General features: G+C 74.1%; 44 protein-coding genes and 7 pseudogenes. 23 read left to right on the top strand and 28 right to left on the bottom strand.

Annotated elements, in window-relative coordinates; all coding sequences use genetic code 11:
• Positions 1–73 precede the first annotated feature (73 nt).
• The 5 genes from BJF88_RS06055 to BJF88_RS20270 all read left to right on the top strand — a co-directional run bounded on the left by BJF88_RS06055 (position 74) and on the right by BJF88_RS20270 (position 9,559).
• Entirely contained in the window at positions 74–724 is a 651-nt protein-coding gene (locus BJF88_RS06055; RefSeq protein WP_083648906.1) for a cohesin domain-containing protein, read from the top strand.
• A gap of 80 nt (positions 725–804) precedes the next feature.
• A complete protein-coding gene (locus BJF88_RS06050) occupies positions 805–2,655 on the top strand; it encodes an amidase family protein (RefSeq protein ID WP_075828143.1) in 1,851 nt (616 codons plus the stop codon).
• 357 nt (positions 2,656–3,012) lie between these two features.
• Positions 3,013–5,601 carry a discoidin domain-containing protein gene (locus tag BJF88_RS06045; RefSeq protein WP_075828142.1) on the top strand — a complete coding sequence of 863 codons (2,589 nt, stop codon included), beginning with the start codon at positions 3,013–3,015 and terminating at the stop codon, positions 5,599–5,601.
• Between the two features lie 74 nt (positions 5,602–5,675).
• Positions 5,676–8,321 carry a family 16 glycoside hydrolase gene (locus BJF88_RS06035; RefSeq protein WP_222843934.1) on the top strand — a complete coding sequence of 882 codons (2,646 nt, stop codon included), beginning with the start codon at positions 5,676–5,678 and terminating at the stop codon, positions 8,319–8,321.
• Positions 8,294–9,559 (top strand): hypothetical protein, encoded by a 1,266-nt coding sequence (locus BJF88_RS20270; protein WP_075828139.1) that lies wholly within the window; start codon positions 8,294–8,296, stop codon positions 9,557–9,559. The genes BJF88_RS06035 and BJF88_RS20270 overlap by 28 nt, the downstream gene beginning before the upstream one ends.
• 258 nt (positions 9,560–9,817) lie before the next feature.
• Here BJF88_RS20270 and BJF88_RS21395 read toward each other — a convergent pair whose 3' ends face one another.
• From BJF88_RS21395 to BJF88_RS06015, 3 genes and pseudogenes are all read right to left on the bottom strand, one after another.
• A complete protein-coding gene (locus BJF88_RS21395; RefSeq protein WP_255371805.1) occupies positions 9,818–10,864 on the bottom strand; it encodes a substrate-binding domain-containing protein in 1,047 nt (348 codons plus the stop codon).
• Positions 10,865–11,115: 251 nt separating this feature from the next.
• A pseudogene (locus BJF88_RS21390) lies at positions 11,116–11,241 on the bottom strand (DeoR family transcriptional regulator); the annotation flags it as partial.
• Positions 11,242–11,252: 11 nt separating this feature from the next.
• Positions 11,253–13,259: a heparinase II/III family protein gene (locus BJF88_RS06015; protein WP_075828137.1), complete on the bottom strand. Its 2,007-nt coding sequence runs from the start codon at positions 13,257–13,259 to the stop codon at positions 11,253–11,255.
• 231 nt (positions 13,260–13,490) lie between these two features.
• Here BJF88_RS06015 and BJF88_RS06010 point away from each other — a divergent pair, with 231 nt between their 5' ends.
• From BJF88_RS06010 to kduI, 10 genes are all read left to right on the top strand, one after another.
• Complete coding sequence (locus tag BJF88_RS06010; protein ID WP_255371804.1) at positions 13,491–15,341, top strand: DUF2264 domain-containing protein; 1,851 nt, start codon at positions 13,491–13,493, stop codon at positions 15,339–15,341.
• 218 nt (positions 15,342–15,559) lie between these two features.
• Positions 15,560–16,879 (top strand): ABC transporter substrate-binding protein, encoded by a 1,320-nt coding sequence (locus tag BJF88_RS06005; RefSeq protein ID WP_075828136.1) that lies wholly within the window; start codon positions 15,560–15,562, stop codon positions 16,877–16,879.
• A 581-nt stretch (positions 16,880–17,460) separates the two neighbouring features.
• The gene (locus BJF88_RS21385) at positions 17,461–17,964 is read left to right on the top strand and encodes a carbohydrate ABC transporter permease (RefSeq protein ID WP_255371803.1); all 504 of its coding nucleotides are present in this window, start codon (positions 17,461–17,463) and stop codon (positions 17,962–17,964) included.
• A complete protein-coding gene (locus tag BJF88_RS23135) occupies positions 17,964–18,245 on the top strand; it encodes a hypothetical protein (protein WP_369824496.1) in 282 nt (93 codons plus the stop codon). Before BJF88_RS21385 ends, BJF88_RS23135 begins: the two co-directional genes overlap by 1 nt.
• A complete protein-coding gene (locus BJF88_RS05995) occupies positions 18,185–18,871 on the top strand; it encodes a carbohydrate ABC transporter permease (RefSeq protein ID WP_369824495.1) in 687 nt (228 codons plus the stop codon). The genes BJF88_RS23135 and BJF88_RS05995 overlap by 61 nt, the downstream gene beginning before the upstream one ends.
• 5 nt (positions 18,872–18,876) lie before the next feature.
• Positions 18,877–19,605, top strand: a complete 729-nt coding sequence (locus tag BJF88_RS05990) for a DUF624 domain-containing protein (protein WP_139315929.1) — start codon at positions 18,877–18,879, stop codon at positions 19,603–19,605.
• A 297-nt stretch (positions 19,606–19,902) separates the two neighbouring features.
• Positions 19,903–20,877: a glycoside hydrolase family 88 protein gene (locus BJF88_RS05985; RefSeq protein WP_255371802.1), complete on the top strand. Its 975-nt coding sequence runs from the start codon at positions 19,903–19,905 to the stop codon at positions 20,875–20,877.
• 133 nt (positions 20,878–21,010) lie between these two features.
• On the top strand, positions 21,011–21,847 hold the full coding sequence (locus tag BJF88_RS05980) for a fumarylacetoacetate hydrolase family protein (RefSeq protein WP_075828135.1): 837 nt from the start codon (positions 21,011–21,013) through the stop codon (positions 21,845–21,847).
• Complete coding sequence (gene kduD / locus BJF88_RS05975; protein WP_222843933.1) at positions 21,844–22,608, top strand: 2-dehydro-3-deoxy-D-gluconate 5-dehydrogenase KduD; 765 nt, start codon at positions 21,844–21,846, stop codon at positions 22,606–22,608. The genes BJF88_RS05980 and kduD overlap by 4 nt, the downstream gene beginning before the upstream one ends.
• Before the next feature lie 83 nt (positions 22,609–22,691).
• Entirely contained in the window at positions 22,692–23,528 is an 837-nt protein-coding gene (gene kduI, locus BJF88_RS05970; protein ID WP_075828134.1) for a 5-dehydro-4-deoxy-D-glucuronate isomerase, read from the top strand.
• Between the two features lie 80 nt (positions 23,529–23,608).
• On the opposite strand, the gene BJF88_RS21380 is transcribed toward kduI, so the two are convergent.
• The 15 genes and pseudogenes from BJF88_RS21380 to BJF88_RS05895 form a co-directional block, all read right to left on the bottom strand.
• Complete coding sequence (locus tag BJF88_RS21380) at positions 23,609–24,181, bottom strand: hypothetical protein (RefSeq protein ID WP_255371810.1); 573 nt, start codon at positions 24,179–24,181, stop codon at positions 23,609–23,611.
• Positions 24,121–24,795 (bottom strand): alcohol dehydrogenase catalytic domain-containing protein, encoded by a 675-nt coding sequence (locus BJF88_RS21375; RefSeq protein ID WP_255371801.1) that lies wholly within the window; start codon positions 24,793–24,795, stop codon positions 24,121–24,123. The genes BJF88_RS21380 and BJF88_RS21375 overlap by 61 nt, the downstream gene beginning before the upstream one ends.
• Positions 24,792–26,345 (bottom strand): hypothetical protein, encoded by a 1,554-nt coding sequence (locus tag BJF88_RS18900; protein ID WP_139315928.1) that lies wholly within the window; start codon positions 26,343–26,345, stop codon positions 24,792–24,794. Before BJF88_RS18900 ends, BJF88_RS21375 begins: the two co-directional genes overlap by 4 nt.
• A gap of 59 nt (positions 26,346–26,404) precedes the next feature.
• Positions 26,405–27,814, bottom strand: coding sequence for a ribosome biogenesis GTPase Der (gene der / locus BJF88_RS05950; protein WP_075828132.1), 1,410 nt, complete (start codon positions 27,812–27,814; stop codon positions 26,405–26,407).
• Between the two features lie 159 nt (positions 27,815–27,973).
• Positions 27,974–28,345 carry an iron chaperone gene (locus BJF88_RS05945; protein WP_075828131.1) on the bottom strand — a complete coding sequence of 124 codons (372 nt, stop codon included), beginning with the start codon at positions 28,343–28,345 and terminating at the stop codon, positions 27,974–27,976.
• Between the two features lie 31 nt (positions 28,346–28,376).
• Positions 28,377–28,697, bottom strand: coding sequence for a hypothetical protein (locus BJF88_RS23130; protein ID WP_139315927.1), 321 nt, complete (start codon positions 28,695–28,697; stop codon positions 28,377–28,379).
• Positions 28,698–28,731: 34 nt separating this feature from the next.
• Positions 28,732–28,983: pseudogene (locus BJF88_RS23125) on the bottom strand (lysophospholipid acyltransferase family protein); the annotation flags it as partial.
• A gap of 164 nt (positions 28,984–29,147) precedes the next feature.
• Positions 29,148–29,890: pseudogene (gene cmk, locus BJF88_RS05930) on the bottom strand ((d)CMP kinase).
• Positions 29,887–30,249, bottom strand: coding sequence for a chorismate mutase (gene aroH / locus BJF88_RS05925; RefSeq protein WP_075828129.1), 363 nt, complete (start codon positions 30,247–30,249; stop codon positions 29,887–29,889). Before aroH ends, cmk begins: the two are co-directional and overlap by 4 nt.
• A 64-nt stretch (positions 30,250–30,313) precedes the next feature.
• Positions 30,314–31,048 carry a pseudouridine synthase gene (locus tag BJF88_RS05920; protein WP_075828128.1) on the bottom strand — a complete coding sequence of 245 codons (735 nt, stop codon included), beginning with the start codon at positions 31,046–31,048 and terminating at the stop codon, positions 30,314–30,316.
• A gap of 207 nt (positions 31,049–31,255) precedes the next feature.
• A complete protein-coding gene (gene scpB, locus BJF88_RS05915; protein ID WP_083648903.1) occupies positions 31,256–32,002 on the bottom strand; it encodes an SMC-Scp complex subunit ScpB in 747 nt (248 codons plus the stop codon).
• Positions 31,999–32,922, bottom strand: a complete 924-nt coding sequence (locus BJF88_RS05910) for a ScpA family protein (protein ID WP_075828127.1) — start codon at positions 32,920–32,922, stop codon at positions 31,999–32,001. The genes scpB and BJF88_RS05910 overlap by 4 nt, the downstream gene beginning before the upstream one ends.
• Positions 32,906–33,721 (bottom strand): ParA family protein, encoded by an 816-nt coding sequence (locus BJF88_RS05905; protein ID WP_075828157.1) that lies wholly within the window; start codon positions 33,719–33,721, stop codon positions 32,906–32,908. The genes BJF88_RS05910 and BJF88_RS05905 overlap by 17 nt, the downstream gene beginning before the upstream one ends.
• A gap of 182 nt (positions 33,722–33,903) precedes the next feature.
• Complete coding sequence (gene xerD / locus BJF88_RS05900) at positions 33,904–34,884, bottom strand: site-specific tyrosine recombinase XerD (RefSeq protein ID WP_369824494.1); 981 nt, start codon at positions 34,882–34,884, stop codon at positions 33,904–33,906.
• Positions 34,881–35,732 carry a heme o synthase gene (locus BJF88_RS05895; protein ID WP_075828126.1) on the bottom strand — a complete coding sequence of 284 codons (852 nt, stop codon included), beginning with the start codon at positions 35,730–35,732 and terminating at the stop codon, positions 34,881–34,883. The genes xerD and BJF88_RS05895 overlap by 4 nt, the downstream gene beginning before the upstream one ends.
• 522 nt (positions 35,733–36,254) lie before the next feature.
• Here BJF88_RS05895 and tkt point away from each other — a divergent pair.
• From tkt to BJF88_RS05865, 6 genes and pseudogenes are all read left to right on the top strand, one after another.
• Entirely contained in the window at positions 36,255–38,417 is a 2,163-nt protein-coding gene (tkt, locus tag BJF88_RS05890) for a transketolase (protein ID WP_075828125.1), read from the top strand.
• Between the two features lie 136 nt (positions 38,418–38,553).
• Positions 38,554–39,687 carry a transaldolase gene (gene tal / locus BJF88_RS05885; protein WP_075828124.1) on the top strand — a complete coding sequence of 378 codons (1,134 nt, stop codon included), beginning with the start codon at positions 38,554–38,556 and terminating at the stop codon, positions 39,685–39,687.
• 110 nt (positions 39,688–39,797) lie between these two features.
• Positions 39,798–41,338, top strand: a pseudogene (zwf, locus tag BJF88_RS05880) (glucose-6-phosphate dehydrogenase).
• Between the two features lie 73 nt (positions 41,339–41,411).
• Positions 41,412–42,332, top strand: coding sequence for a glucose-6-phosphate dehydrogenase assembly protein OpcA (gene opcA, locus BJF88_RS05875; RefSeq protein WP_075828123.1), 921 nt, complete (start codon positions 41,412–41,414; stop codon positions 42,330–42,332).
• On the top strand, positions 42,329–43,114 hold the full coding sequence (pgl, locus tag BJF88_RS05870) for a 6-phosphogluconolactonase (protein ID WP_075828122.1): 786 nt from the start codon (positions 42,329–42,331) through the stop codon (positions 43,112–43,114). Before opcA ends, pgl begins: the two co-directional genes overlap by 4 nt.
• Entirely contained in the window at positions 43,111–43,815 is a 705-nt protein-coding gene (locus tag BJF88_RS05865; RefSeq protein WP_075828121.1) for an O-methyltransferase, read from the top strand. The genes pgl and BJF88_RS05865 overlap by 4 nt, the downstream gene beginning before the upstream one ends.
• A 75-nt stretch (positions 43,816–43,890) precedes the next feature.
• Here BJF88_RS05865 and BJF88_RS05860 read toward each other — a convergent pair whose 3' ends face one another.
• From BJF88_RS05860 to uvrC, 9 genes and pseudogenes are all read right to left on the bottom strand, one after another.
• The gene (locus BJF88_RS05860; RefSeq protein WP_075828155.1) at positions 43,891–44,238 is read right to left on the bottom strand and encodes an RNA polymerase-binding protein RbpA; all 348 of its coding nucleotides are present in this window, start codon (positions 44,236–44,238) and stop codon (positions 43,891–43,893) included.
• A gap of 102 nt (positions 44,239–44,340) precedes the next feature.
• Positions 44,341–44,583, bottom strand: a complete 243-nt coding sequence (gene secG / locus BJF88_RS05855; protein ID WP_075828120.1) for a preprotein translocase subunit SecG — start codon at positions 44,581–44,583, stop codon at positions 44,341–44,343.
• A 166-nt stretch (positions 44,584–44,749) separates the two neighbouring features.
• Positions 44,750–45,540 (bottom strand): annotated as a pseudogene (gene tpiA, locus BJF88_RS05850) (triose-phosphate isomerase).
• Positions 45,541–45,619: 79 nt separating this feature from the next.
• The gene (gene pgk, locus BJF88_RS05845; RefSeq protein WP_075828154.1) at positions 45,620–46,819 is read right to left on the bottom strand and encodes a phosphoglycerate kinase; all 1,200 of its coding nucleotides are present in this window, start codon (positions 46,817–46,819) and stop codon (positions 45,620–45,622) included.
• A 159-nt stretch (positions 46,820–46,978) separates the two neighbouring features.
• Positions 46,979–47,983: a type I glyceraldehyde-3-phosphate dehydrogenase gene (gene gap, locus BJF88_RS05840; RefSeq protein WP_075828119.1), complete on the bottom strand. Its 1,005-nt coding sequence runs from the start codon at positions 47,981–47,983 to the stop codon at positions 46,979–46,981.
• A gap of 367 nt (positions 47,984–48,350) precedes the next feature.
• Entirely contained in the window at positions 48,351–49,331 is a 981-nt protein-coding gene (whiA, locus tag BJF88_RS05835; RefSeq protein ID WP_075828118.1) for a DNA-binding protein WhiA, read from the bottom strand.
• A gap of 93 nt (positions 49,332–49,424) precedes the next feature.
• On the bottom strand, positions 49,425–50,402 hold the full coding sequence (yvcK, locus tag BJF88_RS05830) for a uridine diphosphate-N-acetylglucosamine-binding protein YvcK (protein ID WP_255371800.1): 978 nt from the start codon (positions 50,400–50,402) through the stop codon (positions 49,425–49,427).
• Positions 50,399–51,336: pseudogene (gene rapZ, locus BJF88_RS05825) on the bottom strand (RNase adapter RapZ). Before rapZ ends, yvcK begins: the two are co-directional and overlap by 4 nt.
• Before the next feature lie 20 nt (positions 51,337–51,356).
• Entirely contained in the window at positions 51,357–53,504 is a 2,148-nt protein-coding gene (gene uvrC, locus BJF88_RS05820; RefSeq protein WP_075828117.1) for an excinuclease ABC subunit UvrC, read from the bottom strand.
• Between the two features lie 144 nt (positions 53,505–53,648).
• Here uvrC and BJF88_RS05815 point away from each other — a divergent pair, with 144 nt between their 5' ends.
• A complete protein-coding gene (locus BJF88_RS05815; protein ID WP_075828152.1) occupies positions 53,649–54,134 on the top strand; it encodes an OsmC family protein in 486 nt (161 codons plus the stop codon).
• A gap of 66 nt (positions 54,135–54,200) precedes the next feature.
• Here BJF88_RS05815 and uvrA read toward each other — a convergent pair.
• Positions 54,201–57,198: pseudogene (gene uvrA / locus BJF88_RS05810) on the bottom strand (excinuclease ABC subunit UvrA).
• A gap of 117 nt (positions 57,199–57,315) precedes the next feature.
• Between uvrA and BJF88_RS05805 the strand changes: the two are divergent.
• On the top strand, positions 57,316–57,645 hold the full coding sequence (locus tag BJF88_RS05805) for an MBL fold metallo-hydrolase (protein ID WP_075828116.1): 330 nt from the start codon (positions 57,316–57,318) through the stop codon (positions 57,643–57,645).
• Positions 57,646–57,671 lie beyond the last annotated feature (26 nt).

Below are 57,671 nucleotides of genomic sequence, written 5' to 3'. Positions count from 1 at the left end.
GCGGCCTCGCGCTCGCCGCGGGCCTGCTGGCGCCCCGGCCGCCATCGCCGCGCCGGCCGTCGCCGAGCTCGACGTGACCGCGCCCGCGTCCGTCGAGGCCGGCGCCTCGATCGAGGTCACCGTCGCCGTCACCGGCGCCGCCGACCTGTACGCCTACGACCTCGCGGTCGCCTACGACCCCGACCTCGTGACCTATGCGGCCGACAGTGCCGTCACCCCCGACGGCGGGTTCTCCGACGTCGCGGACGACGGCGCCGGCACCGTCGCCGTCGCGCACACGCGCCTCGGCTCGTCCCCGGGCCTCGCGGGCGACCAGACCCTCGCGACGCTGACCTTCACCGCCGTCGCCGCGGGCGACGCCGCCTTCGCAGTCCCCGCCGTGACGCTCGTCGGCGCCGACTCGGCGACCGTGGACCTCACCGACGCGGGCTCCGCGACGACGACGATCGCCGCCGCACCCGTGCCGACGGACGACCCGACCGACGACCCGAGCGGCACGCCGACCGACCCGGGGACGAGCGACCCGGACGACGACGGCTCCCCGGACCCGACGTCGACCTCCGGCACGGGATCCGGAGCCGGTTCGGGCGGGTCGGGCGGTTCGGGGGGACCGCTCGCCTCGACCGGTGCGAGCGTCGCCGCGATCGTCGCGGCCGCGCTGCTCGCCGTCGCCGCGGGCGTCGGCGTCCTCGTCGCGCGCCGTCGGGCGGTGGCGGACCGATGAGCCGGACCACGCACCCCGCACCCGAGCCCGCAGGCCGCCCGTCGCCTGCCGCGGCACCCAGCACCCGGAAGGACGGCGCCGTGACCCGCACGCACCGCCGCGCGGGGATCGCCGCGCTCACCCTCACCGGCGTCGTCGGCGCCCTCGCCGCGGCACCCGCCGCGACCGGCGCGCCCGAGGCGCCCGCACCCGCGGGCTTCCTCGCGCCGTACTACACCGAGCTCGACCTCACGGGCGACGCCCAGGTCACGGCCGACGACCTCGCGGTCGTCGCCGACGGCCTCGGCCTGACGTCCGAGGACGAGGCGTGGATGGACGTCGCGCTCGCCGACACCGACGGCGACGGCACCCTCACGGTCGCCGACCTCGCCGCCGTCTCCCAGCGCATGGTCTACGACGACGGGCCGTTCGAGCTCGTCGAGGCCAGCGTCGTCGACATGCAGGCGGCGATGAACGCCGGCGTGACCACGTCCGCGGAGATCACGCAGGACTACCTCGACCGCATCGCGGCGTACGACCGCACGCTCGTCGACACCGCACCGGGCGGCCGCCCGCTCGCATCCGTCATCTCCACGAGCGACGTCGCGCTCGACGCCGCGCGGCAGGCCGACGCCGTGCGCGCCGAGCAGGGCATGACGAGCATGCTGCTCGGCGTGCCCGTCGCGGTGAAGGACAACTACAACACCGTCGACATGCCGACCACGGGCGGCTGCGGCTGCTGGGACGACAACCAGACCGCGACCGACGCCACGATGGTCGAGGGCCTGCGCGCGGACGGCGCCGTCATCCTCGCCAAGGCGAGCCTCGACGAGTTCGCCTACGGGTTCGCGTCGCAGTTCTCCGCGTACCAGCCGGCGGGCGAGTCGACGCTCGTCGCCAGCCCGTACGCGACCGACCGCACCGCGGGCGGGTCGAGCGGCGGCACCGGCGCGGCCATCGCGGCGAACCTCGCCGGCATCGGGTTCGGCACCGACACGGGCGGCTCGATCCGCGTGCCCTCGTCGTACAACCAGCTCGTCGGCGTGCGCCCGACGGTCGGGCTCGCGTCCCGCGACGGCATCATCCCGCTCGCGCTCAGCCAGGACACCGGCGGCCCGATGACCCGCACCGTCACCGACGCGGCGGTCGCGCTCGACGCCGTCGTCGGCACCGACCCCGCCGACCCGGTGACGTCGCGCCAGGAGGGCGAGGTCCCGGCGTCGTACACGCAGTACCTGGACACCGGCGCGCTCGACGGCGCCCGCATCGGGTACGTCCCGTCGATGCTCGGCAACAACGCCACGACGCTGCGCCTGTGGGCCGAGACGCGCGCGACGCTCGAGTCGCTCGGCGCCACCGTCGTCGAGGTGACCCCGCCGACGTCGTACTCCCCCGTCCTGCCCAACGGGTTCGCGAGCGTGCTGTCCGAGGGCTCGGGCTCCACCAACGAGTTCCGGCACGACCTCGAGGAGTACGTCGCGAACCACCTGTCGCCGGCGGTCACGGCGCGCACGATCCCCGAGATCGTCGCGTCGGGCCGGTTCGTCACGTCCCGTCAGGGCACGTACGAGTCGCGCGCCGCCGTCACGGAGGCGACGTACGAGGCGTGGGCCGGCCCGTCCGGCACGCACACCGCCGTCCTCGCCGAGGGCAAGACGCTCGTCACCGCGATGCTCGACGACGCCGACCTCGACGCGCTCGTGTACCCGAGCGGCAACCCGTACGGGACGATCGGCACGAACCTGCGCCTCAGCCCCAACACGGGCCTGCCGGCGGTCACGGTGCCGATGGGTCAGGCCACGGAGGCCGACGGGACCATCCCGGGCGCCGGCGTGAACCTCGAGCTCCTCGGGCGCGACTTCGCCGAGGGCCCGCTGCTCGGCCTCGCCTACGCGCTCGAGCAGGCGACGCACGCCCGCACCGCCCCGGTGCTGTACGGCCCGCTCGGCTGAGCCGGCCACTGCGCCCGACGACGGCCGGTCCCCTCCCTGGGGGCCGGCCGTCGCCGTGCGGCCGTCGTGCTGCGCCACCTCTGCGCCCCGCCGAGCCCCGGTTTGCGCACCGATCGGCGGCCCGTTCATCGCCGACCCCCGGGCTGCGCACCGATGAGCGGAGCGATCGGTGGACAGCCCGGGGCTCGGCGGCCCCGGGCGCGCGTGTTCGTTTCGCTTCACGTGGCCGGGGTCGGTTGACGCGTCCCGACCCGGCGCATACTTTCGTGCACGAACGAACGGTGGAGCACCCGAACGAACAGAAACGATCACCGGAGATCGACAAGGTGCCGCACCGCATGATCGAAGGAGATCCTCGTGCCCGACGACGTCGCCGGACCCCGACCGCACCCCATCACCCGATCCGCGCGCCCTCGCCGGCGCCTCGTCCCGACCCTCGCCGCCGCGACGGCGCTCGCGCTCGGCGGCTCGCTCGCCGCCGTCGGCCCCGCCACGGCCGCCCCGACGGCCGCCCCGACGGCCGCCGCCGCCGAGCCCGCGGCGTCGGGCACCGTACCGGCACCGGACGGCACGGCCTGGACCGACGTGGACGGCAACCCCATCAAGGCCCACGGCGGCTCGGTCGTCACCGTGCACGAGGCCGAGGTGGGGCTCGACATCACCGGCGACGGCGACACCGACGACGACGTCTGGCTCTGGTACGGCGAGGACAAGACCCACGCCACGCGCCCGGTCGACGGGGTGCGCGGCTACTGGTCGACCGACCTCACGACGTGGCACGACATGGGCCGCGTGCTCCCGAGCCACCAGCACTTCACGCTGCGCGTCAACGGCGCGGGGAACGCCGTCGAGGTGGACCCGGCGAAGCTCGACGCGCTCAAGGACGTCGCGAACAAGACCGCGCCGGACGCGCAGTCCACGCAGCAGGACATCGACGCCGCGAAGGCGTTCGTCGCCCCCTACGTCGAGACGTGGGCCGACGAGGCGGCGGGCGTCGCCGCGACCTACGACGAGGCCGCGCTCGCGAACGCGTCCTACCGCCTCAACGGCAACATCAACATCATGGAGCGTCCCAAGATGCTCTGGAACGCGAAGACGAAGAAGTTCGTCATCATCTACCACGCCGACGGCCCGCTGGCCGACAACGCCGACCTCGTGCGCTGGGTGCGCGACGGCGGCGACCCGGCGGACCAGAACGTCGGCTCGCGGTACTCGCGCGCCGAGATCGGCTTCGCGACGTCCGACACCCCGTGGGGTCCGTTCAAGCTCGTCAACACGACGAAGATGAACTGGGCGCCGGGCGTGCCGAACGCCGGCCGCGAGGGCGACTCGCGCGACATGACGATCTTCCAGGACACCGACGTGCACACCGTCGACCCGGTCGCCGACGACGCCTACGCCGTCTACTCGTCCGAGATGAACAAGTGGATGTACGTCTCCCGGCTCAACGCCGAGTACACCGGGCCGCTCGCCGAGGGCGACGACGCCGTGCTGGGCGAGGACTTCTCGAACCGCGTCCTGCCCGACTACTCGCGCGAGGCGTCGAGCGTGTTCAAGCACGACGGCTGGTACTACATGCTCACGTCCGGCACGGACGGCTGGGCGTCGACGCCCGTCGTCGCGTACCGGTCACGGTCGATGATCACGCCCACGGAGGCCGTCGTCGGCGACAACGACCGGCACCCGGCGAACGGCCAGTGGGAGCGCCTCGGCAACCCGTGCGTCGGCGACCCCGCGCGCACCGGCGTCGGGACCGCCGACCCCGTCGAGTGCTTCGACTCCCAGCCGACGTTCGTCATCGCGCTCGACCAGGAGGCGGGCCGGTTCGCCTACATGGGCGACCGCTGGATCACCGAGTCCAACGGCTCCGCCGGCGAGCGCTCGCGCTACGTGTGGGCCCCCATCCAGGTGGGCGACGACGGCGCCGTCACGGTCGAGAACGTCGGCGCGTGGGATCCCGCGAGCACGACGCTGTTCCGCCCGCTCGAGCCGGTCACCCCGCTGGAGTTCACCAGCCACGTCGACGACCGCGACGCCTTCGCCCCGACGTTCGACGTCACCGTCGACGGCGACCGCTACGACGACCTCACCGCCGACTGGAGCACCGCGAGCCTCGACGCCGCGTTCGCCACCCGCGGCACGCACACGCTCGTCGGGCACGTCGCCGGCGACGGGCCGCTCGCCGGCCGGTACGTCACCGCCACCGTCCACGTCGACGGCCCCGTCGACGTCTGCCGCGAGCCCGGCACGACCGTCAGCGCGTCGTTCCACCAGACGGAGTGGGGCACCATGCCCGCCGCGAACGCGTGCGACGGCGACGCGTCGACCGCGTGGTCCACGTGGGCCGGCGGCACGGGCAAGAAGGACCGCGTGAGCTTCACCGTCGAGGCGGCGCAGCCCTGGCAGCTCGACGCGGTGCGCCTGACCAACACCGAGGGCACGATCACCGGCATCACGGTCGAGCACCGCGACGCCGACGGCGCGTGGGCGCCGACGTCCGCGACCGCCGTCGCGCCCGCGGCGAACGGCACGCTGACGACCGTGCGGTTCGACGCCGTGACCTCGGACGCGCTGCGCCTGACGTTCGACACGCCCGGCTCCTACCTGAAGATCAGCGAGCTCACGGTCGCCGGTACCGCGCCGGTCGCCGAGCCCGGGCTCGCGGTCGTCGCCGAGGCGCAGGTGCGCTGCCTGGCCGGTCGCGCGTACGTCGCCGTCCGGGCCACGAACGACGACGACGTCCCGCTCGACGTCACGCTGACCACGCCGTTCGGCGCCCGCACCGTGGCGGGCGTCGCTCCCGGGGCGAACGCGTACCAGGCGTTCGCGACCCGGACCACGGCCGTCGACGAGGCAGCCGTCACGGTGACGGCGAGCGCCGTCGTCGACGGGCGCACGGTCACCGCCGAGCAGGACCTCACGACCTCCGCCGCCACCTGCGGCTGAGCCTCTCGACCCTCCCGCACGTCCCCGCACCACACCGCACCATGTCGCCGACGGCGGCGACAGGAAGGCAGACGATGAGACTGCACCGACCATCCGCCGGGCGCGCGCCCGCGCGGGCCGCGACGGCGGTGACGACGGCGCTCGCGCTGACCGTCACCGGGCTCGTCGCGGCGACGCCCGCGGCGTCGGCGCCGGCCCCGGCCGCGCCGAGCACGACCGCCGAGATCCCGGCCGACCTGCCGGAGCTGCGCTTCGACGACCCGTCCATCGACTGGAAGGAGATCCTCGTCGACGGTGAGGACGTCGAGCGGCGCGCGGACGGCACGCCGTACAACGTGTTCGGCGGCTTCGGCTCCGTGTCGTGCAACAACACGGGCAACCTCCTGCTCGACTATAAGGAGGAGAACCCCGAGGCGTACTGGCGCATCATGCGCCTGATCTTCGACCCGGAGACGGGTGCGGGGCTGCGGCACATCAAGGTCGAGATGGGCTCGGACACGAACACGTCGTCCGGCACCGAGCCGGCGACGAAGCGCAGCGCCGACGAGCCCGCGAACGTGCTGCGCGGCGCGGGCTTCCACTTCATCGCGGACGCGCTGTCCATCAACCCGGACATCGAGACCGAGGCGCTGCGGTGGGGCGAGCCGTCGTGGACGAAGACGGACCCCGACCTGCGCTACCAGTGGTACAAGGAGACGATCGACGCCGCGTACGACACGTACGGCGTGGAGTTCACGTACATGTCGCCGTCGCAGAACGAGGTGGGCGGCAGCTTCCACCAGCCGTCGATCGCGCCCGAGCTGGCGTGGACGGTCGAGTTCGCGGAGCGCCTCGAGGAGGACGCCGAGGCACCCGACGCGCGGTACGACTACGGCGACATCAAGATCGTCGCGCTCGACACGTACCGCAACGTCGAGCCGGTGGCGGCCGCGATCCTCGCGAGCCCGGCCGCGCTCGAGCAGGTCGACGCGATCGGCTACCACTACGACATCGCGGGCGGGCCGAACCTCACGCGCCTGAACAAGGAGTTCGGCAAGGAGGTGCTGTACTCCGAGGGCGTCGCCCCGATGATCGACCCGCAGTACCGCGTCAACGCCGAGCCGGCGCGCGGCGGCATCGGCGGCACCGTGGGCGCCGTCGACATCGCCGACCGGTTCATCAACGCCTACCGCTGGAGCGGCGCGGGCGAGAACCCGGCGCACATGACGTCGTTCCTGTTCCAGCCCGCGGTGAGCGCGATGTACGAGGGCACGCAGTACTCGCCCAAGCACCTGATCCGCGCCTCGGACCCGTGGTCGGGCTACTACGAGGGCGGCATCGGCGTCGCGACCGTGCGGCACTTCCACCAGTTCGCGGAGGCGGGCTGGGAGTACGTGGAGGGTGCGACGTACGGCGACGGGAACAAGGGCGACGGCGGCACCGTCGTCGACACCTCGACGCGCACGTACATGACGCTGCGCACCCCCGAGTCGGCCGAGGGCGAGGCCGAGCTCACGCAGGTGCACGCGAACAACACAGGCACCGCGCGCCACTTCGAGGTCAAGGTCGCCAACCTCGGCGACCCGCGCCCGCTCACCGTGTGGGAGACGCGCGGCCCGGACGCCGGCGAGGAGTACGACGCGAACTGGCTGCGTCCGACCGGCTACGTCGAGCCCGTGCGCACCGAGACCGTCGACGGCACCGAGTACGCCGTCTACCAGGTGGAGATCGCGCCGTACTCGATCCAGACGCTGTCCACCCTGCCGCAGGGCGTGCACGGCACGACGGAGGCCTACGACCGCGCCGACTACGCCTCGCCCGCGCAGGACACCGTGCTCGAGCTGCCCTACACGGACGACTTCGAGTACGAGGACTACCCGGCGACCGAGATCAACGGCGTCGAGATGGGCTACGTCGAGCGCCGCGGCGGCGCGCCGCGGTACACCGCCGACCAGCACGGCGCGTTCGAGGTCGTCGAGGGCGACGGCGAGCGCGGCAACGTCATGGTGCAGAAGATCCACGCCGACAACCGCGGCTACACGTGGGACGTGTGGGGCAGCCACGAGCAGGACCGCGTGTCCACCGCTCCCCCGGCCACCGTGCTGGGCGACCAGTCGTGGGCCAACTACACGGCGTCGGTCGACTTCCGGCTCGACACCCAGGTGCGCGACGCGAGCCTGCCCAACTTCGCCGGGATCGGCGTGCGTCAGCACGTGCCCGCCGGCGAGGACCTCGCGACGTACACCGCGCGCGTCCACGCGGACGGGACCTGGCAGCTGCGCAAGCTCGGCACGGTCGTGCAGTCCGGCACCGTGGCGGGCTTCGACGCCGACGCGTGGCACACGCTCTCCGTCGAGGCGCGCGACACCGTCATCACCGTCACGCTCGACGACGCCCCGCTCGCCCGGTACGTCGACGCGAGCCCGAACCCGATGCTCACGGGGCGCGTCTCCCTCGTCAGCGGCTACTACAACACGCAGTACGACGACCTGGCGATCACCCCGATCGAGGGCCAGGCGTGGGAGTCGGTGAAGATCGACGATGCCGACGCGCGCATCTCCTACCCCGCGGCTCGTCCTTCCAGCAGTCGGGCTACGCGCACCTCAACCGCACGCTGCACGCGCTGTCCACCGGCCGCTCGGCGACCTTCCAGGTCGACGGGACCGGGTTCAACCTGTTCGGCGCGACCGGCGCCGCGACGATCGACGTCGCGGTGGACGACCAGCCCGTCCGGACCGTGAACGTCGGCTCGACCGGCGACCGCCAGACGTCGTACTGGCAGCGCGGGCTCGACGGCGACGTGCCGCACACCGTCACCGTGACGGTCCGCAGCGGCACGTTCACGCTCGACGGCGTCGACGTGCTCGTCGGCGGCGCGCCGCCCGTGGTCACCGACCCGGAGACCACGCCGGTGACGGTGGCCGAGCCCGTGGCGCGCCTGGCGACGTCGGTGGGCGAGACGCCCGCGCTGCCGGCGACCGTCCGCGCGACGTCGCAGGCCGGCACCACGATCGACGCCCCCGTCGACTGGTTCGTGCCCGCGGGCGCGTTCGACACGCCGTGGGCGATGGTCACCGTGACCGGGACCTTCGAGGACAACGAGTCGCTCGCCGTCACGGCGCAGGTCGAGGTCGTGCCGGACGGCGTGCAGTACTTCGTCGACGCGAACGCGCCGGCGACGGCCGCAGCCGTCGCGCACCCGGCGGTCCAGGCGTTCGTCGTCGACCAGGGCGGGACGCTCCGCAACGCCGAGGCCGACGCGCTGTGGTCGGCCGACCGCGGCTGGGGCCGCGTGGCGGCGTACACCGGCAAGGGGCTGCTCAACCAGACCCCGTACGACAAGATGCGCGAGACGGGCTGGTACACCGCCGGAGCCTCCACGCCGCTGTCGTACCGGTTCAGCCTGCCCGCCGGCACGTACACCGTCACCTCGGGCCACACCGAGTGGTGGAACGTCGGCAACGGCCGCGCCCGCAACATGCAGACCTCGGTCTCGTGGACCGGTGCGGACGGCCAGGCCCAGAGCGTCCCCGTCGGGAAGATCGCCTTCCCGAACGGCAGCTCGGGCCGCTCGCAGGTGCTCTCGGGTGAGTTCACGCTCACCGAGCCGACCGTCGTCACCTACACGGTGGCGAACGACGGCGGCACCGAGGCGCCGGTCATCAGCTGGCTCGCCGTCGCGGGCGAGGAGGCCCAGCAGGGCGTCGCGACGAGCGCCGTCGTGCAGACGCGCTGCCTCGCCGGCAAGCCGTACCTCGCGGTGCGCGTCACCAACGACGACGAGGCCGCCCTCGACGTCGAGCTCGCCACGCCGTACGGGTCGAAGACCGTCGAGGCGGTCGAGCCCGGGCGCGCGGCGTACCACGCGTTCGCGGTCCGCACGGCCCCGGCCGACGGCAGCGTCACCGTCACCGCCCGCACGGCCGGTGGCGAGCGCGAGAGCGTCGAGGAGGTCGCCTTCCCGGCGCCCACCTGCTGACGCGTGCGGGGCCGGGCGACCGCCCGGCCCCGCACCCCCAGTCCGATGCGGCTCAGCCCCCGTACCGTCCGGTACGGGGGCTGAGCCGTCGGTGGTCCTGGACATCTGTGCTCCGCGCAAGGAGCATGCACGCATGCGATCGACGACGTGGGCAGTGCTGTCGGCGCTGGTGCTCAGCACCGCGGCCGTCAGTGGGTGCAGCGCGGACGGTGAGGCCGACGCCCGGCAGCTCGACCCGCCGCCGGCGAGCACGGCGGCTCAGCAGCCCTCCGCCACTCCCGCGGAAGCCGAGACCCCGGACGACGCCGCCCTCTGCACCGCCTTCGGCGACGTGCTGACGATCCTGGAGAACGCCGACGTCGGCCTCGCCGACGGCCGCATGGAGGCGCAGGAGCGCGACGGCTGGTACCGGCTGGCGACCCGCGTGCTCGATCGTCTGCCCTCCAGCGGCGACAGCGCCGTGCAGACGGCGATCGGTGACCTGCAGGCGTCGACGGCGGTGGACTCCCCCGCGTGGGGAGAGGCCGAGCGTGCCCTCGGCGCCGCGTGCGACGACGTCGGTGCGCCGCTGGCGATCACGATGTTCACCGGCGGATGACACGAGACCCTAGCTGCGCGGGCTGCCCGTCGACTCGCGCACGACCAGGCGGGGGCTGATCGCGATCCGGTGCACGGGCCGCGACGGGTCCTCGATCCGCTTGGCGAGCAAGTCGACGGCGGCGTGCCCGACGCCGAGCGCGGCGGGCGCACGGCCGTCAGCGCCGGGCTGAACAGGCCCGCGACCTCGTCGTCGTACGCGACGACGGACAGGTCGCCCGGTACCGACAGCCCGCGGTCCTGCGCGTTCTGCACGATGGCGAACGCCTCGGGGTCGGAGTGCGCCAGCAGCGCCGTCGTGCCCGACTCGAGCGCCGTGTCCACCACCTCGGCGATCGCCTTCGCGAACTCGGGGCGGTGGCGGTCGGGCGCGAGACGCTCGAAGTGCTCCTCCGACGACAGACCCAGGTCGTTGCACGCCGCGCGCCAGCCCGCGGCGATCTTGCGCGACGTCGGCGACTGCCGCGACAGGACGAGGCCCACGCGACGGTGCCCGAGGTCGGCGAGGTGGTGCACCGCCATGAGCGCGCCGAGCGCGTGGTCCGAGACCACCGACTCCAGGGCCTCGCGGTGCGGGGACAGCGCCGCCTCGCGCTCGACGAGCACGTGGGGGACGTCCGTGCGCGCCAGCCACTGCACGAGCTCCTGCGCATGCGGGGTGTCCGTGCGCGGCGCGAGGACGAGGCCGCGCAGGTCCTCGGCCTCCACGAGCCGCTCGAGCGCGGGACGCTCGTCGGAGGCTCGTACGACGACCCGCGCAGCACGACGCGCAGCCCGTGCTTGCGCGCCTCGATCTCCATGCCGCGCACGACGCCCGGCCAGTAGTAGTCGAGCGACGGCACGAGCACGCCGATCGCCGCGGTCGGCGTGCGCTCGGCGGGCCCGTCCTTGGCACCCACCGCGACGGCGCCGCCGTGCACGCGCGCCAGCAGGCCCTCGCGCTCGAGCTGGGCGATGTCGCGGCGGACCGTCACCGCCGTCACGCCGAGCTCCTCGGTCAGGTCGGCCACCCGGACGACGCCGTCGCGCTCGAGCGTCGCGAGCAGGTGCGCGCGCCGTTCCGCGGCGAGCGGTGCCCGCTGCATGTCCTCCGTGGTCACGGTGCCCCCTCCAGGCTGGTCCCGGCGGCGTCCGTGCCGCCGGATCGTGCGTTGGTGCCGTCCGCGGCCCGCGCGACGGTGACGGTCAGCTCGGTGCGGTCGCTCACGTCGAGCGTCAGCCGGGTCAGTCGCTCGCCCCACACGTCCGAGAGCATAGGGTCGCTGAGGACCTGCACGTCGACCTCGACCGCGACGTCGTCGTCCCAGGTCAGCGCCACGGGCGGTGCCCCGTCGAGCGGCACGACGCGCGCCCCGCCGCGCTCGACGGCGACCTCCCCCGCGAGGACGAGGCGCACGACGGCGGCGCAGGGCGCCGCCGCGCCGAGGTCCCAGGTGTCGTGCACGACGACGCGCGCGGCGTCGCCGGTGCGCTCGAGCCGCGCGTCGCGCCGCCACGTGCGCACGCCGTCGACGGGGTACACGCCCGCGAGGTCGAGTCGAAGGCGTGCGTCGCCCGGCTCGACGTCGCGCGCCGCGAACACCGCACCGACCTCCTGCGGCGTGCCGGCGATCTCGGGCACGTTGTGCCACGAGCTCTGCATCGTCCAGATGGCGTAGCGGTCCGGGCCGAACGTCTGCGCGGTGTACGTGGGGCGCCCGGCGTCCACGACGACCGGCACGCCGTCGGACGCGACGACGAACGACCCGACGTCGTTGTGGTTGTGGTGCTCGGCGTTGTGGCCGCCCTTGACCGCGAGCGCCAGCCCGCGCGGCGTACCGTCGTCCTCGCGCGCGAGGAGCACCTGCGTCGAGGCGAGCCACCCGTCGCGCGGCAGCGGCGGCGCGGCGGGTGCGGCGCCCACCCAGGCGTCGTCCGTGACGGCGCGCAGCAGCCGGCCGAGGCCCTGGCTCTCGTCGGCGGCGGGTTCGCCCGGTGCGCGGTACGACGCCGCGTGGCGCCGCGCGTCGTCGTCGCCCACCCGGCGCGCGGCACGGTGCAGCGCGTGCCACGGCTGCGCCGCCGGAGGCCGCGCACGGCCGTCGGCGAGGTCGAGGTACCAGTCGCCGCCGAGGTGCATGCGGTGCGGGAAGGCGACCGTGGCGCGCAGCGCCGGGACGGGGTCGGCCGGGTCGAGGGCGTCGAGAGCGCCGCCCGTGGCGTGTGCGAGGAGGTCGAGCGCCTCGATCGCCCGGCACGCGCCGTTCCACCAGTACTCGTAGCCCTCGTCGATCGCGCCGTCGGCGGGCAGGACGGCGACGTACCGGTCGAGGCCCTCCACGACGAGGTCCACGACGTGCGCACGCAGCCCGGCGTCGGCCGGGTCGTCCAGCAGGCGCAGCGCCGCGACGAGCACGTTGCCGTGGATCCACGGGTTCCAGTTGTGCACGTCGCCGTCGAGGCCCAGCCAGTGCCAGTCGCGCCGCTCGACGAACGGCTCGATCACGCGGGCCCGCGCCTCGGTGCGCACGCGCTCGCGCAGGCCGGGGTAGCGCGCGTCGAGCGCGTCGCCGAGCAGGTGGTCCGTCCAGGCGAGCTGGCCGACCACCTCGCCGGCGCCGAGGTCGAGGAAGGGCCGGCCGACGTCGGGCAGCACCCAGCCGCGTGCCGCGCGCGCGTCGTCGTGCGCGGGCCAGCACCACGTGCTCTGCTCGCACAGCGCCCAGACGCCGTCGGCGACCTCGTCGAGCCACGCGTCGTCGAGCGTCGCGGCCGCCGCGACGACCGCGCGGGTCAGCCGGGCCTGACGGGCGAGGACGAGGGACTCGTGGCCCGTCCGGTCCCCGTCGCGGTGCAGGCGTGCGGCGGTGCTGGCGAGCGGCAGCGGCCACGCCGCGCCGCGCTCGCCGTCGGCCCGTGCCAGGGTCGTCGCGAGGGTCGGCCGGTCGGCGGAGCCCGTCGTCGCGGACCAGACCGCGCGGTCGGTGGCCGGGGCGACGGGGAGCGCGCGCTGCGCGTCGAGGAGCACGGACGCGAGGGCGGTGCGGCGGTCGGGCGCGCCGTCGAGCCGCGCGCCGAAGGCTGCGGCGAGCGGGCCGGCGAAGCCGGTGAGGGTCGTGGGCATCTCTCTCCGTCGAGGTCTGACGTCCGGCGTCGTCACCGGCGTGTCGTTGATCTGCGTGTCGACCAGGCAATCGATCAGAAGTGATCATAACAGAAGAGTGACGCACTTGACAGGGTCTGTTTCTGAACGGTTGACTGCGGAACTGTTCGGACCGGCACGACGTCTGGTGACGCCGATCACGGACGCAGCACCAGCAGCAACGCAGCAGCACCCGCGGCGCGCAGAGGCGCCGTGCAGTCGACGGAGGACGCGATGACGCTCGAGGGCACCAGGCCGCAGCCGGCCGCCGCGCCCGCCACGAGCCCCCTGACCGGGTGGGACCGTGCGCGGTGGGTCGCCTTCGGCGACTCGCTGCTCGCCGCGGTGCGACCCTACGCGTCCGCGGGCCACGCCCGGATCACGCTCCCCGGCCCCGAGGGCGGCTACGGCCGCGCCGTCGACGGACTCGAGGGCTTCGCCCGCACGTTCCTCCTCGCCGGCTTCCGCCTGGCGGGCGAGCGCGGCGCGGACCCGCACGGGTACGCGCAGTGGTACGCCGACGGGCTCGCGGCGGGTTCCGACCCGCACGCGCCCGACCGCTGGCTGCGGATGTCCGAGCACGCGCAGGCGAAGGTCGAGGCGGCCTCGCTCGCGCTCGTGCTCGACCTCACGCGCGAGTGGATCTGGGACGGGCTGTCGCCGCTCGTGCAGGAGCAGCTCGTCGACTACCTCGCCGAGGCCGTCGGCGACGACACGTACCCCCGCATCAACTGGGTCTGGTTCCGCCTCGTCGTGCAGACGTTCCTGCGCTCGGTCGGCGGCCCGCACTCCCTCGACGAGATGGCCGAGGACCTCGCGACGCACGACGGCTTCGAGCGCGAGGACGGCTGGCTGGCCGACGGCGACGAGCGGTCGTTCGACCACTACGCCGGCTGGGCCCTGCACCTGTACCCCACGCTGTGGGCGCGCATGCGCGGCGCGGAGGACCTCGCCGCGCCGCGCCGCGAGCGCGACGTCCAGCTCCTCGACCGCTACCTCGACGACGCGCTCGCGCTCGTGGGCGGTGACGGGTCCCCGCTGCTCCAGGGCCGCTCCCTCACCTACCGCTTCGCGGCCGCCGCTCCCTTCTGGGTCGGCGCCATCGCCGAGGTGCCGTCGCACTCCCCCGGTGCGCTGCGCCGCGCCGCGTCGGGGATCGTCGCGCACTTCGCCGACCGCGGCGCGCCCGACGCGCGCGGGCTGCTGACCCAGGGGTGGCACCACGAGTGGCTGCCGATCGCCCAGACGTACACCGGCCCCGGCTCGCCGTACTGGGCGAGCAAGGGCCTCCTCGGTCTCGCGCTGCCGGCCGACCACCCCGCCTGGACCGCGACCGAGGAGCCGCTGCCGGTCGAGCGCGGCGACGTGCTGCGCGCCGTGCGCGCCCCGGGCTGGGTCGTCAGCGGGACACGGGCCGACGGCGTCGTGCGCGTCGTCAACCACGGCACCGACCACGCCCGCGAGGGCGACCGGGTCGCCGACTCCCCGCTGTACGCCCGCCTGGGCTACTCGACCGCCACCGCCCCCTGGTCCGACGTCGCGAGCCGCGTCTCACCCGTCGAGCAGACCGTCGCGCTCGTCGACGCCGACGGCCGTGCCACGCACCGCGCCGGCTGGCACGCGCTCGGTGCCCGGGTCGCGCAGTCCCCCGGCGAGGCCCCCGTCGCGTCGCCGCCTCGACCGCGCGGGTCCGCTGGCTCGAGCCCGAGCTCGGCGGCCGCGACCACGGCTCCGGCCTGCCCGGCACGCTCACCGACGCCTGGCACCCTCACGTCGTCTCGCTCGTGCGCGGGCCGTGGGAGGTCCGCCTCGCGCGCGTCGACGCGCTCGCCGACGGCCTCGGGCCCGACGACGTGCGCCTGCGCGTGGGCGGCTGGCCCGTCGTGGACGGCGACGGTCTCGACGCCGCCGTCGTCCCGCTCGGCGGCGACGCCGTCGGCGCCGTCGGCGCCGTCCGGACCGAGCGCCGTGCGGACGCCTCTGCGCTCGGCGCGCAGTCGCACGTCGACGTCGTCGACCTGCCCGCCGAGCCCGGCGTCTGGCACGCCGCGCTCGTCACCCTGACCCGCACGGCGCACGATGCCGGCACCGACCACCCGGCTGCCCAGCCCGCGCAGCCGGAGATCGATCTCGCGGCGGCAGGACGTACTGCCGCCGTGCAGTGGCCGGACGGGGAGCGCACGCTCACCGACCTGCCCTGACCCCGACCCACGAGCCCGGACCCGCCCCGGGCGAGCGGACAGGCCCGACGTCGGGCCGCCTCACTCGAAGGAGAGCAAGGAATGAAGCGCACGACCCCGATCGCGATCGGCACCGCCGCCGTCGTCGCCCTCACCCTCACGGCCTGCGGCGGCGGGGGCGAGTCCGGTGGCGAGACCGCCACCGCCGACGGCCCCGTCACCCTGACGCTCGCGGGCTGGAGCCTGTCCCAGACCCCCGAGTTCCAGACGCTCGCCGACGCGTTCCACGAGGAGAACCCCGACGTCACGGTCGAGGTCACGGAGTACGCGGCCGGCAACGACTACGACACGCAGATGACCGCGGACCTCGCGGCCGGCACCGCGCCGGACATCTACATCCTGAAGAACCTCAAGAACTTCTACACGTACCAGTCGGGCCAGCAGCTGCTCGACGTGTCCGACGTCGCCTCCGAGCTCGACCCCGACACGGGCGGCCTCGACGCGTACGAGGCCGAGGGCGCGCACTACGCGGTGCCCTACCGCCAGGACTCGTGGGTCCTGTACTACAACAAGGACCTCTTCGACCAGGCCGGCGTCGCCCAGCCCGACGGTTCGTGGACGTGGGACGACTACGCCCAGACCGCCAAGGACCTCACGACGGCGTTCGAGGGCGCGGGCTCCCAGGCCACCGGCACCTACCAGCACTCGTGGCAGTCCACCGTGCAGGGCTTCGCGCTCGCCCAGAGCGAGGACGCGTCGCTCGACAGCGCGGACTACTCCTTCCTCGCTCCGTACTACGAGCGCGTGCTCGACCTCCAGGCCGCCGGCGCGCAGCCGAGCTATGGCACGGTGACGACGAACTCGCTGAGCTACCAGACGCAGTTCGGCACGCAGCAGGCCGCGATGATGCCGATGGGCACGTGGTACGCCGCGACGCTCATCGCGCAGCAGGACAGCGGCGAGGCGGACGAGTTCGCGTGGGGCATGGCGCCGGCGCCCCAGCAGGACGAGTCCACGACCGGCACCGACAACGTCCCGGTGACGTTCGGCGACCCGACCGGCATGGGCATCAACCCGGCCATCGACGAGGAGAAGGTCCAGGCCGCCAAGGACTTCCTCGCGTTCGCCGCGGGCGAGGGCGGCGCGCAGGCGCTCGCCGAGATCGGCATCACGCCCGCGCTGTTCACCGACTCGGTCGTCGAGACGTTCTTCTCGCTCGAGGGCGTGCCCACCGACGACCTGTCGCGCTTCGCGTTCGGCACGCACGAGACGAAGCCGGAGAACCCGGTCGCCGCGAGCACCGCGGCGGTGCAGAACATCCTCAACGACCTGCACACGGCCGTGATGTCCGAGTCGACGCCGATCGACGCCGCGATCACCGAGGCGGAGAGCCGCGCCGCCTCCGAGGCCGGCATCGGCTGACCCACCGGCACACCGCCGGCGGGTCCCCCCGCCGCACCACCCCGGGCGCCGCGACCGCGAGCAGCGGCGCCCCGGGGCGCACGGCACCGCACCGAGCTTCCAGACACAGGAGTCCCCACGATGTCCACGATCGCCGCCGACGAGCAGTCGCGGCCCCGGACGGACGGTCCGGACGCGCCGACGCGTCCTCCGACGGACCGCCGCCGCGCCGGGAGCCGCCTCCGGCTGCGCAACACCCTGGTCGGGTACAGCTTCATCCTGCCGAACTTCCTCGGCTTCGGGCTGCTGACCCTGATCCCGGTCGTCACGCTGTTCTACATCTCGTTCACCAACTGGAACGTCTTCGGCGTCGCGCAGTGGATCGGGCTCGACAACTTCACGCGCCTCGTCGCGGACACCAGCTTCCACAGGGCGCTGCTCAACACCCTGTACTACGCGGTGATCCACATCCCGCTGACGCTCGCCGCCTCCCTCGGCCTCGCGCTCCTGCTCAACCGGAAGCTGCGCGGCGTCGCCTTCTTCCGCACGGTGGCGTTCTTCCCCTACATCACGTCGGTGGTCGCGATCGCGTGGTGTGGAACATGCTGTTCAGCCCCGAGTTCGGCCCGCTCAACCAGATGCTGCGCGCGCTCGGCGTCGACAACCCGCCCGGGTGGACCACCTCGAGCGCCTGGGCGATGCCCGCCGTCATCCTCGTCAGCGTGTGGCGCGAGATGGGCTACTACATGCTCCTGCTCCTCGCCGGCCTGCAGACCGTGCCCGCCCAGCTCTACGAGGCCGCGCGCATGGACGGCGCGAACGCCTGGCAGCGGTTCTGGAACGTCACGCTCCCGGGCCTGCGCCCGACGATGTTCTTCGTCACCGTCATGCTGACGATCCAGAGCTTCAAGATCTTCGACCTCATCCTCGTCATGACCAACGGCGGCCCCGGGCAGTCGACGCTCGTGCTCAGCCAGTACATCTGGCAGAAGGGCTTCGTCGAGAACCAGTTCGGCTACGCGTCGGCGGTCTCGGTCGCGCTGTTCCTGATCTGCATCCTCGTGACGGTCTTCCAGTTCGTCGTGAACAAGAGGAGGGAGAGCTGATGGCCACGCTCGACACCCCCACTCCCGGCCCCGCTCCGGTACCGGCGACCGTCGCCGACGACCCGCGCCCGCGCCGCCCGCGCCGCGCGACCCCCGTGGTCGGCAAGGCGCTCGGCTACACCCTCATGATCGTCGCGGCGGCCGCGATCCTCCTGCCCTTCTTCTGGATGGTCGTCTCCTCGCTGAAGACGAACAACCAGGTCTTCACCGTCCCGATCCAGTGTTCCCGGACCCCGTCGTCTGGCAGAACTACGTGGACATCTGGGAACGCGCGGACATGACGACGTGGCTGAAGAACACGCTCATCCTGTCGGTCACGGTCACGGTGCTCCAGGTCGTCACCGGCAGCTTCGCGGCGTACGGGTTCTCCAAGATGCGCTTCCGCGGCCGCGACGCGCTGTTCCTGCTCTACATCGGCACCATCGCCGTGCCGTGGCAGTCGTACATGATCCCCCAGTTCATCATGCTGTCCGAGGCCGGGCTGTCGAACACCCTGTGGGCGATCATCGCGCTGCAGACGTTCAGCGCCTTCGGCGTCTTCCTCATGAAGCAGTTCTTCGAGACCATCCCCGAGGAGCTGAGCGAGGCCGCGCGTCTCGACGGCCTCAGCGAGTACGGGATCTGGCGGCGCATCATGATGCCGCTGTCCGTGCCCGCCATCGCGAGCCTGACCCTGCTCATGTTCGTCAACACCTGGAACGACTACCTCGGGCCGCTCATCTACCTGCGCAGCCCCGACCTGTGGACGATCCAGCTGGGTCTGAAGTCGTTCATCGGCCAGTACAACGCCGAGCACGCGCTCATCATGACGGGCTCCGTCCTGTCCGTGCTGCCGATCGCGATCATCTTCCTGCTCGGCCAGCGGTACTTCGTCGAGGGCGTCGCGTCGACCGGGCTCAAGGGGTGAGCGCCGTGGCGACCACCGTGCACGCCCCCACCGGCCGGCCCGGCGCGCGCAAGCGGCTCGTGTCGCACGAGACGTACGCGCTCGTGTTCGCCACGGTCTACGCCGGCATGGCCACGAACATGCTGCTCGTGCTCGGCTGCCTGCCCCTGGTGGCGCTCGCCGCGACCACGGACCCGGCGGCGTCCTGGCCCGCGCTCGCGCTCCTCGCGCCGCTGTGCGCGCCCGCCGTCGTCGCCGCCTTCGGTGTCTTCGGCGCGGTCAGCGCGGACTCCTCGGCGCCGGTCGTCCGCACCTGGTGGCGCACGTACCGCGCCCAGTGGCGGCGCGCCGTCGCGCTCGGTGCTCTCGCCACGGGGCTCGTCGTCGTCCTCGCGGTCGACGTCCGCGTCGTGTGGGGCCACCCGGCCGGCGCGGTCGCGATCCCGGTCCTGGTGACCCTCGTCGCGCTGACCGCGCTGACGACGCTGGTCGCCGCCGTCGCCCTGCCCGACCACCCCGCCGCGCGCCTGCGCGACCTGCTCCGCGCCTCGCTGTTCGCCGCGGTGCGCCGCTGGTACCTGACCGTGCCCGCCCTGGTCGTGCTGGCGATGCTCCTCTCGCTGGTCGCCGCTCGCCCCGCCGTCGGCCTCGGGCTGGCCCTGGCCCCCCTGCTGTTCGCCGCGTGGGGCGGGGCGCGCTTCGCGCTGCACTCCGCCCTCGGCACGGTCCCCGCGCCGACCGGCCCGTCCCGCTGACCGACCCCGCAGTCCCCGTCCTCGTCACGGTCCGCCACCGCGGTCCGTCCACCGACCGTCCGGCGCCGCGAGCGCCGGAGCAGAAGGAAGTTCCCCGATGACGCTCGCCACCGGGCTCGCCACCGAGCTCGCACCCGCCGTCGACGCCGCGCTCGCGACCGTCCGACGCAACATCGCCGCGTTCGGCGACCGCTACCCCGACGACACCACGCGCGGCGGCCTCTACCCGCCGCGACCCGCGACGCCGACTTCGCCGAGGGCGCGAACCGGGGCTGGACGACGAGCTTCTGGCCGGGCGTGCAGTGGCTCGCGTTCGAGCTCACCGGTGACGTGGCGTTCCGCGCGGCGGGCGAGCGGCACGTCGCGGACTTCGCGCGGCGCGTCGACCAGGGCGAGGACCTGCAGACGCACGACCTCGGGTTCCTCTACACGCTGTCCTGCGTCGCGCCGTGGCGCCTGCTCGGCGACCAGACGGCGCGGCGCGCCGCCCTGTCGGCCGCCGACCACCTCATGGTCCGGTTCCTCGAGCCGGCGGGCATCCTCCAGGCGTGGGGCGACCTGTCCGACCCGGCGCAGCGGGGCCGGACCATCGTCGACAGCCTCATGAACATGCCGCTGCTCACCTGGGCCGGCGAGCAGACGGGCGAGGAGCGCTTCCCCGACGCCGTCCGCCGCCACACCACGCAGCTCGCCACGCACATCGTGCGCGACGACGACACGACGTTCCACACGTTCTACTGGGACCCGGTCACGGGCGAGCCGCTGCGCGGCGGGACCGAGCAGGGCGCCGGCGACGACTCGTGCTGGGCCCGCGGCCAGGCGTGGGGCATCTACGGGTTCGCGATGAACCACCAGGTCACGGGGAACCCCGCGCTGCTCGACGCGTCGCGGCGGTGCGCCGACTACTTCCTCGCCCACCTGCCGTCCGACGGCGTGCCCTACTGGGACCTCGTCTACACCGACGGCAGCGGCGCCCCGCGCGACAGCTCCTCCGGTGCCATCGCCGCGGCGGGGCTGCACGAGCTCGCCTCCGTCGAGACCGACCCGGAGCGCCGCGAGCGCTACGCCGCCGCGTCCCTGGACATGCTGCGCGCGCTCGTCGCGGGGTACACGCCCGCGGCCGAGGGCGTCGAGTCCGACGCGCTCCTCCTGCACTCCGTCTACGACGCGCCGAAGAGCATCGGCGTCGACGAGGGCAGCCTGTGGGGCGACTACTTCTACCTCGAGGCGCTCGTGCGCCACACGCTCCCGGGGTGGGTGAAGTACTGGTGAGGCTCGTGACCCACGTCCCTCGGCCGCGGAGGGGCCGCGACCGAGCGCCCGGGCGCGCTCGTGTCCGACGGCGGCGTCGACCGCCTGCTCGACCTCGCCCCGGTCGCTCGGCGCCGGGGTCACGGTCACCCACGTGCTCGCCGACCCGGAGCTGACCGCCTGGGTGCGCGACGCCGTCGGGAGGGTCGCCGCGGACGCCGACGCGCTCGCCACGCTCCCCCGGGCCGCCGACGTGCACCTGGCTCCCCCGGTGCGGCCCCGCACGGTCCTGTGCCTCGGGTACAACTACCGCGGCCACGTCCCGGACGGGCAGGACCCGACCGCGGACGACCCGGAGTTCCCCGACGTGTTCGTCAAGACGCCGAACACGCTGAGCGGCCCGTCCGACGCGGTCGTCGTGCCCGCGGTGGCGGACGACGTCGACTACGAGGGCGAGGTCGCCGTCGTCATCGGCCGCCGTGCCCACGCGGTCGCCGTCGAGGACGCGATGGACCACGTCGCCGGGTTCACGCTGTTCGACGACGTCTCCGACCGCGCGTGGCAGCGCCGGCAGAGCCAGTGGGCCATGGGCAAGTGCTTCGACGGCTTCGGCCAGCTCGGCCCGGCCGTCGTGACCGCGGACGAGGTGGCGGACTTCCACGACCTGACCGTCGAGGTCGTGCGCGACGGCGCCGTCACCGTCTCGCAGAGCACGTCGACGATGGTGTTCCGCCTGCCGTGGCTCGTGTCCTACCTCAGCCACGTCGTCACCCTCGAGCCGGGCGACGTGATCTCGACCGGCACCCCGCAGAAGCTCCCCGAGGCGCTCGACGCGCACCGGCCGCTCGCCGCGGGCGACGCCGTGACGATCCGCGTGGCCGGGCTCGGGGAGCTCACGACACGGTTCGTCGCGCCGGGCGCCGCCTCGCCGGACGGCGACGACGCGCCGCACGCCCACGCCACCACCACCACCGAAGGAGTGCACGCATGATCCTCGACCAGTTCCGTCTCGACGGGAAGGTCGCGCTCGTCACGGGCACGAGCCGCGGGCTCGGGCAGGGGGCGGCCGTCGCGCTCGCCGAGGCGGGCGCCGACGTCGCGCTGCTCGACCGCAGCGTGCCCACCGAGACGATCGCGAAGGTCGAGGCGCTGGGGCGTCGCGTGCACAGCGTCCAGCGCGACCTGACCACGGCGACGCCCGCGGAGCTGCACGGTGCCGTCGCCGAGGTCGAGGAGGCGCTCGGCGCCGTCGACGTGCTGGTGAACAACGCCGGCACGATCCGTCGCGCCCCGGCTGCCGAGCACCCCGTCGAGGACTGGGACGCCGTGCTCGCCGTCAATCTCGACGCCGTCTTCCACCTCTCGCAGGCCGTGGGCCGCGGCATGCTCGAGCGCGGCGCCGGGAAGATCGTCAACGTCGCGTCGATGCTGTCGTTCCAGGGCGGGATCCTCGTGCCCGGGTACGCGGCCTCCAAGCACGCCGTCGCCGGGCTGACCAAGGCCCTCGCGAACGAGTGGGCCGCGCGCGGCGTCAACGTCAACGCGATCGCCCCCGGCTACATGGCGACAGACAACACCGCGCCCATCCGCGCCGACGAGGCCCGCGAGCGCTCGATCGCCGAGCGCATCCCCGCCGCGCGGTGGGGCACGCCGGACGACCTCGCCGGGGCGCTCGTCTTCCTCGCGTCCGACGCCGCCGCGTACGTCCACGGGGTGGTCCTGCCCGTGGACGGCGGCTGGCTCGTGCGCTGAGCCCGCGCCGACCGCACCCGCGGCGGCGGCCCCGACCGCACGCCTGACCGAGCACCACCCGCACCACCCAGGAGAGCAGACCCGTGGAACAGCGCTACGCCACCAGCCCCGAGCAGATCCCCGGAGCGACGACGCAGGAGCTGCGCGACCGCTTCCTCGTCCAGGACCTCTTCGTCCCGGGCGAGGTGAACGTCACCTACACCCACCACGACCGCATCGTCCTCGGCGGCGCCGTCCCCGGCGACGCCCCGCTGCCGCTGCCGACCTACGACGAGATCCGCAGCGAGTACTTCCTCGAGCACCGCGAGGTCGGCATCGTCAACGTCGGCGGCACGGGCACCGTGACCACCGACGGCGAGGTGCACGAGCTGCCCAAGGGCGCGTGCCTGTACGTGGGCCGCGGCGTGCGCGAGGTCGTGTTCGCCAACGCCGGCTCCGGCGAGGAGGGCGCCGCCGCGTTCTACCTCTTCTCCGCGCCCGCGCACACCGCCTACCCGACGGTGCTCACGCTGCCCGGCCAGGGCACGGTCCGCGAGCTCGGCGACCAGGTGACGTCGAACCGCCGATCGCTCAACCAGTACATCCACGAGAACGGCGTGAAGTCCTGCCAGATCGTCATGGGCGTCACCTCGCTGCACGAGGGCAGCATGTGGAACACCATGCCGGCGCACACGCACGACCGCCGCACCGAGTGCTACCTGTACTTCGACGTGCCCGCCGAGGCGCGCGTGGTGCACCTGTGCGGCCGCCCGGACGAGACCCGCCACCTCGTCGTCGCCGACCGGGAGGCGATCATCTCCCCGAGCTGGTCGGTCCACTCCGGCGTCGGCACGGCCGCGTACTCGTTCGTGTGGGCGATGGCCGGCGAGAACCAGTCGTTCGACGACATGGACGGCTTCCCCGTCACGTCGATGCGCTGACCCGCCCTGCCCGGTGCCGAACCCGGGGTCGTGCGTCGTTCCCGCTCCGGGGTGCCGCACGACCCCGGGTTCGGCCGTCGTCAGGACGGCTCAGCCGTGGGGCAGGAACACCGACCGCACGCAGCCGTCCTCCTTGGACTTGAACAGGTCGTAGCCGCGGGGCCGTCGTCGAGCGGCATCACGTGGGTCGCGAGGTGCTCGGTGACGAGCTCTCCGCGCGCCATCCGCTCGAGCAGCATGGGGATGTACCGCTGACCGTGCATCTGCGCCCCGCGCAGCGTGAGGCCCTTGTTCATCACCGCGCCGAGCGGGAACTTGTCCGCGAGCGCCGCGAAGACCCCGAGCACGAACACGGTGCCGCCCTTGCGGCAGTGGTAGATCGCGTGCCGCAGCGCGGTGGGTCGGTCGGTCTGCAGCCGCAGGTACTGCTTGGCGCGGTCGTACGCCTCCTCGACCGCCGACCCGCCGCCGGACTCCATGCCGACCGCCTCGATGCAGACGTCGGGCCCGCGGCCGGCCGTCGCCTCGAGCAGGGCGGCTCCGACGTCGTCCGTGCCCTCCTGGAGGGTGTCGCAGCCGACGAACCGGCGTGTCATGCGCAGCCGCTCCTCCAGCGGGTCGACGACGAAGACCCGTTCGGCCCCGAGGAGCATCGCGGCGCGTGCCGCCATCTGGCCGACGCCGCCCGCGCCCCACACGGCGACGACGTCGCCGGGCTGCACACCACCGAGGTCGGCGCCCATCCAGCCGGTCGACGCGGCGTCGGAGGCGAACACGGCCCGCTCGTCGGCGACGTCGTCGGGCACGGTGAAGGCGCGACGTCGGCGAAGGGCACGCGCACGTACTCGGCGTGCGAGCCCTCGTACCCGCCCATCGCGTGGGAGTAGCCGAAGCATCCGCCCGGCGCGGAGCCCCACAGGTGCTCGGTGATGGCGGGGTTGCGGTTGCCGTTGTCGCACAGCGAGTACAGCTCCTGGCGGCAGTACCAGCACTGGCCGCACGCGACGAAGGACGACACGACGACGCGGTCGCCGACACGGTGCTCCGTGACCGCCGAGCCGGTCTCGACCACCTCGCCGAGGAACTCGTGACCGAGGACGTCGCCGGAGCGCATGAACGGGATGTACCCGCCGAGCAGGTGGAGGTCGGACCCGCACGAGACGGTCCGGCGGACCTGGACGATCACGTCGCGGTCGTCCTCCAGGGTCGGGTCGGGGACGTCGTTCACGGCGAGGTCGTTCACGCCCGTCCACTGCAGCGCCTTCACAGCCGTCCCTCCGTCCCCGCGCGACGGATCGCCGCCTCGAGCGGCAGCGACGTGAGCGTGCGACGGCGCACGAGCGGCTCGTCGGGCGGCATGACGGTGCCGGTCTCGAGGAGCTGCTTGGCGAGCCGCAGCGCCTGCCGGGCGTCGTGGACGTCGACCTCCGTCCCGGGATCGACCCGCAGGCGCAGCTCGGTGCCGAAGTCCTTGGGCGCCGCGGTGGTCTCGAGCCGGACGCGTCGCCGAGCGCGGCGAGCGGCGCCGGGTGCCGGCGCGCGAGCTCCGCGGAGAGCTCGTCGTGGGGGCGGTGCACCGTGACGGCGAGCACGGGATCGCCGCTGCCGGGCCGGTGACCTGAATCGCGGCGCGACCACCACGTCGCGGCACCAGCGACCGCGGCGGACAGGGTGAGGACCTTCGTGGCAGCTCTCATGGCGGCTCCCGAGGGGCGGACCGACCCGTGGCCGGTGCGGCGGGCACGCGCGGGCTGCTGCACGCGGGAGGCGAGAAGCCTCGTCCGCCAGACTAATCCCGCCCCGCGCGGCGCGCCGGGCGCACGGGGCGCGCCTGCCGACGCTCGTCGTCACGGCCGAGCGCGGACCCGAGCGCCGCGAGGACGAGGAGGTCCACGGCGAGGCCGGCGACGCCGACCCACTGCACCGCGCGGAACACGAGGAGCTGCGTGAGCAGCAGCGACACGAGCACGCCGCGCCGCACCCACACGGCCCCGGTCCGGCGGTCGCCGCGGCCCGCGACGAGTCCGACGGCGACGCACGCGACGGACGCGGCGACACCGGCGAGCATCCCGAGGCGACCCAGGTGGGCACGTCGACGTCGCGGGTCAGGACCCGCAGCGCGACGGCCACCGACCCGGCGGCGACACCGAGGACCGCGACGACGACCACGACCGCGGTCCACCGGCGCTCGAGCGCGGCGTTGAACCACGTCGACGCCCGACGCACGAGGGCGCGCACCGGGTCGGGCACGTCGACCTCGTCGCGCGGCACCGACTCCACGAGCGCCGCCACCTCCGCGGCCGCGGGCTCCCCCTGTCCCAGCGCGACCAGCTCCCGGGCCTCCGCGCGCGCCGCGTCGGTGAAGCCGCCCGCGACGCCGGCGACCGCACGGTCCGTCGCGACGGCGAGGTACTCCGCCGCGTGGTGTCGCCGCCACCCGTGCAGCGCCTCGACGACGAGCACGAGGACGACGACCGTCGCGTAGATGAGCGCCGCCGTCGGCTCGTAGAAGTAGTCGTTGTCCGCCGTGACGAACTTGCCGATCTCGTCGACGAACAGCCCGAAACCGACGCCGCTGAGCACGGCGCCGAGCGAGCGCAGCGTCGGTCCCACGAACGAGAGCAGCACGACGGTCCCGAGCGCCATGCCGAGCCCGCCCCACAGCACGTGCGCGACGTGCAGGTCTCCCCCGCCGACCTGCGGGTAGCCGGAGGCGGCGAGGAAGAACCGGGTGAGCAGGACGGTGGCCACCGTCACGACGAGGAACGTCACGAGGTGCCGCGTCGCGGCCGTGTCGCGCACCACGCCGAGGCGCACGGCCCGTCCCCGCGCGGCGACCCCGCGGCGGGGCTCGCGCGACGCCGTCCGGCCGCCCGTCACCGCTTGCGCTTCTCCCGCACGCGCACGCTGATCTCGATGGGCGTGCCCTCGAAGCCGAACGTCTCGCGCAGGCGGCGCTCGACGAACCGGCGGTAGCCCGCCTCGAGGAAGCCCGTCGCGAAGATCACGAACCGGGGCGGGCGCGTGGACGCCTGCGTGGCGAAGAGGATGCGCGGCTGCTTGCCGCCCCGCAGCGGGTGCGGGTGGGCCGCGACCAGCTCGCCGAGGAACGCGTTGAGGCGCCCCGTCGGGATGCGCGTGTCCCACGCGTCGAGCGCGCGCTCCATCGCCGGCACCAGCCGGTCGGTGTGCCAGCCGGTGCGCGCCGAGACGTTGACGCGCGGCGCCCACTGCACCTGGACGAGGTCCTTCTCGATCTCGCGCTCGAGGAACGGACGACGGTCCTCGTCCATGAGGTCCCACTTGTTGTAGGCGATGACGAGCGCGCGCCCCGCGTCGACGACCTGGGAGATGACGCGCGTGTCCTGCTCCGTGAGCGGGACGGACGCGTCGACGAGCACGACGGCCAGCTCGGCCTTCTCGATCGCCGCCTGCGTGCGCAGCGACGCGTAGAAGTCCGCGCCCTTCGTCTGGTGCACGCGGCGGCGGATGCCCGCCGTGTCGACGAGCACGTAGGGCACGCCCTTGATCTCGACGAGCTCGTCGACGGGGTCGCGCGTCGTCCCGGCGAGCTCGTCGACGACCACGCGCTCGGCGCCCGCGATCTTGTTCAGCAGCGAGGACTTGCCCACGTTGGGGCGCCCGACGAGCGCGACGCGGCGCGGGCCGGTCGGCCGCGCCTCGCCGTGCGCGGACTCGGTGGGCAGCGCGTCCATCGCGGCGTCGAGCAGGTCGCCCGTGCCGCGCCCGTGCAGCGCGGAGACGGGCATCGGCTCACCGAGCCCGAGGCTCCACAGGGCCGCGGCGTCCGCCTCGCCCGACGGGCCGTCGACCTTGTTCGCGCACAGCACCACGGGCTTGCCCGACGAGCGCAGGAGCCGCACGACGCGCTCGTCCGTCGCGGTCGGGCCGACCGTCGCGTCGACGACGAACAGCACCGCGTCGGCCAGCGAGATCGCGACCTCGGCCTGCTCGGCGACCTTCGACTCGATGCCCGCGACGTCGACCTCCCAGCCGCCCGTGTCGACGAGCGTGAACCGGCGGCCGGACCACTCGGCGGGATAGCTCACGCGGTCGCGCGTGACGCCCGGCTTGTCCTCGACGACGGCCTCACGCCGCCCGAGGATGCGGTTGACGAGGGTCGACTTGCCGACGTTCGGCCGGCCGACGACCGCGAGCACCGGGAGGATCTCGGCCGGCTCGGCGTCCTCGAGGTCCTCGTCGTCCGTGTCGAGCAGGACGAGGTCGGTCTCCTCGAGCTCGTAGTCCGCCAGGCCGGCGCGCAGGGCGCGCTCGCGGGCCTCGTCCGCGTCGAGCCCGCGGGGTGGGGCTCCGGGTCGTGCGCGTGCCCGACGGCGTCGGTCTCGTCGGGCGTGCCGGGCTGGGCCTGGTCGGGTGTGGTCATGGGGACGATTCTCCCAGGTCGCGCGACCCGCGCCGAACGCTCAGCCCACGGCGTCGCGCCGCTCGGCCGCGAGGGCCAGCACCACGTCGCGCACGACGTCGTCCGGCACCGGCTCCGCGAGGGAGAAGCGCAGGGTGCCCTTGCCGTCGCGGTAGCGCGCGACGCGACGCGCCAGCTCGTCGTCGCCGTCGTCCGTGTCGGGCACCGGGTAGAGCGAGACGTGGTGGGCCCACCCGGCGAGGTAGACGAGGTAGTGGTCGTCGAGCGTGAACGTCGGGATGCCGTAGCTGATGCGCTCGCCGAGGCCGGGGACGGTGGCGTGGACGACCTCGCGCAGGTGCGCGACGACCTCGCGCGCGTCGGGCGCGAGCGCGGCCACGTACTCGTCCACCGTCCTCGGCTTGTCCGCCATGGCTGGAAACTACTCCTGCCCGGACGCGGCGTCACGCGGGAGGTCGGCCTCCCGCGCCGGCGTCGGTCCCGCCCTCGCGCCGCGGCGCGTCGATCGGCAGGGCCACGCCCGTGCTCGCGACGGTCTCGGCGACCAGCCCGGCGAGCGCCGTGCGGACCTGCTCGTTGGCCGCCTCGAGCGCCTGCTTGCCGCTCGCACCCGGCGCCCGCTCGAGCGCGACCGGTTCGCCGAACCGTACGACGATGCGCCGCCGCAGCCCCGGGACGCGGTTCACGCCCTCGCCGGTGCGGCGCGTGCCGAGCACCGCGACCGGCACGACGCGCGCGCCGGCGTGCAGCGCGAGCCACGCCACGCCGGCGCGCGCCGACGTCGCGTCGCCGCGCCCGCGGTTGCTCCGGGAAGACGCCCACGGCACCCCCGCGGCGCAGCACGCCGAGCGCCGTCGCGAGCGCGCGGCGGCCGCCGGCGCGGTCGACGGGGATCTGGCCCGCCGCGCGCAGCACCCACCCGACGGGACCGGTGAACATCTCCTCCTTGACGAGGACGTGCAGCGGGCGCGGCGCGACCCCGAGCACGACGGGGCCGTCGACGACGCCCGTGTGGTTCGCGGCGAGGACGACCGGCCCGTCGGCCGGCACGTTCTCGGCCCCCTCGACGCGGGTCGCCCACACCACGCGCGCGAGGAACCGTCCGACCCACCGGGACCACGCCGGCCCGGCGGGCGACGGGACGCGCGCGGACGCGGTGCGCCGTGCCGTGGCCCGCGGTGCGTCGCGACCCGGCGCCGCCGGGCGCCCGTCGCTCACGGCGCGGGGCGCGGTCCCACCGCCCGCCCGGTCACGTGCTCGACGACGGCGAGGACGGCGTCGACCGTCTGCGGGAGGTCGAGGTCGGAGGAGTCGACGGTCACGACGCCGTCGGCGGCCTGCTGGAACTGCGAGACCGTCGAGTCGTCGCGGTCGCGCCGCAGCACCTGGTCCCGCGTGGCCTCCACGGCGGCGGCGTCCGCCGTGCCGTGCACGTCGAGCGAGCGCCGGGCCAGCCGCGCCTCCTCGCTCGCGGTGAGCAGCACGCGCACGTCGCGTCCGGCGCCACGACGGTCGTGATGTCGCGGCCCTCGGCGACCACGCCGCGCCCGCCGGAGAAGCCGCCGGCGGCGCGTTCCGCCTCGACGGCCTCGCGCTGCAGACGGCGCAGCTCCGCGCGGACGTCGAGGTTCGTCGCGACCGCGCTCACCGCGGTGGAGATCGCGGTCGAGCGGATCTCCTCCCCCACGTGCTGCCCGTCGACGTGCACGGTGGGCGCGGCGGGGTCGAGCCCCATGACGAGCGGCATGACGCGCACCGCGTGGGCGACCGCCGCCTGGTCCGCGAGGTCCTCGCCCCGGCGCAGGCACCACCAGGTCGCCGCCCGGTACATCGCGCCGGTGTCGAGGTACGCGAGCCCCAGCCGGCGGGCGACGCCCTTGGAGACGCTGGACTTGCCGGAGCCCGACGGTCCGTCGATCGCGATCGTCAGCGGTCCGGCCGCCGTCGCCCCGCTCACTGGGCGAGGTCCTTGCGCAGCGACGCCGCACCGTGCAGGTACACGTGCTGGACGTCCGCGCGGGCGACGTCGAGCTCCGCGTGCGCCATGAGCCGCACGACGCGCGGCAGGGCGGCCGGCACCGCGATCTCGGTCGCGCACATCAGCGGCACGTCCCCGAGCCCCAGCTCGCGCGCCGCCGCGGCCGGGAAGTCGGCGACGAGGTCGGGCGTGCACGTGAAGAAGATCGAGATGAGCGCGGCGGTGTCGACGTCGTTCGCGTCGAGCACCGCCTGCACGAGTTCGCGCGTGCGCGCGAAGAGGTGGTCGCGCTCGTCGACGTCGAGCTGCGTGGCGCCCCGGATGGCCCGGACCGGCATGGGTGGTGCTCCTTCGAACGGGACGGACCGGGCCTGGCGGCCGGCCGGCGCGGTGGGTGGGCCGTCAGAGCCCGACGGCGGACATGAGCGTGCCGAGCTCGGTACGACCGAGCACGCGCGTGGTGCCGGGACGCAGGTCGCCGAGGGCGATGGGCCCGATCCGTGTGCGCACGAGGCGCGTCACGGGGTGCCCGACCTCCTCGAACATGCGCCGCACCACGCGGTTGCGGCCCGAGTGGAGCACGACCTCGACCATCGTCTGGTCGGGGACCTGGTCGACCACGCGGTAGGAGTCGGCGCGCACGAGGCCGTCCTCGAGCTCGATCCCGTGCAGGAACCGGTTGGCCACGCCGCCGGGGACCCGCCCGCGGACGGTCACGAGGTAGGTCTTCGCCACCTCGTGCGAGGGGTGCGCCAGGTGGTTCGCGAGCTCGCCGTCGTTGGTCAGCAGCAGCAGGCCCTCGCTGTCGGCGTCGAGCCGGCCGACGTGGAACAGCCGCTCGGAGCGGTTCGCGACCAGCTCGGCGAGCGACGGGCGACCCTCGGGGTCGTGCATCGTCGACACGACGCCGCGCGGCTTGTTCAGCGCGAGGGTGACGCGCGACGTGTCGAGCTGCAGGCGCATGCCGTCCACGTGCACGACGGCCCGCGCCGGGTCGACCCGCACGCCCAGCTCGCGCACGCGCACGCCGTCGACCTCGACGCGGCCCGTCGCGATGAGCTCCTCGCACGCGCGCCGTGAGCCGAGACCGGCCGAGGCGAGCACCTTCTGCAGGCGCACGCCGTCCTCGACGTGCACGTCGCGCGCGGGCTCCTCCTCGCGCCGGGGACGTCGCCGCGCAGGCTGCCCACCCTGCGGCCGGCCGCGCTGCGGGGCACCTCCCGCGCGCTGCTCGCCCGCCGCCGCGCTGCCTGCCCGCCGCGCCCTGCGGCTGGCCGCCGCGTCCCCGCGGTGCGCCGCCGCCCCGGCGCGGCCCGTCGCCGCCCCGGCGCCCGTCTGCTGTGCTCATCCGTGTCCTTCGTCCGTGTCGTCGGTCGTCGCTGCGGTGCCCGACGACGTGTCCCGGTCCGCGTCGGCGGACCGGCGCGGCGGCCGACCGCCGCGCAGGTCGGCGAGCCCGTCGACGCCCTCGAGGTCGTCCATGCCGGGCAGGTGCGGCGCGAGCGGTGGCAGCTCGTCGAGCGACGTGAAGCCCATCCGCTCGAGGAAGTACCCCGTCGTGCCGAACAGGCCCGCGCCGGAGTGCGGGTCCTGCCCGACCTCGGCGACCAGCCCGCGCGCGACGAGCGTGCGCACCACGCCGTCGACGTTCACGCCCCGCACCGCGGAGACCTGCCCGCGGCTGACCGGTTGACGGTACGCGATCACGGCCAGAGTCTCCAACGCCGCCTGCGTGAGCCGGGCCGTCTGCCCGCCCTGGACGAACCGGGACACGACGTCCGCGTGCGCCGGCGCGGAGTACACACGCCACCCGCCGCCGACCTCGCGCAGCTCGAAGCCGCGGGGCCGGGCGCCGGACGCGCCGCGGTACTCGGCCGCGAGCGCGACGAGCGCGGCCGTCACCTCCTCGGTCGGGACCTCGAGCGCCGCCGCGAGCTCGACCGCCGGGACGGGCTCGTCCGCGACGACGAGCACCGCCTCGAGCGCGGCGGGCAGGCCGCCGGGCAGGTCGCGCACGTCGGGGACGGGCGCGGCGTCGGGCCGGCCGGCGTCCGGGGTGGCGGTCGCCGACCCCGTGCTGGTCTCGCTCACGCGGGCACCTCCTCGGCGCCGGCCCGCAGGGCCGCCGCGCTCTCGTCGGTCTCGTCGGTCTCGTCGAACTCGTCGAATTCGCTGCCCGCGCCGCGGACCCCGTCGTCGTCGCCACCGGCCCAGCGGACCGTGAGCTCGCCGAGCGGCGTGACCTGGTCGAACCCGACCAGGCCCTCGCGGAACAGCTCGAGCAGCGCGAGGAAGCGCGCGACGACCACGTCCGTCTCGCCCGCGTCCGCGACGAGCGCGCGGAACGTCGTCGTCCCCTGCCGTCGCACGTGCCCCGCGATCAGGCCGGCCTGCTCGCGCACGCTCACCGCCGGCGCGTGCAGGTGGGCCAGGTCGACGCCCGGCGGGGGCGGCTTGGGCGCGAGGGCGCCGGCGGCGAGCGCGGCGAGCCGGTCCGGGCCCATGGTCCACACGAGCTCGGGCAGGAGCGCCGCGAGGTGCGGCTCGAGCTGCACGACGCGCGGGAAGCGGCGGCCCTGGCTCTCGAACCGCTCCGCGAGGACGCCCGCGACCTCCTTGTACGCGCGGTACTGCAGGAGCCGCACGAAGAGCAGGTCGCGCGCCTCGAGCAGCGCGAGGTCCTCCTCGTCGTCCACGGTGCCCGACGGGAGCAGCCGCGCGGCCTTGAGGTCGAGCAGCGTGGCCGCGACCACGAGGAACTCGCTCGCCGTGCCGAGGTCCCACCCCGGGTGCGGCTCCCCCGCCGCGCGCGCGGCCTCGGCGGCGCGCTCGGCGTCGCGGATGTAGGCGATGAAGTCGTCCGTCACCCGCCCGAGCGCGACCTCGGTGATGTCGAGCTTGTGCTTGGTGATGAGGGACAGCAGGAGGTCGAACGGCCCGTTGAAGTTGTCGAGCCGGACCTCGAAGCCGCGGTGCTCGGGTGCCCCGACGGTGTCAGGCGGCGTCGCCACGGGCGACCAGCTCGCGCGCGAGCTGCCGGTAGGCCAGCGCGCCCGGGTGGTTGGGCGCGTACGCGGTGATGGGCTCGGCGGCCACGGAGGCGTCCGGGAACTTCACGGTGCGCCCGATGACGGTCTGGAGCAGCTTGTCCCCGAACGCCTCGTGGACCCGCGCGACGACCTCTCGCGAGTGCAGCGTGCGGGCGTCGAACATCGTCGCGAGGATGCCGTCGACGTCGAGGCGCGGGTTGAGCCGGTCGCGCACCTTGTCGATCGTCTCCACGAGCAGGGCGACGCCGCGCAGCGCGAAGAACTCGCACTCGAGCGGGATGAGCACCCCGTGCGCGGCGGTCAGCGCGTTGACCGTGAGGAGGCCGAGCGACGGCTGGCAGTCGACGAGGATGACGTCGTAGTCGTCGACGACGGGGCGCAGCACGCGGGCGAGCACGGACTCGCGTGCGACCTCGCCCACGAGCTGCACCTCCGCCGCGGACAGGTCGATGTTCGCCGGCAGCACGTCGAGGTTGTCGAGCTCGGTCGGCTGGAGCACGTCCTGGATGTCGACCTCGCGCTCCATGAGGAGGTTGTAGACCGTCAGGTCGAGCTCGTGCGGGTTGATGCCGAGGCCGACCGAGGCGGCGCCCTGCGGGTCGAAGTCCACGAGCAGCACCCGCCGGCCGTACTCCGCGAGCGCCGCGCCGAGGTTGATGGTGGTCGTCGTCTTGCCGACGCCGCCCTTCTGGTTGCACATCGCGATGATGCGCCCGGGGCCGTGCGTCGCGAGCGGAGCGGGTTCGGGGAACTCGGGCAGGGGCCGGCCGACGACGTCGGTCCGCGGTGCCTCCGCGGCGCCGGCGAGGTCTCCGGGACGGCGACGGGCGCAGGGCTCGTCTCGTGGTGTGTCTCGGCCTGGCTGCTCACGTCCGCCACGGTATCGCAGGACCCTGCGGCGGGCCGGTGTCCGCGCCCCGCGTGGCGCGCTCGGCCGTCGCGTCAGCCGAGGGCGCGCGGGTGCGCGGCGGTGTACACCTCGCGCAGCGTGTCCGGCGTCACGAGCGTGTAGATCTGCGTCGTCGTCACCGAGGCGTGGCCCAGCAGCTCCTGCACGACGCGGACGTCGGCGCCGCCCGCGAGCAGGTGCGTCGCGAAGGAGTGGCGCAGCGTGTGCGGCGAGATCCGCTCCGGCCGGTCGATCCCCGCGCGCTCGGCGGCCGTGCGCAGCACCGCCCACGCGCTCTGGCGCGACAGGCGCGCCCCCCGGGTGTTGAGGAACACGGCCGGCGTGCCGCGCCCGCCGGCCGCGAGCGCCGGACGACCGCGCACGAGGTACGCGTCGAGCGCGCGCCGGGCGAACGAGCCGACGGGGACGACGCGCTCCTTGCCGCCCTTGCCGAGCAGGCGGACGGCGCCGCTCGCGAGGTCCAGGTCGTCGACGTCGAGGCTCACCGCCTCCGAGATGCGCGCGCCGGTCGAGTACACGAGCTCGAGCAGGGCGCGGTCGCGCAACGGCCCGGGCCCGTCGCCGGAGCTCGCCGCCTCGAGGATGCGCTCGACCTCGTCCGTCGAGATGGCCTTCGGCAGCCGCTTGCCCTGCGCGGGCGGGCGCACGTCGGCGGACGGGTCCACCTCGGCGAGGCCCTCCGCGGTGCAGAAGCGGTGCCATCCCCGCACGGCCGCCACGGAGCGCGCGGTCGACGACGCCGAGAGGCTCGCGCCGCCGTCGGCCCCGGTGCGCAGCGCCGTGACGTAGGCGGCGACGTCGTCCGCGTCGACGTCGCGCACCGCGTGGTTGCCGCGCTGCGCGAGGAACGCGACGTAGCGCGCGAGGTCGCGCCGGTAGGCGGCGACCGTGTTCGCGGACAGCCCGCGCTCGACGGCGAGGTGGGCGAGGTACTCGCGGGCGGCGCGGTCGAGCGCGCCGGGCACGCCGGTCGCCGGTCCCGGGGACCCGCTCACCGGCGCCTGCCCGCTCACCAGGGCAGGAAGACGTCGACCGCGACCGCGACGAACAGCAGGGTCAGGTACGTGATGGACGCGTGGAACACCTTCATCGCGCCGATCTTGCCGCGCGAGGGGTCCTTGGCGCGCCGCAGCATCGTCACGCACGACCACATGAACCACGCACCGAGCGCGGTGGCGACGACGCCGTAGAACCACGTCATGCCGGCGAGCGGCCACAGCGCGAGCGACGACGCCACCATGGCCAGGCCGTAGACGATCATCTCCACCGCGACCCGGCGGTCGTCCGCGACGACCGGGAGCATCGGCACGCCGGCCGTCGCGTAGTCGCGCCGGAACTTCATGGACAGCGGCCAGTAGTGCGGCGGCGTCCAGAAGAAGATGACGAGGAACAGGGCGAGCGCCGCCCAGCTCAGCGAGCCCGTGACGGCGGACCAGCCGATGAAGACGGGCATGCACCCGGCGATGCCGCCCCACACGATGTTCTGCGGCGTGCGGCGCTTGAGGATCATCGTGTAGCCGACGACGTAGATCGCGATCGCGGCGAACGTCAGCCAGGCCGACACCGCGTTGACGAGCACGGCGAACCACACGAGCGCCACGACGCCGAGGACGGTGGCGAACACGAGCGCGGCGCGCGGCGTCACCTCGCCCGTGACGAGCGGACGCCGCTTCGTGCGGTTCATGACCTCGTCGATGTCGCGGTCGAGGTAGCAGTTGTAGGCGTTCGCCGAGCCCGCCGCGAGCGCGCCGCCCACGAGCGTCGCGAGGACGAGCCACACGCCGGGCATGCCGCCCTGCGCGAGGATCATCGTCGGCAGGGTCGTCACGAGCAGGAGCTCGATGATGCGCGGCTTCGTCAGCGCGACGTACGCGCCGACGCGCCCCTTCCACCCGCGGCGCCGACGGGCGTGCGGTCACCCGGCGCGGCCGCCGCCTCCGACGAGCGCCCGGCCCAGGGGTCGGCGCGGTGCGCGACGGGACTCCGGTGCCGTCGATCGGTGCCTGGCTCGTGGTGTGCACGCGCTTCGGTGTTCCGTTCTGAGGTGGGGGGCGAGCGGGGACGGTCCGCCGGCCGTCCGCTGCTCATCGTACGTCGCGCCCCGCCGGGACACCGACCCACCGGGCCCGCGGGGCGTGTGAGATCCGCCCCGGCCGTGTCGCGGACGCCAGCGGACCGGAGCCGCGATCCACCCTGTGGTCACCCACCGGGCGCGCGCGCACGACGCGTATAGGCTGGAGGCGCAGGCTCGCCGCGGCGCGCGACCGCTCCTCCGGGGCGCACGCCGCGCTCGGACCACCGGCCCGGCCGGGAGCGCCCGACGGCCTGCTTCGAGATGTCGCGACGATCCGGGGCCGCGCGCTCCGGACGGGAATGAGGTTCGGTGAACGCGTTGTCCCCTGCTCACACGCCCCTGGACTGGACGGACCTGGACGACCGGGCCGTCAAGGCGATCAAGGCGCTCGCCGCCGACGCCGTGGAGAAGGTCGGCAACGGCCACCCCGGCACCGCGATCTCCCTGGCCCCCGCGGCCTACCTGCTGTTCCAGAAGGTCATGCGCCACGACCCCGCGGACTCGCACTGGGTCGGTCGCGACCGGTTCGTGCTCTCGGCGGGCCACTCGTCGCTCACGATCTACCTGCAGCTCTTCCTCGCGGGCTACGGGCTCGAGCTCGACGACATCGCCGCGCTGCGCACGTGGGGCTCCCAGACCCCCGGGCACCCCGAGTACAAGCACACGAACGGCGTCGAGATCACGACCGGCCCGCTCGGCCAGGGCCTGGCCTCCGCCGTCGGCATGGCGTTCGCGGCCCGTCGCGAGCGCGGACTGCTCGACCCGAACGCCGCCCCGGGCGACTCGCCGTTCGACCACCACGTCTACGTCATCGCCTCCGACGGCGACCTCCAGGAGGGCGTGACCTCCGAGGCGTCCTCCCTCGCGGGCCACCAGCAGCTCGGCAACCTCGTGGTGATCTGGGACGACAACAAGATCTCCATCGAGGACGACACGGACATCGCCTTCACCGAGGACGTCCTCGCGCGTTACGAGGCGTACGGCTGGCACACCCAGCGGGTCGACTGGACCAACGACGGCACCGGCTACGGCGAGGACGTCGACCAGCTCGCCGCGGCGCTCGAGGCCGCGCGCACGGAGACGGGCAAGCCGTCGATCATCGCGCTGCGCACCATCATCGGCTGGCCCTCCCCCACCAAGCAGAACACGGGCGGCATCCACGGCTCCGCGATGGGCGCGGACGAGGTGCGCGGGCTCAAGATCGAGCTCGGCCTCGACCCCGAGGCGACGTTCGCGGTCGACGACGACGTGCTCGCGCACACGCGCTCGGTCGCCGAGCGGCAGTCGGACCGCCGCAGCGCGTGGGACACGGCGTTCGAGGCGTGGCGCACGGCCAACCCCGCCGGCGTCGAGCTCCTCGACCGCCTCGCGCGACGCGAGCTGCCCGGGGGCTGGCAGGACGAGCTGCCGACGTTCGAGCCCGGCAAGGCGGTGGCGACCCGCGCGGCGTCGGGCAAGGTCCTGACCGCGCTGAAGGACGTGCTGCCCGAGCTGTGGGGCGGCTCGGCCGACCTCGCGGGCTCGAACAACACCACGATGGACGGCGAGCCGTCGTTCGTGCCCGTCGAGCACTCCACGAAGAAGTTCCCGGGCAACGAGTACGGGCGCACGCTGCACTTCGGCATCCGTGAGCACGCGATGGGCTCGATCCTCAACGGGATCGTCCTGCACGGCGGGACGCGGGTCTACGGCGGCACGTTCCTCACGTTCTCCGACTACATGCGCCCCGCGGTGCGCCTCGCGGCCCTCATGCAGATCCCGACGACGTTCGTGTGGACGCACGACTCGATCGGCCTCGGCGAGGACGGCCCGACGCACCAGCCGGTCGAGCACCTCGCCGCGCTGCGCGCCATCCCGGGCCTGGACGTCGTGCGCCCCGCGGACGCGAACGAGGTCGCCTGGGCGTGGCGCACGATCCTCGAGACGACCGAGCGTCCGGCCGGCCTGATCCTCACGCGCCAGGGCGTGCCGACGTTCCCGCGCGGCACCGAGGGCTACGCCGACGCGTCGGGCACCGCGCGCGGCGGCTACGTGCTGCTCGACACCGAGGGCACGCCGGACGTCATCCTCATCGGCACCGGGTCCGAGGTGCAGCTCGCCGTCGAGGCGCGCGAGCTGCTCGCCGCCGAGGGGGTCGCCGCCCGCGTCGTGTCGCTCCCGAGCCGCGAGTGGTACGACCTCCAGGACGACGCCTACCGCGAGTCCGTCCTGCCGGCGGCCGTGCGGGCCCGCGTGTCCGTGGAGGCGGGCGTCGCGCAGGGGTGGCACGAGCTCGTCGGTGACGCCGGCCGCACCGTCAGCCTCGAGCACTACGGGGCCTCGGCGGACTACAAGGTCCTGTACCGCGAGTTCGGCATCACGGCCGAGGCCGTGGCGTCCGCGGCGCGCGACTCGATCGCCGCGGCCCGCGGCGGCGACGCGCCCGGCGGCCCGGCCAAGCCCACCGAGGGCGGCACTGGCGACGTCGACTGACCGGTCGTAGATTCCGGGGTGGGGCCCGGTCCGGCGCCCCACCCCGGCCCGCCGCGCGACGGACCGCGAGCCCTGCGCGGCACGCCGGGACGGAGGCGTCCCGGCAGCACCTCGAGGCACCACGAGAGGACTCCTGATGACGCAGACCACCGTCCCCGGCCCCATCGACCAGCTCCGCCAGGCGGGCGTGTCCATCTGGCTCGACGACCTGTCGCGCGAACGGCTGCGCACCGGCAACCTCGCCGACCTCGTCGCCGAGCGCGGCGTCGTGGGCGTGACGACGAACCCGACGATCTTCGCCTCGGCCCTCGCCAAGGGCGACGCGTACGACGCGCAGCTCGCCGAGCTCGCCCGCGACGGGGCCGACGTCGAGGCGGCGGTCGAGCGCATCACCACGGACGACGTGCGCGCCGCCGCCGACCTCCTGCGGCCCGTCCACGACGCGACCGACGGCGTCGACGGTCGCGTGTCCATCGAGGTGGACCCACGGCTCGCGGACGAGGACGCGTCGGCGACCGTCGAGGTCGCCGAGCGCCTGTGGCGCACGATCGACCGGCCCAACGTCTACATCAAGATCCCCGCCACGCTCACGGGGCTCGACGCGATCACGCAGACGCTCGCGAAGGGCATCAGCGTGAACGTGACCCTCATCTTCTCGCTCGAGCGGTACCGCGCGGTCATGGACGCGTTCGCGACGGGGCTGGAGCAGGCCCGCGCGGCCGGGATCGACCTCGCGCCGATCGGCTCGGTCGCCTCGTTCTTCGTCTCGCGCGTGGACAGCGCGGTGGACGCCGCGCTGGAGAAGGTCGGCACGCCCGAGGCGCTCGACCTGCGGGGCCGCGCCGCGATCGCCAACGCGCGGCTCGCCTTCGAGGCGTACCAGGAGTTCGTGGGCACCGACCGCTGGCGCTCGCTCGCCGCGGCCGGCGCGCGCCCGCAGCGGCCGCTGTGGGCGTCGACCGGGGTGAAGAACCCCGAGTACCCCGACACGATGTACGTCTCCGAGCTCGTGACGGACGGCGTCGTCAACACGATGCCCGAGGCCACGCTGCAGGCGTTCGCCGACCACGGCGCCGTCACCGGGGACACGGTCGTGGGCGGCGCCGACGCGGCACGACGCACGATCGAGGCCGTGGAGTCCGAGGGCATCTCGATGACCGAGGTGACGCACGACCTCGAGCGCGAGGGCGTGCGCAAGTTCGAGGACAGCTGGACGGAGCTGCTCGACACGACCCGCGACGGCCTGCGCGACGCCGCGCCCCGCGGCTGACGCGTCCCGCCACGCGGGCATCGCCGCACCGGCGTGCCGCGGTCCTCCTAGGATCGCGGCACGCCTTCCCAGACCTCCCCCACCACCCTCGAACGGAACGGTGCCAACAGGTGAGACCGGCCACAATCTCGGCAGAGCACAACCCGCTGCGCGACCCCTCCGACCTGCGGCTGCCCCGGATCGCCGGGCCCTGCGGGCTCGTCATTTTCGGCGTGACGGGCGACCTCGCGCGCAAGAAGCTCATGCCCGCGGTGTACGACCTCGCGAACCGCGGCCTGCTGCCGCCCGGGTTCGCCCTCACGGGCTTCGCCCGCCGCGACTGGGAGGACCAGGACTTCGCGCAGGTCGTCCACGACGCCGTCAAGGAGCACGCCCGCACCCCCTTCCGGGAGGCGACGTGGCGCCAGCTCGCCGAGGGCATCCGGTTCGTGCAGGGCACCTTCGACGACGACGAGGCGTTCGAGCGCCTGCGCCGGACGGTCGAGACGCTCGACGCCGAGCGCGGCACCGGGGGGAACCACGCGTTCTACCTGTCCGTGCCCCCGAGCGGCTTCCCCGTCGTGTGCCGCCAGCTCGCCGAGTCGGGCCTGTCCCGCTCGGAGGGCGACGCGTGGCGCCGCGTCGTCATCGAGAAGCCGTTCGGTCACGACCTCGAGAGCGCACGCGAGCTCGACGCCGTCGTGTCCGAGGTCTTCCCGCCCGACTCCGTGTTCCGGATCGACCACTACCTCGGCAAGGAGACGGTCCAGAACCTCCTCGCCCTGCGCTTCGCGAACCAGATGTTCGAGCCGATCTGGAACGCGAACTACGTCGACCACGTCCAGATCACGATGGCGGAGGACATCGGCATCGGGGGCGCGCGGGGTACTACGACGGCATCGGCGCCGCGCGCGACGTCATCCAGAACCACCTCCTGCAGCTCCTCGCCCTCGTCGCCATGGAGGAGCCGGTCTCGTTCGACGCCCCGTCGCTGCGCGCCGAGAAGATCAAGGCGCTGTCCTCGGTCCGCGTGCCGCACGACCTGTCGCGCCACACCGCCCGCGGCCAGTACACCGCCGGGTGGCAGGGCGGCGAGGAGGTCATCGGGTTCCTCGACGAGGACGGCATCCCGGCCGACTCGGCGACCGAGACCTACGCGGCGGTCCGCGTGGACGTCGACAACCGCCGCTGGGCGGGCGTGCCCTTCTACCTGCGGACGGGCAAGCGCCTGGGCCGGCGCGTCACCGAGGTCGCGGTCGTGTTCAAGAAGGCACCGCACCTGCCGTTCGAGAGCTCCCAGGCGTCCGAGCTCGGCAACAACGCCCTCGTGATCCGCGTCCAGCCGGACGAGGGCGTCACGATGCGGTTCGGCGCCAAGGTCCCCGGCACCGCCATGGAGGTGCGGGACGTGACGATGGACTTCGGGTACGGGCACTCGTTCACCGAGTCCTCCCCCGAGGCCTACGAGCGGCTCATCCTCGACGTCCTCCTCGGGGACCCGCCGCTGTTCCCGACGCGCGAGGAGGTCGAGCTGTCGTGGAAGATCCTCGACCCGATCACGGCGCACTGGGCGGCGAAGGGCACGCCCGAGCCGTACCGGTCGGGCACCTGGGGCCCCGCGTCCGCCGACGAGATGCTCGCGCGCGACGGCCGCACCTGGCGGCGGCCGTGACGGCTCCGGCGCCCGCGCCGCGCCCCCGCACCGACCAGCGCACCGCCACCACCCGACCGGGGAGGAACCCGCGATGATCATCGACCTGCCCGGCACCACGACGAACGCCGTGAACAAGCGGCTCGTGCGGCTGCGCGACGAGGGCGGCGCGATCGCGCTCGGCCGCGTCCTCACGCTCGTCGTCATCTCGGAGGAGGCCGACATCGAGCGGTCGATCGAGGCGGCGAACGACGCGAGCCGCGAGCACCCGTGCCGGATCGTCGTGGTCGCACCGCCCGCGTCCCGCGAGACGTCCACCGGCCTCGACGCGCAGATCCGGGTCGGCGGCGACGCCGGCGCCTCCGAGGTCGTCGTGCTCCGCGCGTCGGGCCCGATGTCCGAGCACACCGACACGCTCGTGATGCCCCTGCTGCTGCCGGACGCCCCGATCGTCGTGTGGTGGCCGGGGCAGCCCCCCGCGTCCCCCGACCAGGACCCGGTCGGCGCGATGGCGCAGCGCCGCGTCACCGACTCCATCGCGGCCGACGACCCCCAGGCGACGCTCGCGTCCCTCGCGCGGACGTACGGACCGGGCGACTCCGACCTCGCGTGGGCGCGCGTCACCCTCTGGCGCGGCCTCATCGCGGCGGCGCTCGACCAGCCGCCGTTCGACCCCGTCACGCACGTGCGCGTCGAGGGGCAGGCGGGCCACACGTCGCTCGACCTCCTCGCCGCGTGGCTGGGCGAGCGGCTCCGGTGCCCGGCCGAGCTGGTGCGCGTCGAGGGTGCGGAAGCGATCACGAAGGTCACGCTCGAGCGGCACAGCGGCCCGATCGTCCTCGACCGGCCCGACGGACGCGTCGTCACGATCAGCCAGCCGGGCAAGCCCGACCGCCGCGTCGCGCTCCCGCTGCGCACGCTGAGCGAGGCGCTCATCGAGGAGCTGCGCCGCCTCGACCCCGACGAGGTCTACGGCCAGGTGCTGACGCGCGGGCTCGCGAAGGTCGGGGCGTGACCGCCGGCACGCGGCGGCGCGTCGTCGTGCACCCGGACGGCGGGGTGCTCGCCGAGGCGGTGGCCTCGCGGCTCGTGACCGAGCTGCTCGACGCGCAGTCGGTGCGGCGCCCCGTCCACGTCGTGCTGACGGGAGGCACGGTCGGCATCGCGAGCCTCGCCGCGCTCGCGCGCCACCCCGCCCGCGACGCGGTCGACTGGACCGGCGTGCACCTGTGGTGGGGCGACGAGCGGTTCCTGCCCGCGGGCGACGGCGACCGCAACGAGACGCAGGCGCGCGACGCGCTGCTCGACCACCTCCCGCAGCTCCCGCCGGCCAACGTCCACGCGATGCCCTCGGCCGACGCGGCGCCGACACCGGAGGACTCCGCCACCGCCTACGCCGCCGAGCTGGCCCGCCACGCCGGCGACGGCGCCGCCGTCCCCGCGTTCGACGTCCTGCTCCTCGGGATGGGGCCGGACGGGCACGTCGCCTCGCTGTTCCCCGGGCACCCCGGTCTGGACGTGACCGGCGTCCCGACCGCCGGGGTGCACGGGTCGCCGAAGCCCCCGCCCGAGCGCGTCACGCTTACGTTCGAGGCCCTCGCCGCCGCGCGGCAGGTGTGGGTGGTCGCCGCCGGGGAGGAGAAGGCCCCGGCCGTCGCCTCCGCGCTGGGTGGCGCCGACGTCCACGAGACGCCTGCCGCCGGCGTCGCCGGCACCGAGCGCACCCTGTGGCTCGTCGACGCGGCCGCCGCGGGCGACTCGGTGCCCGGGAGCGGCAGTGGGGACGGCCCTCGATGACCTCCTCCGCCGCTGCGCACGGCGCGGCGCCGGACGACCCGCGGTCGACGTGGGCCGCCGTCGACGCGTACTTCGCGCCGCTGGTCGGCGAGGACGCGGTGCTCGCCGCCGCGCGCCGCCGCGCGCGCGAGGCCGGGCTGCCCGCCATCCAGGTCTCGGCCGCGCAGGGCCGGTTCCTCCAGCTCCTCGCGCTCGCGTGCGGCGCCCGCCGCATCCTCGAGGTCGGGACCCTCGGTGGGTACTCCACGATCTGGCTGGCGCGCGCCCTCGCGCCCGATGACTCGCTCGTCACCTGCGAGATCGACCCGCGGCACGCGGCCGTCGCCCGCGAGAACCTCGCCTCCGCCGGTCTCGAGGACCGGGTCGAGGTGCTGGTGGCACCCGCTGCCGACAGCCTGCGCCGCCTCGTCGAGGACGGCGCCGAGGCGTTCGACCTCGTCTTCGTCGACGCGGACAAGCCGTCCAACCCGGTGTACCTGGACCTGGCGCTGCACCTGTCCCACCCGGGCACGCTCGTCGTCGTCGACAACACGGTCCGGGGCGGGGCGGTGGCCGGCCCGAGCGGGGATGACCCGGACGTCCGCGGCGTGCACGGCCTCGTCGACGCGATCACGGCCGACCCGCGGCTCGAGGCGACGGCCCTGCAGACCGTCGGCGAGAAGGGCTACGACGGGTTCGTGCTGGCACGCGTCGTCGGCTGACCTCCCGGCGGGGAGCCGGCGTCCACGCACGCTCGCCCCGCCGTCCGACGGTTCTCGGACGGCAGGCTCGGACGGTCAGCGTCCGCGTCGGGCACGCAGCGCGGCGAGCGCCTCGTCGAGGATCGCCACCCCGTCGGCGTCGGAACGCCGCTCCTTCACGTACGCGAGGTGCGTCTTGTAGGGCTCGTTGCGCGCGGGCGACGGCGGGTGCTCCCGGTCCTGCCCGGCGGGGAACCCGCAGCGCGGGCAGTCCCACGTCTCGGGCGCCTCGATGTCCGCCTCGGAGGAGAAGCTCGGGCGCGTCTCGTGCCCGTTCGCGCACCAGTACGACACGCGGAACCGCGGGGCCACCTCGCCCCGTTCCGTCTCCCCGGGAGGACCTGCACCCACGCGCGACCCACGGATCGCGTTTCCACCTGCCACGTGCACTCCCCCGTCCTGCGTGCCACCCACGGGCACCCGGTCCGTTGCGGGCGCCGCGTCCCCTCGCGCCGCCCGGGGCTCCGCCCCGCAGGGGCGGGAGCCTCAGCTCACCTTCTGGATCAGCCCCAGCAGGACGATGACGACCGTCCACACGACGGCGAACGTCACCGTGATGCGGTTGAGGTTGCGCTCGGCGACACCGGAGCTGCCCACCGAGGTCGAGATCCCGCCGCCGAACATGTCCGAGAGGCCGCCGCCCTTCCCCTTGTGCATGAGCACGAGCAGGGTGAGGAAGCCGCTGGTCAGGACCAGCAGGACCTGGAGGATGATGCGCAACGCGTCCACGAGTACGTCCTTGAAGCTCAGGGCCGGCTCGACGGTGCATCGAGGCCGACCGCACGGTTGTCGCGACGGGCCGTGACCTGCCGCACAGGGGTCAAGAGTAGGCGACGCGGGGGCGTCGCGGCCAACCCCTGCGGCCCGGTCCGCACGACCGGCGCAGGGGCGCGGGTCAGGCGCCTGCGTGGGCCTGGTAGCGCACGATCTTGGCGAACTCCTCGGGGTCGAGGCTCGCGCCGCCGACGAGCGCGCCGTCGACGTCGGGCTGCGCCATGATCGCGGCCACGTTGGACGACTTCACCGAGCCGCCGTACAGCACGCGCGTCGAGGCGGCGAAGTCCGCGCCGTACAGGTCGCCGAGGGCGCCGCGGATCGCTCCGCACACCTCCTGCGCGTCCTCGGGGTCGCGACCTCGCCGGTGCCGATGGCCCACACCGGCTCGTACGCGACGACGAGGTCGGCGACCTGCGCGGCCGGGATGCCCGCGAGGGCGCCCTCGAGCTGCGCGAGCGTGTACCGGATCTGGTCGCCGGCCTTGCGCACGTCCAGGCCCTCACCGACGCACAGGATCGGCGCGAGGCCCTGGCCCACGGCCGCGACGATCTTCTCGTTCACGAGCGCGTCCGACTCGCCGTGGTACTGGCGACGCTCGGAGTGCCCGACGGCGACGTAGGTGACGCCGAGCTTCGCGAGCATCGCCGCGGAGATCTCGCCGGTGTAGGCGCCCTCGGCGTGCGCCGAGACGTCCTGCGCGCCGTAGCGCAGCTCGAGCTTGTCGGCGTCCACCAGGGTCTGCACCGAGCGCAGGTCGGTGAACGGCGGCAGCACGGCGACCTCGACGGCCGCGTAGTCGTGCTTCGCGTCCTTGAGGGTCCACGCCAGCTTCTGCACGGTGTGCGTCGCCTGGTGGTGGTCCAGGTTCATCTTCCAGTTGCCCGCCATGAGCGGGGTGCGGTTCGCCACGGTGTGTCGTCTTCTCTCTTCGGTGAGCGCGCCGCCCCGTTCTCACGGGGCGGCGCGCCCGGTCGGTCAGGGTGCGGTCTCAGGCCTCGAGGACCGAGATGCCCGGCAGGTCCTTGCCCTCGAGGAACTCGAGGCTCGCGCCGCCGCCGGTGGAGATGTGGCTGAAGCCCGCCTCGTCGAACCCGAGGGTGCGCACGGCGGCCGCGGAGTCGCCGCCGCCGACGATCGTGAACGCACCGGCCGCGGTCGCGTCGACCAGCGCCTGCGCGACGGCGCGGGTGCCGCCCGCGAACGCGTCGAACTCGAACACGCCCATGGGGCCGTTCCACACGACGGTGCGCGCGTCGGCGATCTTGCTCGCGAACAGCTCGCCCGAGGCGGGGCCGATGTCGAGGCCGATCTTGTCCTCGGGGATCGCGTCGGCGGCGACGACCTCGTGCGGCGAGTCGGCCGCGAAGGCCTCCGCGACGACGACGTCCGTCGGCAGGACGATCTCGACGCCGTTCTTCTCCGCGTCCGCGAGATAGCCCTTGACGGTGTCGATCTGGTCGGCCTCGAGCAGCGACTTGCCCACCTGGTGGCCCTTGGCCGCGAGGAACGTGAAGACCATGCCCCCGCCGATGAGCAGGCGGTCCGCCTTGGTGAGCAGGTTCGCGATCACGCCGAGCTTGTCGGAGACCTTCGAGCCGCCGAGCACGACGGCGTACGGGCGCTCCGGGTCCTCGGTCGCGCGCTTGAGGGAGTCGACCTCCTTGAGGACGAGCTCGCCCACGGCCGCGGGCAGCACCTGCGCGACGTCGTACACCGACGCCTGCTTGCGGTGCACCACGCCGAACCCGTCGGAGACGAAGGCGTCGGCCAGGCCCGCGAGGTCGCGCGCGAGCGCCTGGCGCTCGGCGTCGTCCTTCGAGGTCTCCCGGGCGTCGAACCGGATGTTCTCGAGCAGGGCGACCTCGCCCTCCCCGAGGCCCTCGACCGTGGCGCGCGCGGACGGACCGACGACGTCCTCGGCGAGGTGCACCGGGACGCCGAGCAGCTCGCCGAGGCGCGCGGCGACCGGCGCGAGCGAGTACTTGGGGTCCGGCTCGCCCTTGGGGCGGCCGAGGTGCGCCATGACGACGACCTTCGCGCCGGCGTCGGTGAGCTTCGTGAGCGTGGGCAGCGCGGCGCGGATGCGGCCGTCGTCCGTGATGGTCGTCCCGTCGAGCGGGACGTTGAAGTCGGACCGGACCAGCACGCGCGTGCCGCGCAGGTCACCGAGGTCGTCGATCGTCTTCATGAGCACTCCTGTCTTCCGGTGCCGCCGAGGTGGTCGGGGCGGGGGCGGGCGCGACGCGCGGACGCGGCGCTCCCCGGGCACGACGACGTCCGCGCACCCGCCGGCCCGGGGGCGGCGGCGCGTGCGCGGACGTGTCGGATCACGCGAGGCGCGCGGTCGTCAGAGACGCTCGCCCACGTACTGCGTGAGCGCGACGAGGCTGTTCGAGTAGCCCCACTCGTTGTCGTACCAGGAGACGACCTTGACCTGGTCGCCGATCACCTTGGTGAGCTTCGCGTCGAAGATGCTCTGGTGCGGGTTCGTCACGATGTCGCTCGAGACGATCTCGTCCTCGACGTACTCGAGGACGCCCTTGAGCGGGCCCTCGGCCGCGGCCTTGACGGCGGCGTTGACCTCGTCCACCGTCACCTCCTTGGCAGCCGTGAAGGTGAGGTCGGTCGCCGAGCCCGTGATGACCGGGACGCGCAGCGCGTAGCCGTCGAGCTTGCCCTTGAGCTCCGGGAGCACGAGCGAGACGGCCTTGGCCGCACCCGTCGAGGTCGGCACGATGTTCTGCGCCGCGGCGCGCGCACGGCGCAGGTCCTTGTGCGGGCCGTCCTGGAGGTTCTGGTCACCCGTGTAGGCGTGGATCGTGGTCATGAGGCCACGCTCGATGCCGATCGAGTCGTTGAGCGCCTTGGCCAGCGGCGCGAGGCAGTTCGTGGTGCACGACGCGTTGGAGATGACGTGCTGCGTCGCCGGGTCGTACTGCTCGTGGTTCACGCCGACGACGAACGTGCCGTCCTCGTTCTTCGCCGGGGCCGAGATGATGACCTTCTTCGCGCCGGCGTCGATGTGGGCCTTGGCCTTGGTCGCGTCGGTGAAGAAGCCGGTCGACTCGATGACGATGTCGGCGCCGAGCTCGCCCCAGGGCAGGTTCGCGGGGTCGCGCTCCGCAAGGGCGCGGATCTTCTTGCCGTCGACGATGATGTTGTCGTCGTCGAAGTCCACGCTCAGCGGAAGACGGCCGAGGACGGTGTCGTACTTCAGCAGGTGCGCGAGCGTCTTGTTGTCGGTGAGGTCGTTGACCCCCACGATCTCGACGTCAGCGCCCGACTCCACGATGGCGCGGTAGAAGTTCCGTCCGATCCGACCGAAGCCGTTGATACCGACGCGGATGGTCACAATGCCCTCCTCAGGGCGCGCCGGTTGCCCGACGCACACGGTTGATGCCGAACGATCACGTACGACGGCGTACGCAGGTGGTGATCACGCCCGTGCTCGCTGCCGGACGAACCGGCCCCGCACCTCTCCTGCCCACGGACCGCCACGGCGACAGCCGCGACCGCCCACGCGCACGAGGGGTGTCAGCGAAGGAGCACGTCGTCGTCACCTGACCCTCCCGAGCCTATACCAACACCTCGCCATCGTGTGACCTGGGTCCCACGCCTCGGGACCGCCGCCCCGGACGCGCGCGACCACCACCGTCGCGCTCCCGGGCCACGCACGCCTCCCGCGCGGCGGCCCGCGGCGCCCGGTCGGCGACCGGCGCTCAGAGGTCGAGCAGCTCCGGGCTCAGGCCCGCCTCGGTGTCCGGGATGCCGAGCTCCGCCGCGCGCTTGTCGGCGGTCGACAGCAGGCGCCGGATGCGCCCGGCGACGGCGTCCTTGGTCAGCGGCGGGTCGGCGAGCTGGCCGAGCTCCTCGAGCGACGCCTGCTTGTGCGCGAGGCGCAGCTCGCCGGCCTCGCGCAGGTGGTCGGGCAGGTCGGCCCCGAGGATCTCGAAGGCGCGCTCCACGCGCGCGCCCGCGGCGACCGCGGCGCGCGCCGACCGGCGCAGGTTCGCGTCGTCGAAGTTCGCGAGCCGGTTCGCCGTGCCCCGGACCTCGCGGCGGGTGCGACGCTCCTCCCACACCAGGACCGCCTCGTGCGCGCCGATGCGCGCCAGCAGCGCGCTGATGGCGTCGCCGTCCCGGATCACGACCCGGTCGATGCCGCGGACCTCGCGGGACTTCGCCGGGATCCCGAGCCTGCGCGCCGCGCCGACGAGCGCGAGGGCGGCCTCCGGGCCGGGGCACGTCACCTCGAGCGCGGACGAACGACCCGGCTCCGTGAGCGACCCGTGCGCGAGGAACGCGCCGCGCCAGGCCGCCTCCGCCTCCTCCAGGCCGCCGGAGACCACCTGGGGCGGCAGGCCGCGCACGGGGCGCCCGCGCTGGTCGAGCAGCCCGGTCTGGCGCGCGAGGGACTCGCCGTCGCGCACCACGCGGACCACGTAGCGGCTGCCCTTGCGCAGGCCGCCCGCCGAGACGACGATCAGCTCGCTGCTGTGCCCGTACACGTCGGCGATGGTCTCGCGCAGACGCCGCGCGGCGATCGCGGTGTCGAGCTCGGCCTCGATGACGACGCGGCCGGAGATGAGGTGCAGCCCGCCGGAGAAGCGGAGCATCGCCGAGACCTCGGCCTTGCGGCAGGACGTCTTGTCCACCCGCAGCCGAGCCAGCTCGTCCTTCACCTGTCCCGTGAGCGCCATGGGCGACATCCTGCCATCGATCCAAGAGCAGGACGGCCGTCGGGCGGGCGCCGGGCGGGTGCGCGCGTGTGGCCTCGCGCACGTCACCACCGCTCAGCGGGCGAGCGTCCCGACGTCGCCGAGGAAGTCGTCGAACACGTCGCGGTACGCCGCGGCCAGGCGCAGGGCGTCGTGCCGCGCGGTCCCGTCGCCGAGCCGCACCTGGCGCAGCAGGAGCCGCGCGCCCATCGTCGCCGCGGTCCGCGCGAGCTGGTCGGTGTCCTCCACGGCCGACGGGTCCGCCACCACGGCGTCGATGCGCAGCCCCGGCGCGTGCTTGTGCAGCGCCTCGAGGTGGTCCGTCGCGGACAGGCCGTACGTCTCCCCCGTGTCGCTCGACAGGTTCAGCGTCACGCAGCGCCGCGCCGGCGTCTCGTGGAGCGCACGCGCCAGCTCCGGGACGAGCAGGTGCGGCATGACGGACGAGAACCACGACCCGGGACCCAGCACGACCCAGTCCGCGGCCTCGACCGCGGCGACCGCCTCCGGGCACGCCGGCGGGTCCGACGGCACCAGCCGCAGCTGCTCGATGCGCCCGTGCGTGACGGCCACCCGGCTCTGGCCCACGACCGTCTCCAGGGCGTCGCCGGTGCGGACGTCCGCCTCGATGCCTAGCGGCACGGCCGCCATCGGCAGCACCCGCCCGCGCGCCCCGAGGAGCCGGCCCACCCAGTCCAGCCCGGCGACCGGGTCGTCCAGCAGCTCCCACAGCGCGACGATGAGCAGGTTGCCGACGGCGTGGTTGTCGAGGTCTCCCTCCGAGGTGAAGCGGTGCTGCAGCAGCGAGCTCCACGTGCGGCCCCACTCGGAGTCGTCGCACAGCGCCGCGAGCGCCATCCGCAGGTCGCCGGGCGGCAGCACGCCGAGCTCGGTGCGCAGCCGGCCGGAGGACCCGCCGTCGTCCGCCACCGTGACGACCGCGGTCAAGCGGTCGGACATCAGGCGCAGCGCCGACAGGGTGGCGGACAACCCGTGCCCGCCGCCCAGGGCGACCACCGCCGGCGACCTCCCCGCGGCCACGGCGTACGTCACTCCTTGCCCAGGTCGCGGGCGGTGACGGTCACCCGCTGCCCGCGCTGGCGCAGGCGCGCCGCGATCGCCTCGCTGATCGCGACCGACCGGTGCTTGCCGCCCGTGCAGCCGACGGCGATCGTCACGTACCGCTTCTCCTCGCCGAGGTAGCCCGCGAGGACCGGCTCGAGCGCGTGGACGTAGCGGTCGACGAACTCGACGGCGCCCGGCCGGGCGAGCACGTAGTCGCGCACCGGGGCGTCCCGCCCCGTCAGGTGGCGCAGCTCGGTGATCCAGTACGGGTTCGCGAGGAAGCGCACGTCGACGACGTGGTCGGCGTCGAGCGGCAGCCCGTACTTGAAGCCGAACGACACCACGTTGATCCGCAGCGTGTCGGGCGTGCCCTCGGCCACGGCGGAGCGCACCTCGCGGGCGAGGTCGTGCACGTTGAGCTCGGAGGTGTCGATGACCACGTCGGCACGTTCCTCGAGGCTCGCGAGCAGCCGCCGCTCCTCGGCCAGGCCCTCGAGGATGCGCCCCTCGCCCTGGAGCGGGTGCGGCCGGCGCACCTGCTCGTAGCGGCGCACGAGCACCTCGTCCGACGCGTCGAGGAAGAGGATGCGGTAGAACACCCCGCTCTGGCGCAGGTGGTCGAGCACCTCGACGAGGTCCTGGAAGAACTCGCGCCCGCGGACGTCCACGACGGCCGCGATGCGCTCGAGCGTCGAGCCCGAGCGCGTCATGAGGTCGACGAGGGGGACGATCATGCGCGGCGGCAGGTTGTCCACCACGTACCAGTCGAGGTCCTCGAGGACAGCCGCCGCGCGCGAGCGCCCGGCGCCGACATGCCCGTGATGATGAGCACCTCCGCCTCGCGGCGCTCGGGAGCCGGCGCGGCGGCCTCGATCGCGGGGATCCCGCTCGGGACCGTGGTCGGGGAGGGTTCCGGTCTCATGGCTCCAGCATGCCAGCCGATCACGACGCGGCGGTGCTGCCCTCGCCGGGCGCGGACGTGCTGCCCTCGCCGGGCGCGGACGTGCTGCCCTCGCCGGGCGCGGTGGTGCTCCCCTGCCCGAGCGCGGCGACGACGGCCTGCGCCGTGCGCTCGCCCATGCCCGGCACCGTCGCGATCTCCTCGGCGCTCGCGGCGCGCAGCCGCTTGAGCGAGCCGAAGTGCTTGAGCAGCGCGCTCTTGCGCGCGGGGCCAAGGCCGGGCACGTCGTCGAGGGCGGACGCCGTCATGCCCTTGCTGCGCTTCCTGCGGTGCTGGCTGATGGCGAAGCGGTGGGCCTCGTCGCGCACGCGCTGCAGGAGGTACAGCCCCTCGGAGGAGCGCTGCAGGATCACGGGATAGTCCTCGCCCGGCAGCCACACCTCCTCGAGCCGCTTCGCGAGCCCGCACAGCGCGACGTCGTCGATGCCGAGCTCGGCCAGCGCCCGGGCGGCGGCCGCGACCTGGGGCGGCCCGCCGTCGACCACGACGAGGTTCGGCGGGTAGGCGAACCGCGCGCGGCGGTCGTCGGGCGCGGCCGCGTCGACCTCGCCCGAGCGCGGGACGTAGCCCGCGTCGCGCGCGTCGCGGTCGGCGTGCTCGCCGGGACCGTCGGCCCCGGCGCCGACGGCCTCGTCCGCCTCGAGGTCGACCTCGAGGCCGCCGAGGCGCGTGCGGTCGGTCAGGTAGCGCCTGAACCGGCGGGTGATGACCTCGTGCATCGCCGCGGTGTCGTCGCGCGCGCCCTCGCCGTCCGGCCCGCGGACGGTGAAGTGGCGGTACTCGCTCTTGCGGGCGAGCCCGTCCTCGAAGACCACCATCGAGGCGACCTGGAACGTGCCCTGGTTGTGCGAGACGTCGTAGCACTCGATCCGCAGCGGCGCCGTGTCGAGTTCCAGCGCCTCCTGGATCTCGCGCAGCGCCTGGCTGCGGGTGGTCAGGTCGCCGGCGCGGCGCGTGCGGTGCAGCGCGAGCGCGTGCTCGGCGTTCGCCCGCACGGTGGCGGCGAGCTCCTTCTTGTCGCCGCGCTGGGGGACGCGCACGTCGACGCGCGCGCCGCGCACGCCCGTGAGCCACGTCGTTACCTGCTCGAGGTCGGGCGGCAGGACGGGGACGAGCACCTCGCGCGGCACGACGTCGCGCGCCCCGCCGTGCGCGCCGGCCCCGGTGCGCGCGTCGACGGCGGCGGCCTCCTCCGCCGCGCCGTACACCTGCTGGAGCAGGTGCTCGACGAGCTCGGCGTCGGTGACGTCCTCGACCTTCTCCACGATCCAGCCGCGCTGACCGCGGATCCGTCCGCCGCGCACGTGGAACACCTGGACCGCGGCCTCGAGCTCGTCGCCCGCGAGCGCGAAGACGTCCGCGTCGGTGCCGTCGCCGAGCACGACCGCGTTCTTCTCGGTCGCGCGCTGGAGCGCGCCGATGTCGTCGCGCAGGCGCGCGGCCGCCTCGTACTCCATCGCGGCCGCCGCCTCCTGCATCTTGCGCTCGAGCCGCTTGACGAACCGCTGGGTGTCCCCCGCCATGAAGTCGCAGAAGTCCTCGGCGAGCGCGCGGTGGTCCTCGGGCGTGATGCGGCCCACGCACGGTGCCGAGCACTTGTCGATGTACCCGAGCAGGCACGGCCGGTCCGTCTGGCGGGCGCGCTTGAACACCCCTGCCGAGCACGTGCGCACGGGGAACACGCGCAGCAGGAGGTCGAGCGTCTCGCGGATGGCCCACGCGTGCCCGTAGGGGCCGAAGTACCGCGTGCCGGGCCGCTTCGCGCCGCGCATGACCTGGGCGCGGGGGAACTCGTCCCCCATCGTCACGGCGAGGTAGGGATAGGACTTGTCGTCGCGGTACTTGACGTTGAACCGCGGGTCGAACTCCTTGATCCACGTGTACTCGAGGGCGAGCGCCTCGACCTCGGTCCCGACGACCGTCCACTCGACCGAGGCGGCCGTCGTCACCATCGTCTGGGTGCGGTGGTGCAGGTTGGCGATGTCCTGGAAGTAGCTCGACAACCGCGCCCGCAGGTTCTTCGCCTTGCCCACGTAGACGACGCGCCCGTGCTCGTCCCGGAACCGGTAGACGCCCGGCGAGGTGGGGATCTCCCCCGGCGCAGGGCGGTACGTCGCGGGGTCAGCCATGGTCTCCAGCCTAGGTCAGCGCACCGACGTCACGGGCCGGCGCGGGGGTCGAGGGCGAAGGGCGAGGACGGGCCCGACGACGCCCGGCCCGCCGGAGCGGGGCGCGCGGTGTGACGGGCGTCACGGACGGTTAGGGTGACGGGCATGAGCGCACAGCACGGGTACTCGGCGACGGTCCGCTGGACGGGAGCGGGCGAGACGGGCACCACGTCCTACACCGCGTACAGCCGCGACCACGACGTCCTCCTCGACCGCAGGCCGCCCCTCGCCGGATCGGCGGACCCGGCGTTCCGGGGCGACCCGACCCGCTACTGCCCCGAGGAGCTGTTCGTCGTCAGCCTGTCCCAGTGCCACATGCTGTGGTTCCTCCACCTCGCGGCCGCCGCCGGCGTCGTCGTCCGGGAGTACGTCGACGACGCCACCGGGACGATGCGCGTCGAGTCCGGCGGCGAGGGCCAGTTCACCGACGTGACGCTCCACCCGCGCGTCGTGCTCGACGACGGCCCCGGCACCGACGAGGAGTCCCTCGCCGTGCTGCACCGCCGCGCGCACGACCACTGCTTCCTCGCGCGCTCGGTGAACTTCCGGGTGCTCGTCGAGCCCGCACCCGCGCGGCGCGCCGCGGCCTGAGCCTCCGGATCCGGGCGCCGGTTCGCCCGAGGTCGGATGGATCCCGACCTCGGGCGACGCCTCGCCTCAGGCGGCGGAGGCCTTGCGCCGGGAGGTACGGCGGGAGGTCCCGTCCTCGTCCGCCGCCTTGCGCGCCTTCGCGGAGCGCTTCGTGGACGCCTTCGCCGCGGCGCCGTCCTGCGCCGGCGCCTTCGACGGACCGGGATCGCCGACCGGAACCGCGGGATGCTGGTCGAGGATCTCGGCGAGGAAGCGGCCGGTGTGGCTGGCCGCGACGCGCGCGACCTTCTCCGGCGTGCCCTGCGCGACGACCTTGCCGCCGCCGGACCCGCCCTCCGGGCCCATGTCGACGATCCAGTCCGCGCTCTTGATGACGTCGAGGTTGTGCTCGATGACGAGGACGGTGTTGCCCTTGTCGACCAGCGACTGGAGCACGCCGAGGAGCTTGCGGATGTCCTCGAAGTGCAGACCGGTGGTCGGCTCGTCGAGCACGTAGACCGTGCGGCCCGTGGAACGCTTCTGGAGCTCGCTGGCGAGCTTGACGCGCTGAGCCTCGCCGCCCGACAGGGTGGGCGCGGGCTGCCCGAGCCGGACGTAGCCGAGGCCCACCTCGACGAGCGTCTTGAGGTGCCGCGAGATCGCCGGGACGGCGGCGAAGAACTCCGCGGCCTCCTCGATCGGCATGTCGAGGACGTCCGCGACCGTCTTGCCCTTGAAGTGCACCTCGAGCGTCTCGCGGTTGTACCGCGCGCCGTGGCACACCTCGCAGGGCACGTAGACGTCGGGCAGGAAGTTCATCTCGATCTTCAGCGTCCCGTCGCCCGAGCACGCCTCGCAGCGCCCGCCCTTGACGTTGAACGAGAACCGGCCGGGCGTGTACCCGCGGACCTTCGCCTCGGTGGTCTCCGCGAAGAGCTTGCGGACGTGGTCCCACACCCCGGTGTACGTCGCCGGGTTGGACCGCGGCGTGCGCCCGATCGGTCCCTGGTCGACGTGCACGACCTTGTCGAGCTGGTCCAGCCCCGTGACGCGCGTGTGCCGACCGGCGACCTGGCGGGCGCCGTTCAGCTCGTTCGCCATGACGGTGTAGAGGATCGAGTTCACGAGCGTCGACTTGCCCGAGCCCGACACGCCGGTGACCGCCGTAAACGTGCCGAGCGGGAAGCTCACGTCGATCCCCGTGAGGTTGTGCTCGCGCGCCCCGACGACCGTGACCTGACGGTCCGGGTCGGTGGGCCGGCGGTGCCCGGGCAGCGGGATGCTGCGACGCCCCGACAGGTACGCCCCCGTCACCGACTCCGGCGCCTCGAGCAGGCCCGCGTAGTCGCCCGAATGGACGACGCGCCCGCCGTGCTCGCCCGCACCCGGGCCGATGTCGACGATCCAGTCCGCCGTGCGGATGGTGTCCTCGTCGTGCTCGACGACGATGAGGGTGTTCCCGAGGTCGCGCAGTCGCGTGAGCGTCTCGATGAGGCGGCGGTTGTCACGCTGGTGCAGGCCGATGCTCGGCTCGTCGAGCACGTACAGGACGCCGACGAGCCCTGCCCCGATCTGCGTCGCGAGCCGGATGCGCTGCGCCTCGCCGCCGGACAGCGTCGCCGCCGGGCGCTCGAGCGAGAGGTAGTCGAGGCCGACGTCGAGCAGGAAGCCGAGGCGCGCGTCGATCTCCTTGAGCACCTCCGAGGCGATGGCCCGCTCGCGCTGACCGAGCTCGAGGTTGCCGAGGAAGTCTGCGGCCTCGCGCAGGGGCAGCCGGCACACGTCCCAGATCGACTTGTCGCCGACGCGGACCGCGAGCACCTCGGGCTTGAGGCGCGCGCCGCGGCACACGGGGCACGGCACCTCGCGCATGAAGGCCTCGTACTTCTCCTTCGACCACTCGGACTCGGTCTCGGTGTGACGGCGCTCGAGGAACGTGATGACGCCCTCGAACCCGGTGGAGTACTGCCGCTCGCGACCCCAGCGGTTCTTGTAGCGCACGTGCACCTGGTGGTTCTGGCCGTGCAGCACGGCCTTCTTCGCGCGCTCGGGCAGCGCGCGCCACGGGGTGTCCATCGAGAAGCCGAGGTCGTCGGCGAGCGCGGTGAGCACGCGCTCGAAGTACTCCGAGGACACCTGCGCCCACGGCGCGACGGCGCCCTCGCGCAGCGACTTCTCGTCGTCGGGGATCACGAGGTCCGGGTCGACCTCGAGGCGGAAGCCGATGCCCGTGCACTCCGGGCACGCGCCGTACGGCGCGTTGAAGGAGAACGTCCGCGGCTCGATCTCGTCGAGGGCGAGCTCGTGGTCGTTCGGGCACGCACGCTTCTCCGAGAAGCGGCGCTCGCGCGCGGGGTCGTCCGCGTCGGCGTCCACGAGCTCGACCACGACGAGGCCGCCGGCGAGCCCGAGCGCCGTCTCGACGGAGTCGGTGAGCCGGCGCTGCACGCCCTCGCGCGCCACGAGGCGGTCGATGACGACCTCGATGTCGTGCTTGAGCTTCTTCTCGAGCACGGGCGGGTCGTGAGCGTGCGCACCTCGCCGTCGACACGGGCGCGCGCGAAGCCCTTCGCCTGGAGCTCCTTGAAGAGCTCGGAGTACTCGCCCTTGCGCCCGCGCACCACGGGCGCGAGCACCTGGTAGCGCGTGCCCTCGGGCAGCTCGAGCAGTCGGTCGACGATCTGCTGCGGCGTCTGCGCGGTGACGCGCTCGCCGCACACCGGGCAGTGCTGCGTGCCGGCGCGCGAGAACAGCAGGCGCAGGTAGTCGTAGACTCGGTGATGGTGCCGACGGTCGACCGCGGGTTGCGGTTCGTCGACTTCTGGTCGATCGACACGGCGGGCGACAGGCCCTCGATGAAGTCGACGTCGGGCTTGTCCATCTGCCCGAGGAACTGGCGCGCGTACGCCGACAGGGACTCCACGTAGCGTCGCTGGCCCTCGGCGAAGATCGTGTCGAACGCGAGGGAGGACTTGCCCGAGCCCGACAGGCCGGTGAAGACGATGAGCTGGTCGCGCGGGAGGTCGAGCTCGACGTCGCGCAGGTTGTGCTCGCGGGCACCGGAGATGACGAGGCGATTGCTCACCGCAGCATGGTACGTCCGGCCACCGACGCTCGCACACGTGTTCGACGCCCCTCCCCCGTTCCCTCACGCCGCCCGGTGCGCACGTCCACATCGCTCGCCCTGCGGCACACTGGCGCGATGACGTACACGGGCGAGGTGGTGGTGGGCGGGCCGGCCGACCTGCGCGTCCTCGACGAGCTCGAGGTCCGCAAGCTCGCCGTCGGGCCGATGTCGAACGACACCTACCTGCTGACCTGCCGGGCGACCGGCGACCAGCTCCTCGTGGACGCGGCGGCCGACCCCGAGCGCCTGCTCGCGCTCGTCGCCGAGGGCGGCGCCGGGCGCCTCGTCGCCGTCGTGACGACGCACCGCCACCGCGACCACGTCGGCGCCCTGGCCGCCGTCGTCGCGGCGACGGGGCGGCCGTCGCCGCCGGTGCCGACGACGCCGACGCGGTCGAGGCCGTGACAGGAGTCACGGTCGACCGCCGGCTG

The sequence above is a fragment of the Cellulosimicrobium sp. CUA-896 genome (genome assembly GCF_001942335.1).
Classification (GTDB): Bacteria; Actinomycetota; Actinomycetes; order Actinomycetales; family Cellulomonadaceae; genus Cellulosimicrobium.
Note: the sequence above shows the minus strand (reverse complement) of the source record. Positions and strands in the feature narration are given on the sequence as shown.

Excerpts from the sequence above, each read along its gene's own strand:
- tal (WP_075828124.1), top strand. The coding sequence starts at position 38,554 with ATGACGCAGACCACCGTCCCCGGCCCCATCGACCAGCTCCGCCAGGCG.
- kduD (WP_222843933.1), top strand. The coding sequence starts at position 21,844 with ATGATCCTCGACCAGTTCCGTCTCGACGGGAAGGTCGCGCTCGTCACG.
- BJF88_RS06035 (WP_222843934.1), top strand. The coding sequence starts at position 5,676 with ATGAGACTGCACCGACCATCCGCCGGGCGCGCGCCCGCGCGGGCCGCG.
- BJF88_RS05815 (WP_075828152.1), top strand. The coding sequence starts at position 53,649 with ATGAGCGCACAGCACGGGTACTCGGCGACGGTCCGCTGGACGGGAGCG.
- opcA (WP_075828123.1), top strand. The coding sequence starts at position 41,412 with ATGATCATCGACCTGCCCGGCACCACGACGAACGCCGTGAACAAGCGG.
- BJF88_RS21385 (WP_255371803.1), top strand. The coding sequence starts at position 17,461 with ATGCTGTTCAGCCCCGAGTTCGGCCCGCTCAACCAGATGCTGCGCGCG.
- uvrC (WP_075828117.1), bottom strand. The coding sequence starts at position 53,504 with ATGGCTGACCCCGCGACGTACCGCCCTGCGCCGGGGGAGATCCCCACC.
- BJF88_RS21380 (WP_255371810.1), bottom strand. The coding sequence starts at position 24,181 with ATGCTCCTCGGGGCCGAACGGGTCTTCGTCGTCGACCCGCTGGAGGAG.
- pgk (WP_075828154.1), bottom strand. The coding sequence starts at position 46,819 with ATGAAGACGATCGACGACCTCGGTGACCTGCGCGGCACGCGCGTGCTG.
- BJF88_RS06015 (WP_075828137.1), bottom strand. The coding sequence starts at position 13,259 with ATGCCCACGACCCTCACCGGCTTCGCCGGCCCGCTCGCCGCAGCCTTC.
- BJF88_RS05865 (WP_075828121.1), top strand. The coding sequence starts at position 43,111 with ATGACCTCCTCCGCCGCTGCGCACGGCGCGGCGCCGGACGACCCGCGG.
- BJF88_RS23135 (WP_369824496.1), top strand. The coding sequence starts at position 17,964 with ATGGCCACGCTCGACACCCCCACTCCCGGCCCCGCTCCGGTACCGGCG.
- BJF88_RS05805 (WP_075828116.1), top strand. The coding sequence starts at position 57,316 with ATGACGTACACGGGCGAGGTGGTGGTGGGCGGGCCGGCCGACCTGCGC.
- BJF88_RS05945 (WP_075828131.1), bottom strand. The coding sequence starts at position 28,345 with ATGGCGGACAAGCCGAGGACGGTGGACGAGTACGTGGCCGCGCTCGCG.
- BJF88_RS06005 (WP_075828136.1), top strand. The coding sequence starts at position 15,560 with ATGAAGCGCACGACCCCGATCGCGATCGGCACCGCCGCCGTCGTCGCC.
- whiA (WP_075828118.1), bottom strand. The coding sequence starts at position 49,331 with ATGGCGCTCACGGGACAGGTGAAGGACGAGCTGGCTCGGCTGCGGGTG.
- aroH (WP_075828129.1), bottom strand. The coding sequence starts at position 30,249 with ATGCCGGTCCGGGCCATCCGGGGCGCCACGCAGCTCGACGTCGACGAG.